Source organism: Duffyella gerundensis, from assembly GCF_001517405.1.
Lineage (GTDB): Bacteria > Pseudomonadota > Gammaproteobacteria > Enterobacterales > Enterobacteriaceae > Duffyella > Duffyella gerundensis.
Genome location: NZ_LN907827.1, coordinates 1,836,910 through 1,894,580 on the forward strand (window position 1 = coordinate 1,836,910; position 57,671 = coordinate 1,894,580).

Annotated in this window: 50 protein-coding genes and 1 pseudogene (2 of these 51 only partly in view); 25 read left to right on the top strand and 26 right to left on the bottom strand. The window is 57.9% G+C overall.

The features are described from left to right. Both tyrS and pdxY read left to right on the top strand, forming a co-directional pair. Positions 1-132, top strand: the 3' portion of a protein-coding gene (gene tyrS, locus EM595_RS08540) for a tyrosine--tRNA ligase (protein WP_067430362.1). Its footprint begins 1,143 nt before the window's first position; the window shows 132 of its 1,275 coding nt (coding positions 1,144-1,275); its start codon lies beyond the left edge, outside the window; the stop codon is at positions 130-132. 52 nt (positions 133-184) lie between these two features. Further along, positions 185-1,045 carry a pyridoxal kinase PdxY gene (gene pdxY, locus EM595_RS08545; RefSeq protein ID WP_067430365.1) on the top strand — a complete coding sequence of 287 codons (861 nt, stop codon included), beginning with the start codon at positions 185-187 and terminating at the stop codon, positions 1,043-1,045. A gap of 1 nt (position 1,046) precedes the next feature. Here pdxY and gstA read toward each other — a convergent pair whose 3' ends face one another. The 11 genes and pseudogenes from gstA to ydgT all read right to left on the bottom strand — a co-directional run bounded on the left by gstA (position 1,047) and on the right by ydgT (position 11,863). After that, positions 1,047-1,682 carry a glutathione transferase GstA gene (gene gstA / locus EM595_RS08550; protein ID WP_067430368.1) on the bottom strand — a complete coding sequence of 212 codons (636 nt, stop codon included), beginning with the start codon at positions 1,680-1,682 and terminating at the stop codon, positions 1,047-1,049. A 171-nt stretch (positions 1,683-1,853) separates the two neighbouring features. Then, a complete protein-coding gene (gene dtpA, locus EM595_RS08555; protein WP_067430371.1) occupies positions 1,854-3,344 on the bottom strand; it encodes a dipeptide/tripeptide permease DtpA in 1,491 nt (496 codons plus the stop codon). Positions 3,345-3,732: 388 nt separating this feature from the next. Then, positions 3,733-4,368: an endonuclease III gene (nth, locus tag EM595_RS08560; RefSeq protein WP_067430376.1), complete on the bottom strand. Its 636-nt coding sequence runs from the start codon at positions 4,366-4,368 to the stop codon at positions 3,733-3,735. Next, positions 4,365-5,063: an electron transport complex subunit E gene (locus tag EM595_RS08565; RefSeq protein ID WP_067430379.1), complete on the bottom strand. Its 699-nt coding sequence runs from the start codon at positions 5,061-5,063 to the stop codon at positions 4,365-4,367. The genes nth and EM595_RS08565 overlap by 4 nt, the downstream gene beginning before the upstream one ends. After that, entirely contained in the window at positions 5,056-5,688 is a 633-nt protein-coding gene (rsxG, locus tag EM595_RS08570) for an electron transport complex subunit RsxG (protein WP_067430381.1), read from the bottom strand. The genes EM595_RS08565 and rsxG overlap by 8 nt, the downstream gene beginning before the upstream one ends. A gap of 2 nt (positions 5,689-5,690) precedes the next feature. Continuing rightward, positions 5,691-6,749 (bottom strand): electron transport complex subunit RsxD, encoded by a 1,059-nt coding sequence (gene rsxD, locus EM595_RS08575; RefSeq protein ID WP_067430384.1) that lies wholly within the window; start codon positions 6,747-6,749, stop codon positions 5,691-5,693. Beyond that, positions 6,750-9,849, bottom strand: a pseudogene (rsxC, locus tag EM595_RS08580) (electron transport complex subunit RsxC). It abuts the gene before it with no gap. Beyond that, complete coding sequence (rsxB, locus tag EM595_RS08585; RefSeq protein ID WP_067430387.1) at positions 9,842-10,420, bottom strand: electron transport complex subunit RsxB; 579 nt, start codon at positions 10,418-10,420, stop codon at positions 9,842-9,844. The pseudogene rsxC and the gene rsxB overlap by 8 nt, the downstream one beginning before the upstream one ends. Then, positions 10,420-11,001, bottom strand: coding sequence for an electron transport complex subunit RsxA (gene rsxA, locus EM595_RS08590; protein ID WP_067430391.1), 582 nt, complete (start codon positions 10,999-11,001; stop codon positions 10,420-10,422). The genes rsxB and rsxA overlap by 1 nt, the downstream gene beginning before the upstream one ends. A gap of 123 nt (positions 11,002-11,124) precedes the next feature. Next, positions 11,125-11,565, bottom strand: a complete 441-nt coding sequence (locus EM595_RS08595; protein WP_067430394.1) for a DUF2569 domain-containing protein — start codon at positions 11,563-11,565, stop codon at positions 11,125-11,127. Positions 11,566-11,647: 82 nt separating this feature from the next. Then, positions 11,648-11,863, bottom strand: coding sequence for a transcription modulator YdgT (ydgT, locus tag EM595_RS20635; RefSeq protein WP_071852502.1), 216 nt, complete (start codon positions 11,861-11,863; stop codon positions 11,648-11,650). Between the two features lie 510 nt (positions 11,864-12,373). Between ydgT and ytfQ the strand changes: the two genes are divergently transcribed. Genes ytfQ through yjfF form a run of 4 tightly spaced genes read left to right on the top strand, consistent with a single transcriptional unit; the run spans position 12,374 to position 16,885 of the window. Continuing rightward, a complete protein-coding gene (ytfQ, locus tag EM595_RS08605) occupies positions 12,374-13,330 on the top strand; it encodes a galactofuranose ABC transporter, galactofuranose-binding protein YtfQ (protein WP_067430400.1) in 957 nt (318 codons plus the stop codon). A gap of 52 nt (positions 13,331-13,382) precedes the next feature. Next, a complete protein-coding gene (gene ytfR, locus EM595_RS08610) occupies positions 13,383-14,897 on the top strand; it encodes a galactofuranose ABC transporter, ATP-binding protein YtfR (protein ID WP_067430402.1) in 1,515 nt (504 codons plus the stop codon). Beyond that, positions 14,890-15,909: a galactofuranose ABC transporter, ATP-binding protein YtfT gene (gene ytfT / locus EM595_RS08615; RefSeq protein ID WP_067430405.1), complete on the top strand. Its 1,020-nt coding sequence runs from the start codon at positions 14,890-14,892 to the stop codon at positions 15,907-15,909. The genes ytfR and ytfT overlap by 8 nt, the downstream gene beginning before the upstream one ends. Further along, on the top strand, positions 15,902-16,885 hold the full coding sequence (gene yjfF / locus EM595_RS08620) for a galactofuranose ABC transporter, permease protein YjfF (RefSeq protein ID WP_067430408.1): 984 nt from the start codon (positions 15,902-15,904) through the stop codon (positions 16,883-16,885). The genes ytfT and yjfF overlap by 8 nt, the downstream gene beginning before the upstream one ends. A 1,206-nt stretch (positions 16,886-18,091) precedes the next feature. On the opposite strand, the gene araA is transcribed toward yjfF, so the two are convergent. Together araA and EM595_RS08630 are read right to left on the bottom strand one after the other, a co-directional pair. Further along, positions 18,092-19,594, bottom strand: a complete 1,503-nt coding sequence (gene araA, locus EM595_RS08625; RefSeq protein ID WP_067430411.1) for an L-arabinose isomerase — start codon at positions 19,592-19,594, stop codon at positions 18,092-18,094. A gap of 9 nt (positions 19,595-19,603) precedes the next feature. Further along, entirely contained in the window at positions 19,604-21,289 is a 1,686-nt protein-coding gene (locus tag EM595_RS08630; RefSeq protein ID WP_067430414.1) for a ribulokinase, read from the bottom strand. Between the two features lie 364 nt (positions 21,290-21,653). On the opposite strand from EM595_RS08630, the gene EM595_RS08635 reads away from it, so the two are divergent. From EM595_RS08635 to EM595_RS08655, 5 genes are all read left to right on the top strand, one after another. Continuing rightward, entirely contained in the window at positions 21,654-22,637 is a 984-nt protein-coding gene (locus EM595_RS08635; RefSeq protein ID WP_067430416.1) for an arabinose ABC transporter substrate-binding protein, read from the top strand. An 18-nt stretch (positions 22,638-22,655) separates the two neighbouring features. Beyond that, on the top strand, positions 22,656-24,176 hold the full coding sequence (gene araG / locus EM595_RS08640) for an L-arabinose ABC transporter ATP-binding protein AraG (protein ID WP_067430419.1): 1,521 nt from the start codon (positions 22,656-22,658) through the stop codon (positions 24,174-24,176). Positions 24,177-24,193: 17 nt separating this feature from the next. Continuing rightward, entirely contained in the window at positions 24,194-25,177 is a 984-nt protein-coding gene (araH, locus tag EM595_RS08645) for an L-arabinose ABC transporter permease AraH (protein WP_067430421.1), read from the top strand. Between the two features lie 91 nt (positions 25,178-25,268). Beyond that, entirely contained in the window at positions 25,269-26,177 is a 909-nt protein-coding gene (gene araC, locus EM595_RS08650; RefSeq protein WP_067430424.1) for an arabinose operon transcriptional regulator AraC, read from the top strand. Between the two features lie 78 nt (positions 26,178-26,255). Continuing rightward, the gene (locus EM595_RS08655) at positions 26,256-27,302 is read left to right on the top strand and encodes an oxidoreductase (protein WP_067430426.1); all 1,047 of its coding nucleotides are present in this window, start codon (positions 26,256-26,258) and stop codon (positions 27,300-27,302) included. 46 nt (positions 27,303-27,348) lie between these two features. On the opposite strand, the gene add is transcribed toward EM595_RS08655, so the two are convergent. Next, positions 27,349-28,356, bottom strand: coding sequence for an adenosine deaminase (gene add / locus EM595_RS08660; protein ID WP_067430429.1), 1,008 nt, complete (start codon positions 28,354-28,356; stop codon positions 27,349-27,351). Positions 28,357-28,604: 248 nt separating this feature from the next. Here add and EM595_RS21265 point away from each other — a divergent pair, with 248 nt between their 5' ends. Together EM595_RS21265 and malI are read left to right on the top strand one after the other, a co-directional pair. Further along, positions 28,605-28,748: a hypothetical protein gene (locus EM595_RS21265; RefSeq protein WP_173645362.1), complete on the top strand. Its 144-nt coding sequence runs from the start codon at positions 28,605-28,607 to the stop codon at positions 28,746-28,748. A 285-nt stretch (positions 28,749-29,033) separates the two neighbouring features. After that, positions 29,034-30,053 (top strand): Mal regulon transcriptional regulator MalI, encoded by a 1,020-nt coding sequence (gene malI, locus EM595_RS08665; protein WP_067430433.1) that lies wholly within the window; start codon positions 29,034-29,036, stop codon positions 30,051-30,053. A gap of 68 nt (positions 30,054-30,121) precedes the next feature. Here the strand turns inward: malI and EM595_RS08670 are convergent, their stop codons facing one another. Beyond that, positions 30,122-31,615 (bottom strand): YdgA family protein, encoded by a 1,494-nt coding sequence (locus EM595_RS08670; protein WP_067430436.1) that lies wholly within the window; start codon positions 31,613-31,615, stop codon positions 30,122-30,124. A gap of 124 nt (positions 31,616-31,739) precedes the next feature. Further along, positions 31,740-32,912 (bottom strand): mannose-6-phosphate isomerase, encoded by a 1,173-nt coding sequence (gene manA / locus EM595_RS08675; RefSeq protein WP_067430439.1) that lies wholly within the window; start codon positions 32,910-32,912, stop codon positions 31,740-31,742. 187 nt (positions 32,913-33,099) lie between these two features. On the opposite strand from manA, the gene fumC reads away from it, so the two are divergent. Next, positions 33,100-34,497, top strand: coding sequence for a class II fumarate hydratase (gene fumC / locus EM595_RS08680; RefSeq protein ID WP_067430442.1), 1,398 nt, complete (start codon positions 33,100-33,102; stop codon positions 34,495-34,497). A gap of 46 nt (positions 34,498-34,543) precedes the next feature. Here the strand turns inward: fumC and tus are convergent, their stop codons facing one another. Beyond that, complete coding sequence (tus, locus tag EM595_RS08685) at positions 34,544-35,473, bottom strand: DNA replication terminus site-binding protein (RefSeq protein WP_067430445.1); 930 nt, start codon at positions 35,471-35,473, stop codon at positions 34,544-34,546. A 173-nt stretch (positions 35,474-35,646) separates the two neighbouring features. After that, positions 35,647-36,894, bottom strand: coding sequence for a multidrug efflux MFS transporter YnfM/SxtP(Kp) (locus EM595_RS08690; RefSeq protein WP_067430448.1), 1,248 nt, complete (start codon positions 36,892-36,894; stop codon positions 35,647-35,649). Positions 36,895-36,990: 96 nt separating this feature from the next. Between EM595_RS08690 and EM595_RS08695 the strand changes: the two genes are divergently transcribed. The 3 genes from EM595_RS08695 (at position 36,991) to bioD (ending at position 40,011) form a co-directional block, all read left to right on the top strand. Next, positions 36,991-37,899 carry a LysR family transcriptional regulator gene (locus tag EM595_RS08695; protein WP_067430451.1) on the top strand — a complete coding sequence of 303 codons (909 nt, stop codon included), beginning with the start codon at positions 36,991-36,993 and terminating at the stop codon, positions 37,897-37,899. A gap of 112 nt (positions 37,900-38,011) precedes the next feature. Then, positions 38,012-39,229, top strand: coding sequence for a sugar metabolism global transcriptional regulator Mlc (mlc, locus tag EM595_RS08700; RefSeq protein WP_067430454.1), 1,218 nt, complete (start codon positions 38,012-38,014; stop codon positions 39,227-39,229). 104 nt (positions 39,230-39,333) lie between these two features. After that, a complete protein-coding gene (gene bioD / locus EM595_RS08705; RefSeq protein WP_067430457.1) occupies positions 39,334-40,011 on the top strand; it encodes a dethiobiotin synthase in 678 nt (225 codons plus the stop codon). A gap of 33 nt (positions 40,012-40,044) precedes the next feature. Here bioD and osmV read toward each other — a convergent pair whose 3' ends face one another. The 4 genes from osmV to EM595_RS08725 are packed head-to-tail and all read right to left on the bottom strand — an operon-like array spanning position 40,045 to position 43,490. Continuing rightward, positions 40,045-41,181 (bottom strand): osmoprotectant ABC transporter ATP-binding protein OsmV, encoded by a 1,137-nt coding sequence (osmV, locus tag EM595_RS08710; RefSeq protein ID WP_067430463.1) that lies wholly within the window; start codon positions 41,179-41,181, stop codon positions 40,045-40,047. Then, the gene (gene osmW / locus EM595_RS08715; protein WP_067430466.1) at positions 41,181-41,828 is read right to left on the bottom strand and encodes an osmoprotectant ABC transporter permease OsmW; all 648 of its coding nucleotides are present in this window, start codon (positions 41,826-41,828) and stop codon (positions 41,181-41,183) included. The genes osmV and osmW overlap by 1 nt, the downstream gene beginning before the upstream one ends. 9 nt (positions 41,829-41,837) lie before the next feature. Further along, complete coding sequence (locus EM595_RS08720) at positions 41,838-42,755, bottom strand: glycine betaine ABC transporter substrate-binding protein (RefSeq protein ID WP_419190151.1); 918 nt, start codon at positions 42,753-42,755, stop codon at positions 41,838-41,840. A gap of 18 nt (positions 42,756-42,773) precedes the next feature. Beyond that, a complete protein-coding gene (locus EM595_RS08725; RefSeq protein WP_067430469.1) occupies positions 42,774-43,490 on the bottom strand; it encodes an ABC transporter permease in 717 nt (238 codons plus the stop codon). A 415-nt stretch (positions 43,491-43,905) separates the two neighbouring features. On the opposite strand from EM595_RS08725, the gene EM595_RS08730 reads away from it, so the two are divergent. Further along, a complete protein-coding gene (locus EM595_RS08730) occupies positions 43,906-45,357 on the top strand; it encodes an MDR family MFS transporter (protein ID WP_067430472.1) in 1,452 nt (483 codons plus the stop codon). Positions 45,358-45,426: 69 nt separating this feature from the next. Here the strand turns inward: EM595_RS08730 and EM595_RS08735 are convergent, their stop codons facing one another. Together EM595_RS08735 and EM595_RS08740 are read right to left on the bottom strand one after the other, a co-directional pair. Then, a complete protein-coding gene (locus tag EM595_RS08735) occupies positions 45,427-45,720 on the bottom strand; it encodes a DUF1161 domain-containing protein (protein ID WP_067430475.1) in 294 nt (97 codons plus the stop codon). Positions 45,721-45,769: 49 nt separating this feature from the next. Beyond that, positions 45,770-46,102, bottom strand: coding sequence for a DUF1283 family protein (locus EM595_RS08740; RefSeq protein WP_067430478.1), 333 nt, complete (start codon positions 46,100-46,102; stop codon positions 45,770-45,772). A 130-nt stretch (positions 46,103-46,232) separates the two neighbouring features. On the opposite strand from EM595_RS08740, the gene EM595_RS08745 reads away from it, so the two are divergent. Continuing rightward, positions 46,233-46,562: a YnfA family protein gene (locus tag EM595_RS08745; protein WP_067430480.1), complete on the top strand. Its 330-nt coding sequence runs from the start codon at positions 46,233-46,235 to the stop codon at positions 46,560-46,562. Positions 46,563-46,585: 23 nt separating this feature from the next. Here the strand turns inward: EM595_RS08745 and ydfG are convergent, their stop codons facing one another. Further along, positions 46,586-47,332 carry a bifunctional NADP-dependent 3-hydroxy acid dehydrogenase/3-hydroxypropionate dehydrogenase YdfG gene (gene ydfG / locus EM595_RS08750; protein WP_067430483.1) on the bottom strand — a complete coding sequence of 249 codons (747 nt, stop codon included), beginning with the start codon at positions 47,330-47,332 and terminating at the stop codon, positions 46,586-46,588. Between the two features lie 372 nt (positions 47,333-47,704). Here ydfG and guaD point away from each other — a divergent pair, with 372 nt between their 5' ends. From guaD to dcp, 5 genes are read left to right on the top strand one after another with little or no spacing between them, the layout of a single operon-like run. Beyond that, positions 47,705-49,036, top strand: a complete 1,332-nt coding sequence (guaD, locus tag EM595_RS08755) for a guanine deaminase (protein ID WP_067430485.1) — start codon at positions 47,705-47,707, stop codon at positions 49,034-49,036. After that, the gene (gene xdhA, locus EM595_RS08760; RefSeq protein ID WP_067430488.1) at positions 49,033-50,490 is read left to right on the top strand and encodes a xanthine dehydrogenase small subunit; all 1,458 of its coding nucleotides are present in this window, start codon (positions 49,033-49,035) and stop codon (positions 50,488-50,490) included. The genes guaD and xdhA overlap by 4 nt, the downstream gene beginning before the upstream one ends. Next, positions 50,480-52,846, top strand: coding sequence for a xanthine dehydrogenase molybdopterin binding subunit (gene xdhB / locus EM595_RS08765; protein ID WP_067430495.1), 2,367 nt, complete (start codon positions 50,480-50,482; stop codon positions 52,844-52,846). Before xdhA ends, xdhB begins: the two co-directional genes overlap by 11 nt. After that, complete coding sequence (xdhC, locus tag EM595_RS08770) at positions 52,833-53,624, top strand: xanthine dehydrogenase accessory protein XdhC (RefSeq protein WP_067430498.1); 792 nt, start codon at positions 52,833-52,835, stop codon at positions 53,622-53,624. The genes xdhB and xdhC overlap by 14 nt, the downstream gene beginning before the upstream one ends. A 32-nt stretch (positions 53,625-53,656) precedes the next feature. Then, positions 53,657-55,702, top strand: coding sequence for a peptidyl-dipeptidase Dcp (dcp, locus tag EM595_RS08775; RefSeq protein ID WP_067430500.1), 2,046 nt, complete (start codon positions 53,657-53,659; stop codon positions 55,700-55,702). 36 nt (positions 55,703-55,738) lie between these two features. Here dcp and hpxO read toward each other — a convergent pair whose 3' ends face one another. Continuing rightward, positions 55,739-56,896 carry an FAD-dependent urate hydroxylase HpxO gene (hpxO, locus tag EM595_RS08780; protein ID WP_067430503.1) on the bottom strand — a complete coding sequence of 386 codons (1,158 nt, stop codon included), beginning with the start codon at positions 56,894-56,896 and terminating at the stop codon, positions 55,739-55,741. 309 nt (positions 56,897-57,205) lie between these two features. Between hpxO and EM595_RS08785 the strand changes: the two genes are divergently transcribed. Continuing rightward, on the top strand, positions 57,206-57,671 hold the 5' portion of the coding sequence (locus tag EM595_RS08785) for a non-canonical purine NTP pyrophosphatase (protein ID WP_067430506.1). The gene runs 92 nt beyond the window's last position; 466 of the gene's 558 nt are visible here — the first part of the coding sequence; it begins with the start codon at positions 57,206-57,208; its stop codon lies off the right edge, out of view.

A 57,671-nucleotide genomic window follows, 5' to 3' on the forward strand; every position in this document is an offset into this window, starting at 1 on the left:
AATGCGGTGAATCTCAACGGCGAAAAGCAGGGTGATGCCGAATATCGCTTCACCGAGGCGGATAAACTGTTTGGTCGCTTTACGCTGCTGCGCCGCGGCAAAAAACATTATTGCCTGGCGTGCTGGAAATAAACTTCTTCAGGGCCGGTTTCCGGCCCTTTTTATGGCAAGAGCAGGTTGAGCAATGAAAAATATCCTCGCAATTCAGTCGCACGTGGTGTTCGGCCACGCCGGTAACAGCGCCGCCGAATTTCCGATGCGCCGCATGGGTGCAAACGTGTGGCCGCTGAATACGGTGCAGTTTTCCAACCATACGCAATATGGTCACTGGACCGGCACCGTAATGCCCGCGACCCATCTCAGCGATATCGTTAAAGGCATTGCGGATATCGATCGCCTGAAAACCTGTGATGCGGTGTTGAGTGGCTATCTGGGATCGGCTGAGCAGGGCGAGCAGATCCTCGCCATCGTGCGCGACGTAAAAGCGGCGAATCCCAACGCCTGGTATTTTTGCGATCCGGTGATGGGTCATCCTGAGAAAGGCTGCATCGTGGCGCCAGGCGTGGCGGAGTTTCATTGCAAACTGGCGCTGCCGGCCAGCGATATCATCGCGCCAAACCTGCTGGAGCTGGAGATGCTCAGCGGCAAAACGGTGAAAGATATCGACGAAGCGGTAGCCGCATCGCGCGAACTGATCGCTCTGGGCCCGCGCATTGTGCTGGTCAAACATCTGGCACGTGCCGGACGTCGCAGCGATCGTTTTGAAATGCTGCTGGTTACCGCCGATGAAGCCTGGCACATCAGCCGCCCGCTGATCGACTTCGGCGTACGTCAGCCGGTGGGGGTCGGCGATCTCACCAGTGGCCTGCTGTTGGTGAACCTGCTGCACGGCAAATCGCTACAGGACGCGCTGGAGCACATCACCGCCGCGGTCTATGAAGTAATGCTGAAAACCCACGCGATGGGCGAATATGAACTGCAGCTGGTGGCGGCACAGGATGCCATCGCCCAGCCGCAGCAACATTTCGCCGCCGAAAAGCTCTGATTTACTGCGGGCGGCGTTCGTCGCCCGTCAATGGTTCAATTCCCTCAGCCTGTAACACCGCCTGCACCGTTGGGCGTGCCTCTACGCGTGCTGCCCATGCCTGCAGGGCGTCGGTCTCCTCACGGGCAATTTTCAGGGCGGTGGCCCAGCGCCAGATGGGATAGAGATAGCAGTCAGCCAGCGTAAAACGGCTGCCCTGCAGCCAGGGCTTATCGCCAAGCTGGTTGCTGATATCAATAAAGCGCTGGTTTAGCTGTAGCTTCAACAGCGATTTATAGGCGTCAGCCGCCTCTTTGCGAAACAGCGGGGCAAAACGCTTGTGGATTTCGCTGCTCAGATAGCTGAGCCACTCCAGCGTCTGGTAACGGGTCAGGCTACCCGCTTCCGCCAGCAGCTGACGGTCGGGCTTCAGATCGGCCAGATACTGCGTAATTGCCGCCACTTCGGTAAGCAGCGTGCCGTCGTCAAACATCAGCGCCGGCACCTGGCCGCGTGGGTTGATCTCCAGCCAGGGTTCGCCGCGTTCGGTTACGCCCGCCGCGGTATCAACCCGTACCAGGGTAAAATCAAAATCGCATTCACGCATCACGATGTGCGGCGCCACAGAACAGGCACCGGGCTTGTAGAACAGCTTCATTTTACACTCCTTGCAGCATGGGTCGGGCGACCACCAGCGGCATCCCGACATCGACTATGGCAAAAAGTGTAGTTGCGGTTGGTTGTTCTGACCGCAATAAATGCGCGAAGGCAGCGGGCAAAAAAAATGCCAGTCATCAGACTGGCATTCATGGCGCGCAACAAAGGGCGATTATTTGGTCGCGGTCTGCGGCGCATCCTCGCGGGTCATACGGTTCAACAGCGGCGCGGTCAACAGCATCAGCGCGGCCATCACGCCGGTTACGATACCGATCTGCTGGAATACTTCGCTGTAAACCTGCAGCGACTGCACCGGATCGTTAACGTTTTCCGGTACCGCCATCAGGTTCGCCACTTTACCGGCAATCATCGCTGCGCCAGCGGTGGTCAGGAACCATGAGCCCATAATAAAGCCCATCAGGCGCTGCGGCACCAGCTGCGCCACCATTGCCAGGCCAAGGCCGGAGATCATCAGCTCGCCGATACTCTGCAGGCCGTAGCTCAGCACCAGCCAGCCAGAGGAGACGATGCCCATGGCGTTGGCCGTTTTGGCACCCAGCGGTAGCACCAGAAAGGCGGCGGAGCAGAGCAGCATACCGATAGCAAACTTGTGCGGCATCGGCAGACGATCGCCCAGCTTGTTATAGACCGCCGCCAGCAGCGGGCTGGCAACCATAATCCAGAACGGGTTGAGCGCCTGAAACTGCTCCGGTACAAAGGTAATGCCGAGAATGCTGTGCTCAACGTTACGAATCGCAAAAAAGTTCAGCGACGTCGGCATCTGCATATAGAGCACGAAGAACACGATCGCTTCCAGCATCAGCAGGAAGGCCACAATCATTTTGCGACGCGCCGCGCCCTGCAGACCGAACGCTTCTTTGGCGAACACCAGCACGATGCCGATAGCGATCACCGCCAGCGTCAGGCGGGCAATATCCTGATGGTGCAGCAGCCAGGTAGCAATCACCACCAGCGCCACGATACCGACCAGCGTAATCAGCAGTTTTTTCACGTTAAGCGGCTTAAAGTCGGGCTTTGAACCGTGATTTTTAACCACTTTGCGGCACAGCAAAAAGTTGATCAGGGTGATCACCAGGCCGACGACCGACAGCGAAAACGCCACGCTCCAGCCGTAACGGTCAGCCAGCCAGGGCGTCAGCATCATCGAAAACAACGAACCGATGTTGATCGACATGTAAAACATGGTGAAGGCGCCATCAATGCGCGGGTCATCTTTTTCATAGCAGGTCGACAACAGTGAAGAGGGGTTAGCTTTGAACAAGCCGCTGCCCACCGCGATGGTTGCCATACCGAAGTAGACCATATTGGTGTCATGGCCAGACCAGGCGATCAGCGAGTAGCCTAGCGCCAGTACAATAATGCCCATCACCATAACGCGCTTGGTGCCGAGCACCTTATCGCCCAGCCAGCCGCCAATCGCAACCATGCCGTAAACCATGGCGCTGAACGACGAGAACAGCGTAATGGAGTCGCCTTCGGACATGCCCAGCTGTTTCACCAGATAGACGGCCATAATGGCCTGCAGGCCATAATAGCCAAAACGTTCCCAGAGCTCGATCGTAAAGATCAGATAAAACGCTTTTGGCTGTTTGAACGCATTGAGGCTTACCGCCTCTTGATCGTGTTTGTTTGCAGTGGACACATCTACCTCTTTTGCTGATCCCGCCTGGAAGCAGGAAATAAGCCAGCGTCATGATGAACCGTCATGCGCTGCATTATTATTGGAAAAACGGCGGTTAATTTCGCTTATTGCGCCGCATCGCGCAAGTTTTTTCCCGAACCTGTTATTTGTCTCATTCACAGCGTTAACGTTTTGTGTTGTCGATATTGCACGGTGTTAAATGCTGCAGCACGTATCATTGGTGGTTTTTTAAGCTTGTGTTAGCGCGGCAATCGGTTGCGCTGCGGGAACGGGCTGAAAAAATCGCCAATCTGCGCGCCGTCGGGCTTTTATCCATGTCTTTCATCAATCAGCGACACAAAAAAACGCACCTTTAGCGGGTGCGTTTTTTTGTCTCATCGGCAGGGGGTTAAATCTCGGTTTTATCAGCGTATTCGCACAGATCTTCGATAATGCAGGCGCCACAACGCGGTTTTCGTGCCACACAGGTATAGCGGCCGTGCAAAATAAACCAGTGATGGCAATCGACTTTAAAAGCGGCTGGCACCACTTTCAGCAGCTTCTCTTCCACCAGATCGACGTTTTTACCCGGGGCAAAACGGGTACGATTGCAGACGCGAAAAATATGCGTATCCACGGCGATGGTTGGCCAGCCAAATGCGGTATTCAGCACGACATTGGCGGTTTTACGCCCAACGCCAGGCAACGCCTCCAGCGCGGCGCGATCTTCCGGCACTACGCTGTTGTGGCGTTCAATCAGCAGGCGGCAGGTCTTGATTACGTTTTCCGCTTTGCTGTTAAACAGGCCAATGGTTTTGATATAGCTTTTCACGCCGTCCACGCCCAGCGCCAGCATCGCTTCCGGCGTATTCGCCACCGGGTAGAGCTTCGCCGTCGCCTTATTGACGCTGACGTCGGTGGCCTGCGCTGACAGCAGTACTGCAATCAGGAGTTCAAAAGGCGAGTTGAACACCAGTTCGGTGGTGGGATGCGGATTGTTGTCCCGCAGCCGGGTCAGAATTTCAATACGTTTTTCTTTGTTCACACCGCTTTACCTGGCTCACCCAGCGATAACGCCTGCTGTTCCGCGGCCCGCAGTGCACGCGCTTTCATTTTCTGATCAATGAGGTATTTTGCCGCCAGCATCATGCCGAGACCGATAAACGCGCCCGGCGGCAGCATCGCCAGCAGCATTGGGGAATCAAAATGGACCACTTCGATGCGCAACGCTTTTGCCCACGGGCCGAGCAGCAGATCGGCGCCGTTGAACAGCGTGCCATTACCGATAATTTCGCGCAGCGAACCGAGCACGGTCATGGCGCAGGTCGCACCCATGCCGATAGCAAACCCATCCAGCGCCGCCAGCGGTACACTGGTTTTTGACGCCACCGCTTCCGCGCGGCCCACTACGATGCAGTTGGTAACGATCAGCGGAATAAAGATGCCCAGCGACTGATAAAGGCCATAAGCGTAAGCGTTAATCAGCATCTGCACGCAGCTCACCACCGAAGCAATGATCATCACATAGATCGGAATACGAATTTCAGACGGCACCCAGCGGCGAGTCAGGGAGATACCGCTGTTGGTGCAGACCAGCACCAGCGTGGTCGCCAGGCCAAGGCCCAGCGCGTTGGTGGCAGTTGAGGTGACGGCCAGCAGCGGACAAAGGCCCAGCAGCTGCACCAGCGCCGAGTTGTTTTTCCACAATCCGCCGACCAGCAGATTTTTAGCTTCACTCATTGGACTCTCCACATTCGGGTAACGACGCCAGACGCGGCGGCAGTGAGGCGATAAACAGCGTAGTACGTTTTGTGGCATTCACCACCGCTCGCGGGGTAATGGTAGCGCCGGTGAACTGATCAAAATCACCGCCATCTTTTTTCACGGCAAAATGGCCATCGGCCGCGCCGTGCACCACTTTACCGGCAAAGCTGTTGATCCAGTCAGAGATACGCAAATCGATTTTGTCACCGAGGCCCGGCGTTTCATGGTGTTCAACCACGCGTACGCCCAGCACCGTGCCGCTGAAATCCGCGCCGACAATCATCTGAATGTTGCCAGAATAGCCATCCGGTGCGGTGGTCTCAAGCGCCACGGCAACCGGCTTGTCATCCTTACGTGCCAGATAGAGCTGATGAGGCGCATTGTTGCCCAGAGCGGGGTCGGTGACAACGTAACATTCCTGCTGAATATTGTTGTTATAGAGCGTTGGCGGCACTACCTGATCGAGCAAAATTTTCTGCTGCACCGCGGTTTGATGTGCGATCACCGGTTTAGTCACGTAATTCACTACCGCGGTCAGGCCGGTGGTAACTGCGGCAAACACCGCCAGCGTCACACCGTTTTTACGTATGGAATCCAGCATGCTCACTCCTTGCGATGCCCGTAAACGCGCGGCTGGGTATAGTAATCAATCAGCGGCACGCAGATATTGGCCAGCAACACCGCAAACGCCACGCCATCTGGGTAGCCGCCGTAACTGCGGATCAACCACACCAGTAGCCCAATCAGCGCGCCATACAGCAAACGGCCTTTATTGGTGGTGGACGCGGTCACCGGATCGGTGGCGATGAAAAAGGCCCCCAGCATGGTGGCACCGGAAAACAGGTGGATCAGCGGCGAAACCAGCGAGCCCGGCGCAATCAACCAGCCAAGGGTGGCGCAGACCGTCAGCGATGCCAGCATGCTTAGCGGGATGTGCCAGCGGATGGTGTTGTTAGCCAGCAGGAACAGACCGCCCAGCAGAAAACCGATATTGATCCACTGCCAGCCCAGCCCGGCAATGACGCCGTGAAAAATCGGCAATGCCAGCAGCTGATCGGCGCTGTGACCGGCGCGCAGGCCAGTTTTAAAGCTGTCCAGCGGCGTCGCCTGACTGACGCCATCAACGCCCATCTGCAACTGCTGCATGGTTTCGCCCGCCAGCGTGTGATGGGTGAAAATCATGCTCAGGGAGTCCAGCAGTCCGGGCTTAATCACCTGCAAGGATTCTGGCGGCAGCCAGCTGGTCATCTGCACCGGGAAGGAGATCAGCAGCACCACGTAGCCAATCATCGCCGGGTTAAACGGGTTTTGCCCCAGCCCGCCATACAGCTGTTTGGCGATCACGATGGCGAACACGGTGCCAATGACAATCAGCCACCACGGCGCCAGCGGCGGCAGGCTGACGCCAAGCAGCAGGGCGGTAAGCAGCGCTGAATTATCGGCCAGATTCAGCGCGATGGGCTTCTTGCGCAGTTTCAGGATCGCCGCTTCGGTACTCCAGGCGGTAATGGCCGCCAGCAGCACCTGTAGCAGGTTACCAGGACCGAAAAAATAATACTGGGCGGCCATGCCCGGAATGGCGGCCAGCAGTACCAGCATCATGATTGAGCTGGTGCTGCGGCGATTGTGCGTATAAGGAGAGCTTGCTATGCGGAACGCCATTTAATCCTCAGATCGATTATGCTGCTGGGCTTTTTTTGCTTTTGCCCGGGCAATCGCTGCCGCAATGGCAGCCTTACGCGGATCCAGCGTTTCTTCTTCATTGTTATCCGCGGCGGCCTGTGCCGCTTTCTTCGCCTTAGCGCGGGCAATCGCCGCATCAATGGCGGCCCTGCGCGGATCGGCAGCTGGCGCGGCTTCAGGCGCATCGGCCTGTGCTTCATTCACTACATCAGCTGCTTGCTGTGGTTCTGCGTCAGATGCAGCGGCTTGCGCCGCTTTCTTCGCTTTGGCGCGGGCGATCGCCGCATCGATGGCGGCCCTGCGCGGATCGGCAGCTGGCGCGGCTTCAGGCGCATCGGCCTGTGCTTCATTCACTACATCAGCTGCTTGCTGCGGTTCTGCGTCAGATGCAGCAGCCTGCGCTGCTTTCTTCGCTTTGGCGCGGGCGATCGCCGCATCGATGGCGGCCCTGCGCGGATCGGCAGCTGGCGCGGCTTCAGGCGCATCGGCCTGTGCTTCATTCACTACATCAGCTGCTTGCTGTGGTTCTGCGTCAGATGCAGCAGCCTGCGCTGCTTTCTTCGCTTTAGCACGGGCGATCGCCGCATCGATGGCGGCCCTGCGCGGATCGGTAGCTGGCGCGGCTTCAGGCGCATCGGCCTGTGCTTCATTCACTACATCAGCTGCTTGCTGTGGTTCGGCGTCAGATGCAGCCGCCTGCGCCGCTTTCTTCGCTTTGGCGCGGGCGATCGCTACTTCTACTGCGGCCTTGCGTGGATCGGCAACTGGCGCGGCTTCAGGCGCATTGGCCTGTGCTTCATTCACTACATCAGCTGCTTGCTGCGGTTCGGCGTCAGATGCAGCCGCCTGCGCCGCTTTCTTCGCTTTAGCGCGGGCGATCGCTGCTTCTACTGCGGCCTTGCGTGGATCGGCGACTGGCGCATCGGCCTGCGGATTTTCTGCGACGTCCGTTGCCTGCCGTGGTTCGGCGTCAGATGCAGCGGCCTGCGCCGCTTTCTTCGCTTTGGCGCGGGCGATCGCTGCTTCTACTGCGGCCTTACGTGGATCGACGGCTGGCGCATCGGCCTGCGGATTTTCTGCGACGTCCGTTGCCTGCTGCGGTTCTGCGTCAGATGCAGCCGCCTGCGCCGCTTTCTTCGCTTTGGTGCGGGCGATCGCTGCCTCTACCGCGGCCTTACGCGGATCGGCAGATTGTTCGGCATCAGCAGAAGCCGCATCAGGCACCGCGTCGCCATCCTGTGCCGCTTTTTTGGCTTTAGCACGAGCAATCGCTGCTTCGACCGCCGCTTTACGCGGATCGACGCCAACTTTTTCAACTCTGGCTGCGCGCGCGGCAGGCGAAGCGTGATTATTCGCCGATTCGCTGGCTACTGCGGCAGAAGCCTGTTTCGCTTTGGCACGGGCAATGGCCGCTTCGACGGCGGCTTTGCGCGGATCAACCGCCTGACGAGTCACCGGCTCGGTTTCCATCTGCTGCTCAGCCTGTTCAACCAGCGCCTGAGCGTGACGTGCTTTCTGTTCGGCCAGCGCCGCCGCATTCAGCGCATCGGTTTCATCAGCCGCGCGGTTTTTGTCATAGACGCGTTCGCGTGCGGCATCAATTTGCGTCTGCTGACTGGCGCTCACCTTGCGCTTCGCCTGTTCATGACGCGCTTCACGCGCCAGCTTCTCGCGCTCAAGACGAGTTTGCCGCGCTTCGAAACGCGCTTTCGCCTCGGCGGTACGCTGTGCTTCCAGATCGATGGCGCGCAGCTCGGCTTTTTCCTGACGATAATATTGCACCAGCGGAATGTTGCTCGGGCAGACATAGGCGCAGGCACCGCATTCAATGCAGTCATCAATATGGTGCGCGCGGGCTTTGTCGTGATCGCCGCCCTGGCTGTACCAGAAGAGCTGCTGCGGCAACAGGTTGGCCGGGCAGGCATCGGCGCAGGCGCTACAGCGAATACAGGATTGCTCTTCCAGCTCTTCGCCCATCTCACTGGCAGAAGGCGCCAGAATGCAGTTGCTGATTTTGACAATCGGCACATCCAGCGCGGGCAGGGTAAAGCCCATCAGCGGACCGCCCATGATCACCATCTGGTTTTTTGCCCGGTTTGAAGCCCACTTCGCGCAGCAGGTGGCTGACCGGCGTGCCGAGGCGGCCCCAGACGTTAGCCGGGCGGGCAATCGCTTCACCGGTCAGGGTGACCACGCGCTCGGTGATCGGTTCGCCGTCGATAATGGCGCGCTTAACCGCCCAGGCGGTGCCGACGTTTTGCATCAGCACGCCGATATCGGTGGAGCGTCCGCCGTGCGGCACCTCTTTACCGGTGAGAATTTTGGTTAGCTGTTTGGCGCCGCCGGACGGATATTTGGTGGGCACCACGCGAATCGCCAGATCGCTCTCTTTACCCAGCGCCTGGCGCAGCGCAGCAATTGCCTGCGGCTTGTTGTCTTCGATGCCAATCAGCACGCGTTCCGCCTGCAGCACCCAGCCGAGAATCCGGCAGCCTTCCAGCACTTCAGCCGCGTAATCCTGCATCAGCCGGTCATCGGCGGTGATATAGGGTTCGCATTCGGCCGCATTGATTATCAGCGTATTGATGCCGCGCAGGCCGCCTTTCAGCTTGGTTGCCGTAGGAAAACCCGCGCCACCCAGACCGGCGACGCCCGCCTGATGAATACGCGTAACCACCTCTTCGCGGGAGAGCTGACGATAATCACTGATCGTCTCGCGCTCAATCCAGCGATCGTCACCGTCCGGCGTAATAAATACGCAGGTTTCAGTTAAGCCAGAAGGGTGCGCGGTCATGTGTGGTGCTATGGCTGTCACGGTGCCGGAAGTCGGCGCGTGTACCGGCAGCATGCGGCCATTGCCAAAGGTCAGCGGCTGGCCGCGCAGCAGGTGGTCACCGGTCTGCACGCAGAGCTCGCCTTCATGACCAATATGCTGTTTCAGCGGGATAATATAGCGATCGGCCAGCGGCAGCTGACGCAGCGGCGTGCCGTTAGACTGGGTTTTCATCTCCGGTGGATGAATGCCGCCGTCGAAATCCCAGATTTTGTCCTTACGGAACAGCGATAACAGATTAAGCATGGCTATCCGCGGGAATGACCCGCACAGGAATCGAATTAAGGTCCCACTTCCAGTTGGCGGTGGTGGTGGCAACCGGGCGCATCTCTATGCAATCGGTGGGGCACGGCGCCACGCAGAGATCGCAGCCGGTGCAAACGTCGCTGAGCACGGTGTGCATGGCGCGTGTGGCACCAACGATAGCGTCAACCGGGCAGGCCTGAATGCATTTGGTGCAGCCAATGCAGTTCTCTTCGTCAATCCAGGCCACGGTACGCACCGGCTCTTTTGCGCTGGCGTCGCCGTCAATCGGCTGTGGCTCGACATTCAGCAGTTCGGCCAGCTTGAGCATGGTTTGCTCGCCGCCGGGCGCGCATTTGTTGATCGCTTCGCCGTTGTTGCCCACCGCGTCGGCGTAAGGGCGACAGCCAGGATAACCGCACTGGCCGCACTGGCTTTGCGGCAGCACCGCGTCAATTTGCTCCACGATCGGATCTTCCTCGACCTTGAAACGACGCGATGCGTAGCCGAGCAGGCCGCCAAAAATCAGGCTCAGCGCGCTAATTGAAATGATTGCTATCCAGATTGCCGACATCAGAATTTCACCAAACCTGAGAAGCCCATAAAGGCCAGCGCCATCAGCCCGGCGGTAATCAGGGCGATAGAGGAACCTTTAAAGGGAGCCGGCACGTTGGCCAGCACCAGACGTTCGCGCATGCCAGCAAACAGCACCATCACCAGCGAGAAGCCCAGCGAGGCGCTGAAACCATACAGCGCGGCCTGCAGAAACGAGTGGTTGTAATTCACGCTCAGTAGCGGCACCGCCAGCACGGCGCAGTTGGTGGTGATCAGCGGCAGAAAAATGCCCAGCAGGCGATAGAGCGCCGGGCTGGTTTTACGCACCACCATTTCCGTGAACTGCACCACCACGGCGATCACCAGGATATAGGCCAGGGTGCGCAGATAGATTAAATCGAGCGGAATCAACAACAGGTGATTCACCAGCCACGAACAGATCGAAGCCAGTGTGATAACAAATGTGGTGGCGAGACCCATGCCAATGGCCGTCTCCAGTTTTTTGGAAACGCCCATAAACGGACAAAGGCCGAGAAACTTCACTAACACGAAGTTATTCACCAGCACCGTGCCGATAAAAAGCAGTAAGTATTCGGTCATTTTTTCGCCCGGGAGTCGGAAAGCGGCCTATTATCAGGCAACAGAAATGTGATCACAACCATAGTTCAGTGGGAAAAAGAGGCGATCGCACTCACGATTAAATTTCCACGCAAAACAGCGCCATTACGGCGCGGTGAAGGTGTTTTTTACCCGTTGTGAGCGCTTGAAATAGGGCACCAGCACGGCGGCGGCCAGCAGAGAAATCAGCAATGTCCGAACCGCCGCGCCATCCGCTACCGGCGAAAAGGCAAAGGTCTTCAGCGCCAGCAGCACGGTCAGCAGCAGCCAGATAATGTAATGGCGCGGCAACCGGCGCGATCGCTGACAAAAAATCCACGTTACCCACGCGCTGTACACCCACACGATGGCCGATGTTGCCAGCGACAGCGCCCATTGCAGCGTGAACTGATGGCTGCTGAACAGGGTGTGACGGACTTCCGCCGTGCTGATCACACTCAGATACATCGCCATCACCAGCGCACTGGTAAGCAGCGTCATGATCAGCCAGGCGAGCGGCAGCAATAGCCAGCCGCCGATGCGTGGCTGAGCAGCAGTTACGGTCATAAAACGGCTCCTGAAACAAGCAGATGCGTTCCGGTGCAACCGCGCAGCGGAAGGCGCACAGCGATAAAACGAGATGGCACGATTATATCACGTAACGCCAGACAGATTTGGGTACGCAGCCTAAATCGAACAGCCGTCCGCCCGACACCAGCTCGGCGCGCCGGTGGTCGGCAGCGCGATACATATTGATGATGTCCTGGTCGTCGGTGAGGGAATAATTGAGGTGGTCGTAAAGTTTTTCCAGACTTTCTGCGTTATTAATTTTACGAAACTTCAACAGGTAATCTTGCGCGGTCATGAGGGCCATTTATACAGAGAGGAGAAGGGGCTGAGTATAAAGCGCGTCTTCGGCCAGGCCAAATTTTCCCGCGCCAAAAAGGCTGTTTTTCAGATAATAACTCAGCAAACGTCAGCGAATTGCCTGATTACGACGGTTATCTTCTCGCCTGAAAGCGCCGCTGACTGCACCCGTGCGCCGTGTCTCCCCGTCTGACGGACTGTGCGAGCTATCACAAATATGGAAATTCCCTGATCATTCAGCGTGATGGCAGGAAGTTACGTAAAGCTGTAATCGTTTCCAAAATCAAAGCGGATAAGCACTTCTGTTTATTACAAATATTTAACGTGCCAGAACGGCAAAAAAAGCCGATTTATCCATATTCACCTGATGAAAAACGGGCGATGAAGCGCGCTAAGCTCTTTAAAGCGATAGGATTTGTGAAGCACGTCCATTTTGCCCGAGCACAATTAGTCCAGGCTGTAGGGGCTTTGTACCTGAACAACACACTCCCCGCAGAGGAAAATAATTATGTGGAAGCGTTTACTCTTAACCACGCTCATCAGTGCGGCTTTTTCCGCGTCAGCGCTGGCAGCAGATTTTACCGTTGGCTTTTCTCAGGTTGGTTCCGAATCGGGCTGGCGTGCCGCTGAAACCAGCGTAGCGAAAAGCGAGGCTAAAAAGCGCGGTATTACGCTGAAAATTGCCGATGGCCAGCAGAAACAGGAGAACCAAATCAAGGCGGTGCGCTCTTTTATTGCGCAGGGCGTTGATGCCATTTTCATTGCGCCAGTAGTGCAAACCGGCTGGGAGCCGGTGCTGGAAGAAGCCAAAGATGCGAAGATTCCGGTATTCCTGCTCGATCGCGCCATCGTGGTGAAAGATAAATCGCTCTACATGGCGGTGGTCACCGCTGATAACGTCAAGGAAGGGCGCCTGATTGGTGACTGGCTGGTGAAAACCGTCGGCGACAAACAGTGTAACGTGGTGGAGCTGCAGGGCACGGTAGGCGCCAGCGTGGCGATCGATCGTAAGAAAGGCTTTGCCGAGGCGATTGCCAACGCCAAAAATATCAAGGTCATCCGCTCTCAGTCTGGCGACTTTACCCGCAGCAAAGGCAAAGAGGTGATGGAGAGCTTTATCAAGGCTGAGAACAACGGCAAAAATATCTGCATGGTTTACGCGCATAACGATGATATGGCGATCGGCGCCATTCAGGCGATCAAAGAAGCTGGCCTGAAACCGGGCAAAGATATCCTCACCGGTTCGATTGATGGCGTGCCGGACATCTACAAAGCGATGCTGGCCGGTGAAGCCAACGCCAACGTTGAACTGACGCCAAACATGGCCGGTCCGGCGTTCGATGCGCTGGAGAAATTCCGCAAAGATGGCACCATGCCGCCAAAAATCATTCAGACCGAATCAAAACTCTATCTGCCCGCCGATGCGCAGGCACAGTTAGACACCAAAAAAGGCATGGGTTACTGATCCTCGCGCCGCCCGCATCCGGGCGGCCATTACTTTCGCGTTAAGGTGAGTCATGAGCAGAGCAGACGAATCACTGCTAACCATGCAGGGCATCAGTAAATTCTTTCCCGGCGTTCGCGCCCTCGATAATGTCTCATTCAGCCTGCAGCGCGGAGAAATCATGGCGCTGCTGGGCGAAAACGGTGCCGGTAAATCGACCCTGATCAAAGTGCTGACCGGCGTTTACAGCCGCGATGCTGGTGAAATCAGCCTGAACGGCGTGGCGATTAACCCGCAGAGCACCGCGCAGGCGCAGGCGTTTGGCATCGGCACTGTTTATCAGGAAGTTAACCTGCTGCCCAATATGTCGGTGGCGGATAATCTGTTTATTGGCCGCGAACCGCGCCGTCTGGGCATGATCGATCGTAAGCGTATGGTGCGTGATGCGCAGAAGCTGCTGCACGATTATGGCTTTGAGCTGGACGTCACGCGCCCGCTTGGCCACTACTCGGTGGCAATGCAGCAGATCATCGCCATCTGCCGCGCGGTGGATCTCTCTGCGCAGGTGTTGATCCTGGATGAACCCACCGCCAGCCTCGATGCCAGCGAAGTGGACATGCTGTTTACGCTGATGAATCAGCTGAAAGCCAAAGGCATGAGCCTGATCTTCGTCACCCACTTTCTCGATCAGGTTTACCGCGTCTGCGATCGTATTACCGTGCTGCGTAACGGCCAGTTTATCGCCACTCGCGAGACGCAGAGCCTGCCGCGGCTGGAGCTGATCAAGCTGATGCTGGGGCGCGAACTGTTAGAAACTGCCTTGCAGCGCGCCGGCAGCACCCTGCGTAGCGATCGGCCAGTGGTGGAATTTACCGACTACGGCAAAAAGGGCACCATCGCGCCCTTTAATTTGCAGGTGCGTCCTGGCGAAGCGGTGGGCCTGGCGGGCCTGCTTGGCTCCGGCCGTACCGAAACCGCTGAGCTGTTGTTTGGCATCAAACCGGCCGACAGCGGCACGGCGAAAATTCGTGGCAAGGTCCAGCGCATTCGGACTCCGGCACAGGCCTCAAAGCTCGGCATGGGTTTCTGTCCGGAAGATCGCAAAACCGATGGCATCATTGGCAGCGCCTCGGTGCGGGAAAATATCATCCTTGCCCTGCAGGCGCAGCGCGGCTGGTTAAAGCCGATCGGCAAGCGTGAGCAGCAGGAGATTGCCGATCGCTTTATTAAAAGTCTCGGCATCCGCACGCCCAATGCGGAACAACCGATTGGCCTGCTGTCAGGCGGCAACCAGCAAAAGGTGCTGTTGTCGCGCTGGCTGGTCACCAAACCGCAGTTTCTGATCCTCGACGAACCGACGCGTGGCATTGACGTCGGCGCCCACGCCGAAATCATTCGTCTGATTGAATCACTCTGCGCAGATGGCCTGGCGTTGCTGGTGATCTCCTCTGAACTGGAGGAGCTGGTGGGCTATGCCGATCGGGTAATTATTCTGCGCGATCGCGAGCAGGTCGCTGAAATTCCGTTAGAGAAGCTCTCGGTAGCGGCGATCGTCAACGCTATTGCCGATGGGGGTGCACATGCTTGATTCGCCAACAACTACAGGGAAACCGCCGATGCAAAAGCGCAGGCTACCGCCCGGCATGCCGCAGATTGCGGCGCTGATTCTGGTGCTGCTGGTTGACAGCCTGGTGGCAAACAACTTTTTCGCCATTCATCTGCAGGATGGTCGGCTGTTCGGCAGCCCGATCGACATTCTCAACCGCGCGGCGCCGGTGGCGATTCTGGCTATCGGCATGACGCTGGTGATCGCGACTGGCGGCATCGATCTGTCGGTGGGCGCGGTGATGGCGATTGCCGGTGCCACCGCGGCCACCATGACCGTCGCGGGCTATCCGCTGCTGGCGATTGTGCTGACCACGCTGGCCGCGGGCGTGCTCTGCGGGCTGTGGAACGGCGTGCTGGTGGCGCTGCTGAAAATTCAGCCGTTTGTCGCCACGCTGATTTTGATGGTGGCGGGGCGCGGCATTGCGCAGCTGATTACCCAGGGACAAATTGTGACCTTCGACAGCGATGCGCTGGGCTTTATCGGCAGCGGATCGCTGGCGCTGATTCCGGTGCCGGTGTGGATCACGCTGCTGCTGGCGCTGGTGGTGTGGGTGCTGACGCGAAAAACCGCGCTGGGGCTGTTTATTGAAGCGGTCGGTATCAACCTGCGTGCCGCGCGCAACGCTGGCGTTAACGGCTGGCTGGTGGTGATGTCGACCTACGTGATCAGCGGCCTGTGCGCCGCGGTGGCGGGTTTGATCGTCGCAGCGGATATACGCGGAGCCGATGCCAATAACGCCGGATTGTGGCTGGAGCTGGATGCGATCCTGGCGGTGGTCATTGGCGGTGCGTCGCTGCTCGGCGGGCGCTTTAGCCTGGCGCTTTCGCTGATCGGCGCGCTGATTATTCAGGCAATGAACACCGGGATTCTGCTGTCGGGTTTTCCGCCAGAGCTGAATCAGGTGGTTAAAGCGGTGGTGGTGATGTGTGTGCTGCTGCTGCAATCCCCGCGCGTGATTGCGCTGTTTAAACGAGGAGATCGTCATGGTTAAACGTCATCTGCCGCTGATGATCACCTTACTGGTGTTCGTGGCGGGCTACCTGTTTTGTCTGAGCCAGTTTCCGGGCTTCGCTTCTACCCGGGTGATCTGCAACATTCTCACCGACAACGCCTTTTTAGGCATTATCGCCGTGGGTATGACCTTTGTGATCCTCTCGGGCGGTATCGATCTGTCGGTGGGCGCGGTGATCGCCTTTACCGGCGTCTTTCTTGCCCGGGTTATCGGCGATTTTCATCTGTCGCCGTGGCTCGCCTTTACGATCATCCTGCTGGGCGGTGCGCTGTTTGGCGCCATGATGGGCTGGCTGATCGATGCGCTGAAAATCCCGGCGTTTATCATCACCCTGGCGGGCATGTTTTTTCTGCGCGGCTGCAGCTACCTGATCTCTGAAAGCTCGATTCCAATCGACCATCCGCTCTACAGCACGCTCTCCAGCATGGCGTGGAAAATACCCGGCGGCGGACGGCTCAGCCTGCTGGCGCTTATCATGCTGGCGGTGGTGGCGGTGGGCATTCTGGTGGCACACCGTACCCGCTTCGGCAACCAGGTTTATGCCGTCGGCGGCAGTAACGTCTCCGCGCAGCTCATGGGCATCTCCACCCGCGCCACCACGGTGCGTATTTATATGCTGTCCACCACGCTGGCCACGCTGGCGGGCATTGTGTTCTCGATCTATACCTCGGCAGGTTATGCGCTGGCCGGATTAGGCGTCGAGCTGGACGCGATCGCCTCGGTGGTGATCGGCGGCACGCTGCTCTCCGGCGGTGTTGGCACCGTGCTCGGCACGCTGTTCGGCGTGTTAATTCAGGGCTTGATTCAGACCTGGATTAACTTCGACGGCACGCTCAGCTCGTGGTGGACCAAAATCGCTATCGGCGTGCTGCTGTTTGTGTTTATCGCGCTGCAGCGGTTACTTACGGTGATGTGGGATCGGCAGCAGAATGCACCCGTCAGGAGGGTGTTGTAGAGGGCCAGGTCAAGGACCGTTTCGTTCTGCCTGAAGGCAGCCCGAGCAGGGCCGGCAGTCGCCCCGGCCCTGCACCCGCGCTATCCGGCAAACACAACCGCCCGCTGCGCGGGTCCCTTCGTCGTTTCACATTTCTTCACGGACCGCTCGCGATTCGCTCCCCGCTCAACGCTCCCTTGTCCCGCCATCCATAGCGGGACATCCTAAAATGTTCACCTCCTCAGCAGTTGTGATGCCTCCTCAAGGTCAACCCCCAAGTCAAAACCCAAAAGACTAAGACAAGAATTTAAATTAAAACCCAAAACCCAAAACCCAAAAACTGAAAACTGAAAACTGAAAACTGAAAACTGAAAACTGAAAACTGAAAACTGATAACTGATAATTGATAACTGATAACTGATAACTAAAAACTAAAAACTAAAAACTAAAAACTAAAAACTAAAAACTAAAAACTAAAAACTAAAAACTGAAAACTGAAAACTGATAACTGATAACTGAAAACTGAAAACTGAAAACTGAAAATAAGATTAAGGACAAATCCAAGGCCTGCTACAAAACCTAAAGCCTGGTTTTAAAATTTGAATCAGAAGTGCCGAATTCCATGGCGAATGTAAAGCCCGATAAATCATCCTGTGCATTAAAACGGGTTCTTTATCTGGAACGCAGGCTCTTAATCTTACACATGCATGTCATGGGATTAATCATCTGATTTTAATGATTTATTATTGCTTTTTGACTGCTTTTGACTGCTTTTGACTGCTTTTGACTGCTTTTGGCTGGTTTTTGACTGGCTTTTGATTTGGACTTTGACCTGGGTTTTGACCTTGAGGAGGCATCACCACCGCCGAGGGAAAAGCGTTTTCCAGGATGAGCCGCAAGGATGCGGCGAAAAGGCGCGTTGAGCTGGGAGCGAATCGCGGCTGGTCCGTCAGGAAAAGGGTTTTACTGAGGGAACCCGCCTGTGGCGGGCGGTTGTGTTTGCCGGATAGCCGGGGTGCAGGGGCGGGGCGACTGCCGCCCTGCTCGGCCGCCTGAAAGGCGGAAGAAATCGCTTTTGACCTAAGTGCCTTTGACCTAAGTGCCTTTGACCTAAGCGCCTTTGACCTAAGCGCCTTTGACCTAAACGCCTTTGACGTTAAAAGCGCTCAGCAATCGCCATTGCCAAAAGCGCCCGGCAATCGCTATTGCCTCACCGCGCTGCTGCCGCTATTTATTCAGACGGTAATAGAGATCGTTCCAGCGCAGCGTGTCTTTAAACCCGTGCATGGTGGTGTGCTCGTCGATCACCACAATCTCAATGTTATGCATCTCGGCATACAGACGCATATCGTCAAGATCCAGCGCCTGGCTGAACACCGTGTGGTGCGCGCCGCCGCCGACAATCCAGGCTTCTGATGCGGTGGCCAGGGAAGGCTGAGCGCGCCACAGGGCGCGGGCGACCGGCAGTTTCGGCAGAGGCTGTGGCTGATCGATGGCATCCACCACGTTAACCAGCAGGCGGAAACGATCGCCGAGGTCGATCACACTGGCGTTCACTGCACGGCCCGCTGGTGCGGAGAAGATCATGCGCGCTGGATCGGCTTTATTACCGATGCCAAGGAACTGCACGTCAATCAACGGCTTCTTCTCTTTGGCGATGGAAGGACAGACTTCCAGCATGTGCGAACCCAGCACCAGATCGTTACCCGGCGAGAAGTGGTAGGTGTAATCTTCCATAAAGGAGGTGCCGCCAGGACGATCGCCAGCCAGCACTTTGAACACGCGCAGCAGCGCTGCGGTTTTCCAGTCGCCTTCACCGGCAAAGCCGTAACCCTGCGCCATCAGGCGCTGTACCGCCAGCCCCGGCAGCTGCGTCATGCCGTGCAGCGTCTGGAAGTTGGTGGTAAATGCCTGGCAATCTTCCGCTTCTAAAAAACGCTTCAGGCCCAGCTCGATACGCGCCGCATCCAGCACGTTCTGACGCTTTTCGCCGTTGATCGCTGCTACCGCGCTGAATTCGTACAGGCCTTCATATTCGTCGATCAGCGCATTGACGTCGCCATCGCTGACCTGATTGATCACCTCAACCAGATCGCCGACGCCCCAGCCGTTTACCGCATAACCGAACTGAATCTGCGCGGAAACCTTGTTGCCTTCGGTCACCGCCACTTCGCGCATGTTATCGCCAAAACGGGCAACCTTCAGCTGCTGGCTCGCCTGTTTGGCTATCGCGGCGCGCATCCATTTGGCGATACGTGCCAGACTGGCGCTATCCTGCCAGTGACCGGTCACGACGCTGTGCTGCAAACCCATGCGGGCGCCGATGAAGCCAAACTCACGGCCGCCGTGCGCGGTCTGGTTCAGGTTCATAAAGTCCATGTCCATGGAATCCCACGGGATCTCGGCGTTGAACTGGGTATGAAACTGCATCAGCGGTTTGTTCAGCACGCTCAGACCGCCGATCCACATTTTGGCCGGCGAAAAGGTGTGCAGCCAGGTAATGATGCCGACGCAGCTGTTATCGTGATTAGCATCGCGGCAGAGCGCCAGCGCTTCATCCGGGCTTTTCACCAGCGGTTTTACCACCAGTTTCAGCGGCAGCGCCGACTGCTGATTCATACCATCCACCACCTGCTGAGCATGCTGCTCAACCTGGCGCAGCGTCTCCGGGCCATAAAGATGTTGCGTGCCAATAACAAACCAGACGCTCAGGGAATCGAGAGAGTGCATAAAAACTCCTTAAAGTTCAGTGGAAGGGCGCGGCGCATATTGTGGTTCAGCAGCGGCACACCAATGTTGATAACGTTCATAAAGCGCCTGATAGCGCGGCACGCGGCTGGCATCGGGTTGCAGTGTACGTTCAACCGCACAGGCCATGCTCTGCTGCGCGGTAGGCACATCCGGATGCACGCCCGCGGCGACGGCGGCGAAAATGGCCGCGCCGAGCGCGCAGCACTCATCCGAGGCGACGATATCCAGCGGACGGTTCATCACGTCACAGCAGACCTGCATAATCGCCGGTGACTTACGGGCGATGCCGCCCAGCGCCAGGATGTTCTCGACCGGAATCTGCTGGCGCTCAAAACATTCCATAATGGCGCGGGCGCCAAAGGCGGTGGCCGCAATCAGGCCGCCAAACAGCGTGGGCGCATCGGTGCCGAGGTTGATATCGGTGATCACGCCTTTCAGGCGCTGGTTAGCATCCGGCGTACGCCGACCGTTAAACCAGTCAAGCACCACCGGCAGATGATCGAGCTGCGGATTGGCGATCCAGGCATCGGTAAGCTGACGCAGCAGATTTTGCTGCAGCGCGTTGAGTTCCGGTGCCAGATGTGGATGCTGTTGTGCCGCCTGTTGCAGCGGCCAGCTGAGCAGCCGGTTATACCAGGCATAAATGTCACCAAAGGCGGACTGGCCCGCTTCGAGGCCGATGGTGCCCGGCGTCACGCTGCCGTCCACCTGACCGCAAATGCCGCTGATGGCGCGATCGCCCACCTGCTGGCTGTCGGCAATCAGAATGTCGCAGGTTGAGGTGCCGATCACTTTCACCAGCGTATAAGGCTGCGCACCGGCGCCGACCGCGCCCATGTGGCAGTCAAAGGCGCCGCCCGACAGCGTTACCGCGGTGGAGAGGCCCAGACGCTGCGCCCATTCTGTGGTCAGCGTGCCGACCGCAATGTCCGCCGTCCAGGTATCGCGGAACAGCGGGAAATCGAGATCGCGGGTGAGCAGGGGATCGAGTGCATTGAGGAACGCGGCGTCCGGCAGGCCGTCCCACTGCGGATGCCACAGGGATTTGTGTCCGGCGGCGCAGCGGCCACGACGAATGGCCGTGGGCGCGGTAGTGCCGCTCAGCAGTGCCGGTACCCAGTCGCACAGCTCAATCCAGGAGCTGGCTGCTTCACGCACCGCGGCATCTTCGCGCGACACGTGCAAAATTTTTGCCCAGAACCACTCCGAAGAGTAGATGCCGCCGATGTAGCGGCTGTAATCGGGAAACTCGCCGCTGTGGCACAGGCGGTTGATCTCCTCGGCCTCTTCAATGGCGGTATGGTCTTTCCACAACACAAACATCGCGTTGGGATTGTTGGCAAACTCCGGACGCAGCGCCAGCACGCGACCTTCTGCATCGATCGGTGCTGGCGTCGAGCCGGTACTGTCGACGCCGATTCCAGTGACGTTGTCACGTTGTTCCGGCGTTAGTGCGCTCACCACGCTGACAATCGCCTGCTCAAAAGCATCAATATAATCCTGCGGATGGTGGCGAAAGCGGTTACGAGCGGGATCGCAAAATAATCCCTGCTGCCAGCGGGAATAGTTCACCACCGCCTTCTGTAATTCCACGCCGCTCTGGCAATCGACCGCCAGCGCGCGCACCGAGTCGCTGCCGAAATCGAGACCAATGGTAATTGCACCTGCGCGCATCGTTTATCTCCCTCATGAACGTTTTCCACATCCTGAGCGGGTTACGCCAGGCGGGTTAGTCCGCGTTGGCTGCAAATATGCACTTTTCTGTCATCTGCAAAGAAATCGTGACCCCGTTCAAAAGTTAATGGCTGGTTAAATTTGCTAAATCTATGGACGAAATTGTCGAATGCTGACGATGTGATAGCGCTCTACATTTTGTGAAGCGATTGCGGATAAAACTAGCGCTGCATTAATGCTGCTGGCGTGAGAGACAGGGTTAACATCTTGATTTCAGGCTTGCGCAGCGAAGAGAAGCACGCTGAAACCGTTTACACAGAACTGCCGATACGACCCTGAAAACATCATTGAGCCGGAGAGCATCATGCATAAATTCACTAAAGCGTTAGTCGCCGTCGGGCTGGCTGCCGTTATGTCACAATCCGCTATCGCCGAGACCATGAAACTCGGTTTCCTCGTCAAACAACCGGAAGAACCCTGGTTCCAGACCGAGTGGAAATTTGCTGATAAAGCAGGCAAAGATCTGGGATTCGACGTGATTAAAATTGCCGTACCCGATGGTGAAAAAACGCTGAACGCTATCGACAGCCTGGCCGCCAGCGGTGCAAAAGGCTTCGTTATCTGTACGCCCGATCCCAAACTCGGTTCGGCGATTATGGCCAAAGCGCGCAGCTACGATATGAAAGTGATTGCGGTTGATGACCAGTTTGTCACCGCCAAGGGCAAACCGATGACCACGGTGCCGCTGGTGATGATGGCCGCCACCAAAATCGGTGAGCGTCAGGGTCAGGAACTCTATAAAGAGATGCAGAAACGCGGCTGGGATGCGAAAGAGACCGCGGTGATGGCGATTACCGCTAACGAACTTGATACCGCCCGTCGCCGTACCGGTGGTGCCATGGACGCGCTGAAGGCAGCGGGTTTCCCGGAAAAACAGATTTATCAGGTTCCCACCAAATCCAACGATATCCCAGGCGCCTTTGATGCCGGCAACTCGCTGCTTGTTCAACATCCTGAAGTGAAACACTGGCTGATCGTTGGCATGAATGACAACACCGTGTTGGGCGGCGTGCGCGCCACCGAAGGCCAGGGCTTTAAAGCACCGAACGTCATCGGCATCGGCATCAACGGCGTTGACGCCATCAGCGAACTGTCGAAAGGCCAGGCTACCGGCTTCTACGGCTCACTGCTGCCAAGCCCGGATGTCCACGGCTACAAAAGTATCCAGATGCTCTACAACTGGGCCAATAAAGGCGAAGAACCTGCCAAATTCACTGAAGTCACCGATGTGGTGCTGATCACGCGCGATAACTTCAAAACTGAACTGGCGAAAAAAGGCCTGATGTAAGGCACAACGGGAGGCTCCATGAGCACTGATTCTGCATTTCTGTCGTTTCATGGCATCAGCAAAACCTTTCCCGGCGTCAAAGCGTTGCAGGAGATTAGCTTCTCCTGCAATGCAGGCGAGGTGCATGCGCTGATGGGTGAGAATGGCGCCGGTAAATCGACGCTGCTGAAAATATTGAGTGGCAGCTACCAGCCGACCGCCGGTGAAATCCACATTCGGGGAGAGGCGCAGCGCTTCTCCCATACCACCGACGCGCTCGACGCCGGTGTCGCCATCATCTATCAGGAGCTGCATCTGGTACCTGAAATGAGCGTGGCGGAAAACATCTATCTTGGCCAGCTGCCACGCAAGCACGGCATGGTTAATCGCAAGCTGCTGCGGTACGAAGCGGGGCTGCAACTGAAAAACCTCGGCATGGATATCGATCCCGATATGCCGTTGAAATACCTGTCGCTGGGTCAGTGGCAGATGGTGGAGATCGCCAAGGCGCTGGCACGTAACGCCAAAATTATCGCCTTTGATGAGCCCACCAGTTCGCTCTCATCGCGGGAAATTGAACAGCTGTTCCGGGTGATTCGCCAGCTGCGCGCGGAAGGGCGCGTGGTGCTTTATGTCTCACACCGCATGGAAGAGATTTTTGCCCTCAGCGACGCCATTACCGTATTTAAAGATGGCCGCTACGTGCGCACCTTCACCGATATGCAGCAGGTCGATCACGATCAGCTGGTGCAGGCGATGGTTGGGCGCGGCATTGAAGATATTTATGGTTACAGCCCGCGTCCTGGCGGCGCGGTGCGTTTGCAGCTGGAGAATGTTGAGGCGGTTGGCGTGCGTAAGCCGATCTCCTTGCAGGTCAAAGCGGGCGAAATTGTCGGATTATTTGGCCTGGTCGGGGCGGGCCGCAGCGAGCTGATGAAAGGGCTGTTTGGCGCCACCAAACTCAAAGCGGGACAGGTGTTTCTCGACGGTGAGCCGCTGCGCATCACCGCGCCGATTGACGCCATTCGCGCCGGTATCATGCTCTGCCCGGAAGATCGCAAAGCGGACGGCATCATTCCGGTGCACTCGGTGCGCGACAACATCAACATCAGCGCGCGGCGTCACAACCTGCACGCGGGCTGCCTGATCAACAACGGCTGGGAAAGCGATAACGCGCAGAGCCACATTCGCTCGCTGAACATCAAAACGCCGTCGGCGGATCAGCTGATCATGAACCTTTCCGGCGGCAACCAGCAGAAGGCGATTCTCGGCCGCTGGCTGTCGGAAGAGATGAAGGTGATCCTGCTGGACGAGCCGACGCGCGGCATCGACGTGGGCGCCAAGCATGAGATCTACACGCTGATTTATGCGCTGGCCAGCCAGGGCATCGCGGTGCTGTTTGCCTCCAGCGATCTGCCGGAAGTGATGGGGCTGGCGGACCGGATTCTGGTGATGCGCGAAGGGGAAATTGCTGGCGAACTGCTTCATGACGAGGCCACCGAACAACGCACGCTCAGTATGGCGATGCCAAAAACTACACAACAGGCCGCTGTGGCCTGATGCAGGAGAATAACATTATGTCCACGTCCACAACCTCGAATACGCCACCGGCGGCCCGCGGCGGCCTGAAGCTCGGGCGCATCTGGGATAATTTCGGCATGCTGGTGGTGTTTGCGCTGCTGTTTATCTGCTGCACGATCTTTGTGCCGAACTTTGGCTCGTTTATCAATATGAAAGGCCTGGGGCTGGCGATGTCGATGTCAGGCATGGTGGCCTGCGGCATGCTGTTCTGCCTGGCCTCCGGCGATTTTGACCTGTCGGTGGCGTCGGTTATCGCCTGCGCTGGCGTGGTCACCGCGGTGGTGATCAACATGACGGAAAGCCTGTGGATTGGCATTACCGCCGGTCTGCTGCTCGGCATGGCCTGCGGTTTCATCAACGGCTTTGTCATCGCCAAACTTAAAATCAATGCGCTGATCACCACGCTGGCGACCATGCAGATTGTGCGCGGCCTGGCGTATATCTTCTCCGACGGTAAAGCGGTGGGTATCGAAGATGAGCGCTTTTTTGCGCTGGGTTATGCCACCTGGTTTGGCTTGCCGGCACCGATCTGGCTGACCGTGGGCACCATGATTGTGTTTGGTTTCCTGCTGAACAAAACCACCTTTGGCCGCAATACGCTGGCGATCGGCGGCAATGAAGAGGCGGCGCGTCTGGCGGGTGTACCGGTGGTGCGCACGCGCATTATCATCTTTATTCTCTCTGGCCTGGTATCAGCGGCGGCGGGCATCATTCTGGCATCGCGTATGACCAGCGGACAGCCGATGACCTCGCTGGGCTATGAGCTGATCGTGATCTCTGCCTGCGTGCTGGGCGGCGTGTCGCTGAAAGGCGGTATCGGCAAAATTTCTTACGTGGTGGCGGGGGTATTAATCCTCGGTACGGTAGAGAATGCGATGAATTTATTGAATATCTCGCCTTTCTCACAGTATGTCGTGCGCGGTTTGATATTGTTGGCGGCGGTGATTTTTGACCGTTACAAACAGAAAGGCAAGGTCTGATCGCGGCGTTGCTCTCTCTGCCGTTTGCCGCTTTCCCCCCGGAAGGCGGCAAGAGAGCAATGAAAACCCCACTGAACATTCTGAGGCTGCTATGTATCATCGACAACTGCCTGCGGCGCAGCAAAATCCCCTGCTGCCCGGTTATCCTTTTAACGCCTGGCTGGTTGCCGGGCTGACGCCGGTCAGCGCCGACGGTCCGCTCGACTTTTTTGTCGATCGCCCGCACGGCATGAAGGGCTATATTCTCAACCTCACCATTAAAGGCCAGGGCCGGGTATTCGAAGGCGAAAATGCCTTTGACTGCCGCCCTGGCGATCTGCTGTTGTTCCAGCCAAAAACCGCCCACTATTATGGGCGTTCACCGGAAAGCGACTGCTGGTTTCACCGCTGGGTCTATTTTCGGCCGCGCGCCTACTGGAGCGACTGGCTGCAGTGGCAGGACTTGCATCAGGGCGTTGGCCGTTTGCGCCTGTCGGAAACCCTGCTGGCGGAATTCGATCGCCTGTTCGCCAGCATTGAACAGACACATACCTCGGGCCGCCGCTTTGCCGAAGAGCTGGCGATGAATCTGCTGGAACGCTTGCTGCTGCGCGCGGTGGAAGAAGATCCACGCAGCCATCAGCAGGTACGCGATCCGCGCGTGATCGAAGCCTGCCAGTATCTGACCAGCCAGCTGGCCAGCGAAGTGAAAATAGAAGAGGTGGCGCGCTATGTTTGCCTGTCGCCCTCGAGGCTGGCGCACCTGTTCCGCGAGCAGATGGGCGTCAATCTGCTGCGCTGGCGCGAAGACCAGCGTGTCATTCGGGCGCGTCTGTTGCTGCAAACCACGCAGGAGCCGATAGCGGCGATCGGCCGTCAGGTCGGCTACGACGATCAGCTCTATTTTTCGCGTGTATTTCGCAAACGGGTCGGCATCAGCCCCAGTGATTTTCGCCGCCGAAATCAGGATGCGCACGACGAACTTGTGCAGCAGGAAACATTTATGGCAAAAGGCGCCTGAAATTAGGGGGATTCCACCTTGTCCTCGACCGATTAATCAACTTAAATCTGTCAGGTAAATGGACAAGAGGAAGAACCAATGAGTGAAAAAATTCGTGTTGGCCTGGTCGGTTACGGCTTTGCCAGTAAGACCTTTCATGCGCCGCTGATTGCCGGTACCGCCGAACTGGAACTCGCGGCGGTCTCCAGCAGCGATGCAGCCAAGGTTCACGCCGACTGGCCCTCTGTTGATGTGGTAGCGGAAGCCCAGACCCTGTTTGACGATCCTTCATTACACCTAATTGTTATCCCAACCCCTAACGACACCCACTTTCCGCTGGCCAAAGCCGCGCTGAATGCCGGTAAACACGTGGTGGTGGACAAGCCGTTCACCGTGACGTTGTCACAGGCTCGCGAGCTGGATGCGTTGGCTAAAGCCAAAGGGCTGATGCTGTCAGTGTTTCATAACCGTCGCTGGGACAGTGATTTTCTGACCCTGCAAGGGCTGATCAACGAAGGTCGCCTTGGCGAAGTTCGCTACTTTGAATCGCACTTTGATCGCTTTCGTCCGGAAGTCCGTCAGCGCTGGCGTGAGCAGAAAGGCGCCGGTAGCGGCATCTGGTTTGACCTCGGCCCGCACCTGATCGATCAGGCGCTGCAGCTGTTTGGCCCGCCGGTCTCTATCTATGTTGATCTGGCCGAGCTGCGTCCTGGTGCGCAAACCACCGACTATTTCCATGCCATTTTGACCTATCCGCAACGCCGCGTGGTGCTGCACGGCAGCATGCTGGTGGCCGCTGAATCGGCGCGATATCAGGTGCACGGCACGCTGGGCAGCTTTGTGAAATATGGCCTCGACCCGCAGGAAGATCGCCTGAAGGCGGGCGAGCGTCCGCCGCAGGAAAACTGGGGTTACGATATGCGCGACGGCACGCTGACGCTTGCCGATGGTGAAGGCGTGAAGGAAGAGACGCTGCTGAGCGTACCGGGCAATTACCCGGCTTATTACGCCGCCATTCGCGACGCCATTAACGGCAACGGCAAAAATCCGGTCTCTGCCGAAGAGGCGATTCAGGTGATGGAGCTGATTGAGCTCGGCCTGCAATCCGCAGAAAAGCGTCAGGCCGTTTCGATGAAAGGGCTGTAACCAGCCGGTTGCACGCGGTTAAAAACGGGCCATCTGGCCCGTTTTTTTATGCGTTGCGCTGACGCACTTTTTCGCGAATAGCCGTTTTTTCACTGTCGCTGAGGAAGGCGATGGTCAGTCCGTTTTCCTGCGCGCGACGCAGATGTTCGCTGTTAAGACCGGCCTGCGGGGCGGCAACCTGATATTCATGTGCCAGTTCGATACCCTGAACCGCCGGGTCGTCGGTGTTCAGCGTAGCCAGAATGCCGTGATCGAGGAACTTCACCAGCGGATGCTGTGCCAGGCTGGCCACGGTGCTGGTCTGAATATTTGAGGTCAGGCAGGATTCAATACCGATACCTTGCTCAGCGAGAAAATCCATCAGCGCAGCATCTTCAATCGCCTTTACGCCGTGACCAATGCGCTCGGCACCCAGTTCACGGATCGCCTGCCAGATGCTTTCGGCACCTGCCGCTTCACCGGCGTGGACGGTCACGCGGAAACCGGCGTCGCGGGCGCGGGTAAAGTGGCTTAAAAATTCACTGCCGGGAAAGCCCAGTTCATCGCCGGCCAGATCCACAGCAACGATGCCGTCACGGTGCGCCAGAAAACCGTCGAGTTCCTGCAGGCAGGCTTCTTCGCCAAAGGTGCGGCTCATGATGCCAATCAAACGTACGTCGATATCATGCTGCTGGCGACCCGCGCGGATACCGTCAATCACCGCTTCGACCACACCGGCAATCGGCAGGTTATGGGTCATGGCCATGTAGCCAGGTGAAAAACGCAGCTCGGCATAATCAATTCCGGCACGCGCCGCGTCTTCAACGTTTTCCATGGCGATACGTCGGCAGGCGTCCAGCGAACCCAGCACTTTCACGCCCCAGTCCAGCTTCTGTAAAAAGCTCACGAGGTCCGGCTCATTTTTGGTCACCTGAACGTGCGGGCGCAGAGCAGTGAGATCGTCAGCGGGCAGGGCGAGGTTAAACTGGCGACCCAAATCAAGAATGGTCTGGGCGCGAATGTTGCCATCAAGGTGACGGTGAATATCGGTTACGGGCAGGTGGGAATTGAACATGGCGCACTCACTTAATTATTCGTCTGGTAAAGTGCAGAGCAGTATAAAAACATCTTGCGCAACAGCGCCAGCAGTTTGCGCAAACCAGCATGCTGGATGCTGACAATTTACGCGGACAGCCGCCAAAACCGGAAACGTGAGCTAAGCGACAACCCCAACATATACCCGCTCCGTGAGGGGCTGGTAACCGATCGGGCAGGGCAGGTCACCTATACTGTAATGACCCATAAGGGTAACTGGAGGTGATTATGTCAGAACGTCCTGAACCAACCGATCCGTTAACGGATGATGAACCGGTGCCGCAAACTCCCGAGGATATTGGTGAAGATGACGATGAGGACGATCCCTTATCGGATGACGAGCGCGGGCCTGACCCGACCACCATTGTCTGAGCCATCACCTAAACCGCCCACTGGGCGGTTTTTTTATGTCCCGCACAGCGATTTCTCTCCCGCCATGGCTGCATCCCGTGGAATAAAACCGCCTTATTACTTTGGTTTTACCGCTTCGCTGCGGTAAAAAAATCACCAATAGATTCAACAGTTATTATTTTAATAAAACGTTTTACCTGAGCTGCGATATTTCAAATTCCTTATTAGCGTGTATTATAATTTTATTAATAAATTCAGCGTGGTGTAACGTTTTACCACCTGTTATCAAGGCAGGAATTTGCGCTTATGTCACTGAAAAAAACCACAATTAATGATGTTGCCGCGCAGGCGGGTGTCTCAGTCACTACCGTGTCGATGGTGTTGTCAGGTAAAGGCCGAATCTCCTCGGTGACCTCAGAACGGGTTCACGAAGCGATCGAATTACTCGGTTATGTGCCTAACCGCTCCGCCACCATGCTGCGTGGCGGCGGCAGCGGTGCGGTGGGATTGATCGTGCGTGACCTGTGCACGCCGTTTTATGCCGAGATGATTGCCGGTCTTAGCGATGCGCTGGAACAACAGGGCAAGCTGCTGGTGTTGGCGCAGAGCGGTGCAGAAGGCCATCAGCTGCAACGCAGCTTTGATATGCTGGTGGCGCAGGGCGTGGAAGGCATTGTGCTGGCAGGCGGCGTGGAGGGCGCCGGCGAACTGAGTCTGCGTGCTCAGGAGCTGGGCGTGGCCATGGTCTGCGCCTCGCGGGCCAGTACGCTGGAAGAGCTGGACGCTATTCGTCCCGACAACATGCAGGCCGCCAAAATGGCAACGGAATATCTGATCAAACGCGGCCATCGCGCTATCGCCTGGCTCGGTGGCAGCGCGGGCTCGGTAACACGCGCCGAACGCGTTGGCGGCTACTGCTCAACGCTGATGCAGCACGGTTTGCCGCTGCGGAGCGAATGGGTCATCGAATGCGCCGACCAGCAGCGCGACGCCGCCGAGCGGGCGCATACTCTGCTTCAGCACCATCCGGCGATCACCGCCGTGCTCTGCTATAACGCCGCGGTGGCGATGGGCTGCTATTTTGGTGCGCAGCGGGCGGGACGTCGCATCGGCGGTGAGGTGTCTGCCGCCTCGCTGGCGCTGGTAGGATTTGGCGATGCGCCGGAAGCGGAACTGACCGACCCGCCGCTGACCTTTATCACCAGCTCGGCGCGTGAAATTGGTCGCAACGCTGCTATCCGCCTGCTGCGTCGCATTCAGGATCCGCTGGAGCCGGTGCAGAACGTTATCGTACCGGCGCGGCTGGTGGAGCGCCTGTCGGCGTAAAGCGGGCGGTGAAGGATAAAAAAAGGGTCGCCTGAGCGACCCTTTTTGTTGCAGCGAACCGAAATGGCTTACTGCGGCATGCCAGCGGGAATACCCAGCATGTAATGGGCGAGGAACTGATCGAGCGGCATTTTGTCGCCGTTCATCGTCACCTGACCGGTGGCATATTGCAGGCTGGTGACAATGTTGTCGTCCTGCTGGGTGGTCAGACGGAACATCTGCCCCATCGCGGCAAAACCTTTTACCTGCTGCTCAGCCAGCTTGTTGGCATCGGCTTCGTTGTAACCCTGAGACATGCCGACGCGGCGCATCACTTCGGTGGCCATATCCATATTGATCACCAGCTTGCCATCCACGGTTTTCAGCACGCGATCCACGGCATCACCCAGCGTCTGCGGTTCGCCAGTCACGGTAGCCGGATCTTTGAAATTCACGGCAAAGTTAAGCGTGCTTTCGCCTTTGCTGTTTTTCCAGCTCAGCGGGGCGATGTTGACCACCGGGCTGCCTTTCAACAGCAGCGGCAGGTTATTCGCCAGCACCTGGCGTACGCCCAGCTGATAACGCAGCGGATCCTGCGCGATGCCCGGCTGGTTCATCAGCTGTTCCATCTGCGCGTTGTAGCTGGTCTGGAACGCCTTGAATGCGTCACCATCAAGCTGTGACAGTTTCAGCGTCAGCTTCGCCTGGCCGAAATCCTGATTCAGCAACGTGATTTTGTCTGCGGCCAGATCGGTATCACCGGCGATCAGGTTATCTTTAGCATCAAACGCCGATTTCAGTTTCACGCCCTGTAACGCAAACGCATCCTGACCGTTGACGCTGGCGGTGAGTTTATCCAGCTTGAGGTTCTGATCGCCAATGCGCACGCCCTGCGCGGTCAGATGAGTGTTACCGGACATCTCCATACCGTTAAGGGTAAACAGCACCGGCTGGTCCATCTGGTTTTTACTGGTCACAGCCAGGCTGCCAATCGAGCTGTCGAAAGAGACTTTATCGCCTTTGCTGTCGGCGCTGATGTTGAACTGACCGCCGTTGGTGGCCAGGCGCTCGCCGCTCTGCGCGTTCTGGTAATCCACCGGCAGCATATTCACGGCGGTATCGGTCGCGCCGCTGTAGCCAATACGCGTTTCAGCCTGCATCAGCGATTTGCCCTGGGTCAGCTCAAACAGGCGCTTTAGCGCTTCGGTGTTTTCCAGCTGGCTGTGTACCGACGCCATGCTGGGAATCAGGTTAAACTTTTTCAGCTGGGCAAAAGGAAAGGGGCCGTGATCGATATTTTCATTGAGCACGATGCTCTGGCCCGGGCGCAGAAAGGCGTTATCTTCGGTCTGTGAACTGGCCTGAATCACCACTTTGGCCTGGCTGCTGAACACGCCGCGCTGATAATCCTGATAGCTCACCTTGAGGCGGCTCAACGGGGCGATCTGATTCAGCTGGGCGTTGGCCTGCTGCACCAGCTCATCGCGATGATTTTCCAGCTGCTTACCGGTGAACCAGGCGGCGCCGGTCCATACCACGCCGAGCGCAACGATCACGCCAACGGCAATTTTGCTTTTGTTCATGGATTCATCCTTTTACCGTGTCATTCGCCCGCTGGCTGCCGTTGGGCGAAGAAAAGCGCCCCAGGGGCGCTTAGTTAATTTCTTGAATAATAATAGCATTTGGCACGCAGGCCGTCAGCCGCCGTCAGCAATCATTATAGACCTGCGCCAGACGACCACTGCCGCTGACTGAAACGGGCCAGTCGTTGGCCGCCACGAAGCAGGATTCACCCGCTTTCAGCGTAATGTTGCCGTGCTGCGCGGTCAGCGTCGCCTCGCCTTCGATGCAGAACAGGATCGCTGCGCTGTGCAGGCTAACAGCCTGCGGCTGCGTGTTCAGCGTGTGAATCGCAAAGGCGAAATCGTCCACCGGGATTGGGAAATGCAGGCTGTTGCCCTGCGCCTGCGGCGTGGTCAACAGCGTCGCGGCCGGGCTGGCGCTGAACCTGACATTGGCCAGCAGCTCGGGAATATCGATGAACTTGGGGGTCAGTCCGGCACGCAGCACGTTATCGGAGTTAGCCATCACCTCCAGCGCCATGCCGTGCAGGTAGGCGTGCGGCGTTTCCGCAAACAGAAACATCGCTTCGCCCGGCTGCAGCTCAATCACGTTGAGCAGCAGCGGCGAAAACAGGCCGCTGTCATCGGGATATTCGTCGGCGATAAAGGCGATCGCCTGCCACGGCTGACCCTGATGGTTAAGCAGCGCCGATTTCAGCACCGCCAGCGCGCGCGATTTTTCCTCATCGCGCAGCGACAGCAGGCGGGAGAACAGCTCAGCCAGATGTTTCTCGTCGGGCTGCTGCAAAAAATGGGCGATGGCAGGGTGCGCGCCCGCCACCGGCTGCAGCAGCGAAACCATCTCAGGCAGCTCGCGAAAGCCGTTCATCGCCAGGAACGGCGTCAGGGCATAAACCAGCTCCGGCTTGTGGTTGGCATCTTTGTAATTACGATGGGCGGCATCAATCGGCACGCCCTCGTGATCCTCTTTAGCAAAACCGGCTTCCGCGGCGGCTTTGCTCGGATGCACCTGAATCGACAGCGGCTTGTCGGCGCACAGCACCTTAAACAGAAAAGGCAGTTCGCCAAAACGTTTTGCCACGGTATCGCCCAGCATCGATGACCTGTCGTTATCGATCAGCGTGCGCAGCGACATGGGCTGACCGTTGATTTCAACCTGCGACGGGCTCTTTGGATGGGCGCCCATCCAGAGTTCCGCCACCGGCTGTTGCTGAGGATTGGCTATGCCGTAACGTTCAGCCAGCGCCGTTTTGCTGCCCCATGCGTAATGTTGCAGCGTATTGATCATTTTTTGCATCACAACTCCCTCGTAAGCGATTTTTCTGGCGTTATTAAAGCAGAAAGCCAGATGAAAAAACCTGACTAAATGCAATAAGGACGAGCGGCTCGCATAATGTTAAATTATTGTATGTAACACTCATGCCCGCCCGTGGGGCAGAGAATCAGGAACACCACCCTCAGACCGTACAAAAGGAGACGTAGTCATGGCAGCCAACCGCATTGAAAAAGATTCAATGGGCCCAATCGACGTACCGGATGATAAATTATGGGGCGCGCAAACCCAGCGTTCACTTGAGCATTTTCGTATCTCCACCGAGAAGATGCCGATCGAACTGGTGCATGCGCTGGCGCTGACCAAGCGTGCTGCCGCAAAAGTAAACAGTGACCTAAGATTGTTACCGCAGGAGCGCGCCGAAGCGATTATTCAGGCCGCCGATGAAGTGCTGGCTAACCAGCATAAAGATGAGTTTCCGCTGGCGATCTGGCAGACCGGTTCCGGCACGCAAACCAACATGAACATGAATGAAGTCCTCGCTAACCGCGCCAGCGAAATTCTTGGCGGCGAGCGCGGCATGTCGCGGCTGGTGCATCCCAACGATGACGTTAACAAGAGCCAGAGCTCCAACGACGTTTTCCCGACCGCTATGCACGTTGCCGCGGTCATTGCGGTGCGCGAACATCTGATTCCGCAGCTGCAGGTGCTGAAGCAAACCCTGCACAGCAAGGCAGAGGCGTTCAAGGATATCGTGAAAATTGGCCGTACTCACCTGCAGGACGCCACGCCGCTGACCCTCGGCCAGGAGATTTCCGGCTGGGTCGCGATGCTCGAGCACAATCTCAAACATATCGAACAGAGCATTCCGCACGTTGCTGAGTTAGCGCTGGGCGGCACCGCAGTGGGCACCGGGCTGAACACCCATCCGGAATATGCGGTACGCGTGGCCAAAGAGCTGGCAGAGCTGACGAAACAGCCGTTTGTCACCGCACCGAACAAATTTGAAGCACTGGCCACCTGCGACGCGTTGGTGCATGGGCACGGTGCGCTGAAAGGACTGGCAGCCTCGCTGATGAAAATTGCCAACGATGTGCGCTGGCTTTCGTCAGGCCCGCGCTGCGGCATTGGCGAAATTGCCATTCCCGAAAATGAGCCAGGCAGCTCAATCATGCCGGGTAAAGTCAACCCGACGCAGTGTGAAGCGTTAACCATGCTCTGCTGTCAGGTGATGGGTAACGATGTCGCGGTGAATATCGGCGGCGCCTCCGGTAACTTTGAACTGAACGTGTTCCGTCCAATGGTTATTCATAACTTCCTGCAGTCCATTCGCCTGCTGGCTGACGGCATGGACAGCTTTAATCACCATTGCGCCGTGGGCATCGAACCTAATCACGACCGTATCAGCCAGCTGCTGAACGAATCGCTGATGCTGGTGACCGCGCTGAACACGCACATTGGCTACGATAAAGCGGCGGAAATCGCCAAGCAGGCGCATAAACAAGGCCTGACGTTGAAGGCCTCCGCCCTGAAGCTGGGCTATCTCAGCGAAGAGGAGTTCGACCGCTGGGTGCGTCCGGAAGAGATGGTTGGCAGCATGAAGCAGTAACGCTGATTCTGCTGATAATGGCGGCCTGCGGGCCGCCTTTTTTATGCTAAAACGGCTGCTCACTGAAGAGGTAAAGCCGCGGAATCAGGCTGTATAGCGGAATCGACTGCGGTTTATGCCGATGCTGCACGTTGGCGGCATCGTAATCCAGCAGCTCGCCCGGTACCGGCACGCGGCTGCGATCCGGACAGAGGATCAGCAACGGAGAAGGGCAGGCAAACTGCGTCTGTTTTTGCTGGTCGGCATGCCAGATGCGGGCAATCGGCTGCACCTTGACCGGCCGTTTGATTTTCAGGCGCGCGGTTTTCGGCAGCGCCTTCACCAGCGCCAGCTCCTGTTGCACCTTCTCAGCCCACTGCTCTTTGCTCCACGGCGCCCGGGCGCGGCCCGCCTTCAGGCTTTTCTCCAGTTGAGTGATAATCTCATCGCAGCTAACGTTCTTAATGATGTGCTTGTTAGCCCAGCCAAAGCGCACGCTATCCGGTGCATCCAGCAGGGTGATGGTGCGATAGGCATTGAGCGTAATCAGGCCAGGGAAATGCTGGTGAACAAATTCAAAGCGCGCTTCAGAGGGCAGGCCAGCATCGACGGTAATCAGCTGCTCAAACCGCGCCTTGAGTTGATTAATGCTGGCGACCTGCTGATGCAGCAGGGCGGCTGCCGGACCGCTGCTCTCAAAGCAGATTACACCGGGCAAGCGCACCGCGGCTTTGGTGCTGAGCTTCTCCGACTGCTGCTGCATGAACAGGCGGCAGTAGTGTTGCAGGGCGATATCGCGGGCCTTTTTCCCCAACTGCTGTTCGACGTGAATCTGCGTAATTTCCGCATGTTCGGTGCCTTTCTCTATCGGCGGCAGGGTAAATACCCTCGCCATGAGCAGCGGTAAATGCTGTAAATCGTCGCGCAGTGCGGCCAGCTCGGTTTCCAGCTGGCTCAGGCACTGACGCATATCTTCCACCAGATCGTAACGCGACATACGGGTTCCTTAGTTACAACACACTAATAAGCACTATAGCAGAAGTAACGCGATCCACTAATAGTTACAACATACAAATTAGTTGTTATCATATGCAAACATCAGGCATTGTGCAACGTTTGGTCTGGCAGAAAAGAAGGCCGCAGGCAGCAACATCACCACCTGCGTCGTGATTACAGCTTGCGTAACAGCAGTCGCCAGCCGGTAAACAGCGCCAGCAACAGCAGGGCGCTGATAAACACGGTAATGCCCATCCAGCCGTAGTTATGCCAGAACACACCCCCCAGGGTTCCGGCCACGCTGGAACCCACGTAATAGCTGAACAGATAAAGTGAGGAGGCCTGGCCTTTTGCACGACGTGCCCGGGCACCAATCCAGCCGCTCGCCACAGCATGCGCGGCAAAGAAGCCTGCGGCAAACAGCATCATGCCCACCAGAATCAGCCAGATTGAGGTGAATGCCGTAATCAACAGGCCACAAAACATGATCGCCGTGGCGCCGAGCATCACCGGGCCGCGGCCATATTTTGCGGTGAGCGCGCCCGCTTTTGGCGAGCTCCATGAGCCGGTCAGATAGACCACCGAGAGCAGCCCAACTACCGCCTGGCTTAGCGACCAGGGCGCGCTGAGCAGACGATAACCGATGTAGTTAAACAGCGTCACAAACGCGCCCATTAACAGGAAACCTTCGGCAAACAGCAGCGGCAATCCCTGATCGCGCCAGTGCAGGCGGAAATTAATCAGCAGATTGCGCGGGCGCAGCGAAGCCGGGCGGAAATGGCGTGAAACCGGTAATATCTTCCAGAACATCAACGCCGAGGCGAGGGCGAAGCAGCCAATCGCCATCACCGCCACGCGCCATGAGGAAAAGTCGGTGATCACGCCGCTAAGCAGGCGTCCGCTCATGCCGCCAATTGAATTGCCGCTGATGTAGAGGCCCATCGAAAAGGCGACCACGCTGGGGTGAATCTCTTCGCTCAGGTAGGTCATGCCTACCGCGGCCACGCCGCTCAGCGAGAGGCCAATCAGCGCGCGCATAATCAGGATGGCATGCCAGCTGGTCATCATCGCCGAAAGCAGGGTGAAAATCGCTGCCAGCAGCAGCGCCACCACCATCACAGATTTGCGGCCAACCGCATCGGACAGCGGCCCGGTAAACAGCAAACCTACAGCCATCAGGCCGGTAGAAATAGAGAGCGAAAAGCTGCTTTCGGCGGGCGATACGCCAAACTCCTGCGACAGTACCGGCAGAATCGGCTGCACGCAGTAGAGCAGGGCAAAAGTGGCGAGGCCAGCGGAAAACAGCGCCAGCGTGACGCGCATAAATTGTGGCGTGCCGCGTTTAATGAACAGCGATGGCGATGGCGCGGCGGAGGTAGCGCGTTGACGAGGCAGGTCCGCAGTCGCGGAAGATCGGTTCACACCCGGTTCCTTACAGTGGCTGAATGAAACTGCACTCTAGGAAATTGGCATTGAGCTGTCTAATATATTAATAATCTCAAATGATATGTTTAAAATATGAATATCGAACTTCGTCATCTCCGTTATTTTGTCGCCGTCGCCGAAGAGCTACATTTTGGCCGCGCCGCGCTGCGCCTGAACATCTCACAGCCGCCGCTCAGTCAGCAGATTCAAATCCTCGAGCGCGAGATCAACGCCACGCTGTTTGCCCGCACCAACCGCAGCGTGCAACTCACCGCCGCGGGGAAGCAGTTTCTGCACGATGCGCGACAGATTCTGCAAAATGTTGAGGATGCCGCCGGGCTGGCCGCGCGGTTGCATCACGGCGATGAAGGCGAACTGCGCATCGGTTTCACCTCCTCGTCGCCATTTATCTCCTCGGTTTCGGCGGCGCTTTATCGGTTTCGTCAGCGTTATCCGCAGGTGCATCTGCAAATGCAGGAGATCAATACTCGTCAGCAGCTGGCACCGCTGAGCGATGGCCGCCTCGATCTCGGTATCATGCGCAATACGCCGTTACCAGAGCCGTTAAACTGGCAGCTGCTGCTGCGCGAGCCGCTTTACGCGCTGGTTCACCGTGAACACCCGCTGGCCCGCGCCGACAGCCTGTCTGTGGAAGCCTTGCGCCGCGAGCCGTTTGTCTTCTTCGATCCGCAGGTCGGCACCGCGCTTTACAGCGACATTCTCAGTCTGTTGCAGCGTTACGATATCGCGCCTTACATCACCCAGGAAGCGGGGGAAGCGATGACCATTATTGGGCTGGTTGCCACCGGACTTGGCGTGTCGATTCTGCCCGCCTCGTTTCAGCGAGTGCGCCTGATTGACGTGGTGTGGATCCCGCTGCAGGAAACCGACGCCATTACCGAAGTCTGGCTGGTGTGGTCAAAACAGCGCGAACTTTCCGCCGCGGCCAAAAACATGCGGGCGCTGCTGCTGCAATATCCAGCAGAACAGGCAGGCGGCTGAGCTTTTGTGTGCAGTAAATCACATTCCGAATCAAATATTTGACGGCGAACTTTTACTGCTCCACCATACCTGCTGTTTATTTAGAAGCGCGAAAATAAGCGGGAGCAGGGTTGTGTTAACGGACAGTCAGCCTGGCCATATTGACCAGATCAAACAGACCAACGCAGGCGTGGTCTATCGTCTGATCGACAGATTTGGCCCGATATCCCGTATCGAGCTTTCCCGCCTTGCGCAGCTGGCGCCCGCCAGCATCACCAAAATCGTTCGTGAAATGCTGGAAGCCCATCTGGTGCAGGAGACGGAGTTTCAGGATCCCGGCAGCCGCGGACGTCCGGCGGTAGGACTGATTCTTGATACCATCGCCTGGCACTTTCTCGCCGCCCGCATTCATCAAGGAAAGCTCACGCTGGCGCTGCGCGACCTCAGCAGCAAACTGGTGCTTGAAGAGCAGGTCGCGCTGGAAACGGCGAGCAGTGAGCCGCTGCTGTCCCGCATCATTCAGCAAATCGACGCCTTTTTCATTCGCCATCAGAAGAAGCTGGAGCGACTAACGGCGATTGCCATTACGCTGCCCGGCATTGTCGATACGCGCGCTGGCGTGGTGCATCGCATGCCGTGGTATGACGTCACCGACATGGCACTGGGCGACGCGCTGGAACAGCGTACCGGTCTGCCGGTCTATATTCAGCATGATATTCCCGCCTGGACCTTAGCGGAGTCGCTGTTTGGCGATGCGCAGGAGGCGAAGGATGTCATTCAGGTGGTGATTGACGACAACGTCGGCGCCGGCATCATCACCCATGGTCAGTTGCTGCATCGTGGCAGCAGCGCGCTGGTTGAGATTGGTCACACCCAGGTCGATCCCTGGGGCGGCGCCTGTTACTGCGGCAATCACGGCTGTCTGGAAACGGTTGCCAGCATTACCAGCCTGTTAGCCCTAACCCAACAGCGGCTGCAGGCGATGCCGGGCAGTACGCTGCATCATCAACCGTTAACCATCGAAAGCCTGTGCGATGCTGCACTCACCGGTGACTCGCTGGCGCGCGACGTGATCACCGGCGTAGGCGGGCACATTGGCCGCACGCTGGCGCTGATGGTCAATATCTTTGCCCCGCAAAAAATTCTGATCGGCTCACCGCTCAACCGCGCCGCCGATATTCTCTATCCGGCGATGCTTACCGCCATTCGCCAGCAGGCGCTGCCGGCCTATAGCCAGAGCCTGACGCTCGGGCCGACCCGCTATCACGATGCCGGTACCATGCCCGCTGCCGCGTTGGTCAAAGATGCGATGTACAGCGGAACGCTGTTAGTGAAACTGTTACAGGGCTAATCAATCTCGATAAAGCTTGCGTTAGCGCAAGCTCAGCCACCAGCCGCTTACATACACTTTCCCCTCACCGTGCACTGCACCTGTCAACCAGGGGGAATCACCTGATGAATTGTTTGTTTGTCACCGGAACCGATACAGCGGTTGGAAAAACCGTTGTCAGCAGGGCGCTGCTGCAAAAATTCGCCGCCAGCTGGCCGCGCGTGGTGGGCTACAAACCCGTGGCCAAGGGCAGCAAGCTGACCGATGAAGGATGGCGCAATAAAGATGCGCTGGTGCTGCAAAGCGCGTCTTCCGTCGTGTTACCCTACGAAAAAATTAATCCCTTTCCGCTCCCGGAAGAGGAGATCAGCGCGCATCAGTCTGCCCGCATCGATTTCCAGCAGCTCACCGCCGGACTGGCAACGTTACAGCAGCAGGCTGACGTGGTGGTGGTGGAGGGTACCGGCGGCTGGCGCAGCCTGATGAGCGACCGGCAACCGCTTTCCAGCTGGGTAATCGCACAGAATATACCGGTGGTGCTGGTGATAGGTATCAAACCGGGCTGCATCAGCCATGCGCTGCTGACCGCCGAAGCGATCACCGGCGACGGCCTGCCGCTGATTGGCTGGGTCGCCAACCGTATCAACCCGTGTTTACCGCACTATGCCGAGATGATCGCCGTGCTACAGGAGCGCATTGCTGCGCCGATGCTGGGCGAGATCCCCTATCTGCCACGCGCCGAACAGCGAGATCTGGCGGATTACCTCGATCTGTCACCGTTACAACTGGCAGCAACCGCCTGAAAAAAAGGCTGGCGCATTGGCCAGCCTTCTCGTTTACGGGTTCAGCTTACGTCGCGTGCGTCCGGAGCTGAGATAATCAGCGATGTAATCCTGCGAGATTTCTCCGCTGTAGCGACCCTCTTCGTCGACAATCGGCATCCACACCAGATTGTGCTCATACAATTTGGACAGCACCACGCGCAGGTTCTCCTCCGCTTTGCCGGTCACGCTGAAGTGATGCAGACGATCCTCACAGTTGCCGCTTACCCCGCGTGCCTCGCGACGCTTCACAAAGCCCAGCGGCTTACCGTCGTTGTCCACCACGGTGATCGAGCGCATGTCATTCTCATCCATCATGCCAAAGGCGTCGGCCAGCGGCGTGGTTCGGCGCACGGTAATGGTCGGCTGTTGATCGGTAACGTCGCCAGCCTGCACCAGCAGCAGACGTTTCAGGGTGCGATCCTGACCGACAAAAGATCCAACAAATTCATTGGCCGGTTTGGCTAACAGCTCATCCGGGCTGGCGCACTGCACAATTTTGCCCTGACCAAACACTGCGATGCGGTCGCCCAGCTTCAGCGCCTCATCGATGTCGTGGCTCACCAGCATCACCGTTTTCTTTAACTGGCGCTGCATATCGAGAAACTCATTCTGAATCACTTCGCGGTTGATCGGGTCAACGGCGCCAAAAGGCTCATCCATCAGCAGCACCGGCGGGTCCGCCGCCAGCGCACGGATAACGCCGATGCGCTGCTGCTGGCCGCCGGACATTTCACGCGGATAGCGGTGCAGGAAGGTTTTTGGCTCCAGCGCGACCATGCTCATCAGTTCGGTGGCGCGGGCGTGACAGCGCTTTTTATCCCAGCCCAGCATGCGCGGCACCACGGTGATGTTCTCTTCGATGGTCATGTTGGGAAACAGGCCTATCTGCTGAATGACGTAGCCGATGTTGCGCCGCAGCGTCACCGTGTCCTGAGTGCTGGTATCTTCACCGTTGATCAGGATCCGGCCGCTGCTGGCGGGGATCAGGCGGTTGATCATTTTCAGCGTGGTGCTTTTGCCGCAGCCGGACGGGCCGAGCAGCACGCACATTTCGCCTTCCGGCACGTTCAGGCTGACATTATCCACCGCATTTATCGCGGTGCCGTTTTTCTGGGTAAAGGTTTTCGTCAGGTTTTCCAGCGTAATCATTATCGAATTCCCCGGGGAGTCAGCGCCAGCTGCAGGCGGTGCAGCAGCCAGTCAAGAATAATAGCCAGCAGACAGATCATCAGCGCACCAGCAATCAACATACGAATATCACTGCCGCTGATGCCGTCCAGCAGCAGCAGGCCAAGGCCACCGGCGCCAATCACTGCGGCGATCGCCATCACGCCAACGTTCATCACTACGGCGGTGCGAATGCCGCCAAAAATCACCGGCAGCGCCATCGGAATTTCCACCCAGCGCAGGCGCTGCCAGAAGGTCATGCCGATGCCGCGACCCGCTTCACGCAGGCCCGGCGGGATGTTTTCCAGTGCGGTGTGGGTATTACGCACGATGGGCAGCAGCGAGTAGAGAAACACGGCGGTAATCGCTGGCAGCACGCCAATGCCCTGGCCAATTAATGAAAACAGCGGAATCATCAGGCCAAACAGGGCGATAGACGGGATGGTCAGCACGATGGTGGCGATGCCGAGCACCGGCGTCGCCAGCCATTTGAAGCGCACGATCAGCACGCCCAGCGGCACGCCCACCAGAATGGCGCAGCCCACCGCCAGCCCCACCAGCCAGAGATGCTGTACGCTCAGCGTCAGCAAATAGGGCCAGTTATCAACAATATAATGCAGGGTATCCACGGTGCCTCCTTAAAGCAGGTTCTTGGATTTCAGGAAGTCGCGTGCGACCTGCTGAGGAGATTGATGATCGATATCGACGCGCTTGTTCATCTCGGTAATCGCGTCATCGGTGATGAACGGCGTCAGCGTGTTCAGCGCCTCTGCCAGCCCTGGATGCGCATCAAGCACGTCCTGGCGTAACACCGGCGTGACGTTGTAACCAGGAAAGAACTGCTTGTCATCTTTCAACACCCGCAAATCAAATCCCTTTACCCGGCCATCGGTGGTGTAAACCAGTCCGGCATCGACAAAACCTTCACGAATGGCATCATAAACCAGCCCCGGATCCATCTGTCTGATCTGCGGACGATCCAGCGGCATGTTGTAGGTCTGTTGTAGCGGCTTCAGCCCGTCAGAACGGCCTGCAAACTCTAAGTCGAGCCCGAGCATCCAGTTGTGGTCGGGATCCTGTTGGCGCACCTGCTCAATCTTCGCCGCCAGCTGCGACAAAGTGCTGATGTGCTCTTTCTCTGCCCGCTCACGCTTCATGGCAAAGGCGTAGGTATTGTTCATCGGCGCCGGATTCAGCCAGATCAGGCCCAGCTTCGCGTCCAGCTTTTTCACCGTGTCGTAGGCTTCTTCGGTGGTCATCGGCTTTTTGATGTGGTTGAAAATGATCAGCGAGGTACCGGTGTATTCCCACATCATGTCGATCTGCTTATTGAGCATGGCGTTGCGGCTGATGGTGGTGGCGAGATTGGTTTTTGGCACCACCTGAAAGCCTTTTTTCTCCAGGTAGAGCACGCTCAGCGCGGAAAGGATGTGCTGCTCGGTAAAGCTCTTGGTTGCCATCACAATGGGCGTGGCGGCGTGCGCCATGGTGCTCATGGCCAGCGTGGCGCTCAGCGCCAGTGCTGTACCGCGTAGCCAGGTAGAAAACATCTTCATCATTTCTCCAGGGCCGGTTCAGGCGGCAGTGTGGGGGCTTAACCAGCGGCCTAAGCCCGCCAGCAGCATATCGAGGATCAGGGCGAACAGCGCCGTGGCCACCGCGCCAAGGATCAGCGTCGGAAAGTCGTTCAGGTAGATACCGGGAAAAATCAGTTCGCCGTAGCTGCTGGCGCCGATTAAAAAGGCCAGCGGCGCGGTACCGACGTTGATGGCGGTGGCGACCCGCACGCCGGAAAGGATCACCGGCAGCGCGTTGGGCAGCTCAACCTGGCGCAGACGCTGCGCTTTGGTCATGCCGATGCCGTTTGCTGCCTCAAGCAGCGAGGGCGGCACGGCGCAGAGTCCAGCATAGGTGTTGCGCACGATCGGCAGCAGCGACGCAAGAAACAACGCAATGATTGCCGGACGATCGCCGATGCCAATCGCCACCATGGCCAGCGCCAGCACCGCCAGCGGTGGCAGGGTATTGCCGACATTAAAGATCTGCATGACATATTCTGCCCAGCGACGGGCAAACGGGCGGCTCAGCAGAATGCCGCTGGGAATGCCGACCAGCAGGGCAAACAGCATCGACCAGAACACCAGGAACATGTGCTGCTTACCGAGATAAATCAGATCGACCTGGCGCGCCCTGAGCGTATCAAGGCCGAGGCCCCAGACCACCAGCGCAATAATAACAACGACAGCCAGCACGGCCAGCAGCGCGCGCCGACCCAGTGAAGCACTGTGCATGATAGATATTCTCCCTGGTACAGGTTGGGCATCGCTTCCGGGAGAGAAGCATCAGCCCTTGTTATGATGACGTGGCGACAAACGGGCAGAAGCGGCCATAAGGCATAACGTCTGTCGCTACATTTGCTAAACTCATGACTTCGCAGCAAATTTCATTCGAGTGCCGGAAAAGTCCTGGTTATCTATAGCAGCGGTACGCGCAGGTTGCTACTTTTGCGTAACTATTTCATGACGTCAGAAATGACAAAAAAGCGGCGTAGCCCGCGTCAAAACTGGCTATTCTGGACGTAGCGATAAAAACGTACCGCTTTGGTGACAACGTCACAACTTGCGCTTTATTCACCGGTTTAGCAGATAAAACCTTCCTCGCCGCGGCGCGTTGCGCCAGCCTTAAGGAAAAAACAACAGGGAACCTATGACCGATACCGCTTTTTCACCGCCGCGTCGCCGCCCACTGATCCTCATCGCCTGCATGTTGGCGATGTTTATGGCGGCCATTGAGGTGACCATTATTGCCACCGCGATGCCGACCATTATTGCTTCGCTGGGCGGCTTCAGCTATTTCGGCTGGGTGTTCTCCGTTTACCTGCTGACGCAGGCGATCAGCGTGCCGATCTATGGCCGGCTGGCCGATCTTTGGGGACGGAAATCGGTATTATTTACCGGCATCAGCCTGTTTTTACTGGGATCGGTATTATGTGGGTTTGCGCACGGCATGGTGTGGCTGGTGCTGTTTCGGGCGATTCAGGGACTGGGCGCTGGCGCCATTATGCCGCTCACGTCCACCATCGTGGCTGACATTTATTCGCCGCGCGAACGGGCGGGCATCCAGGGCTGGCTCTCCAGCGTCTGGGGCGTGGCCGCCATCGTCGGGCCGCTGACCGGCGCCTGGCTGGTACAACATTTCCACTGGGCTGCGGTATTCTGGGTCAACGTGCCGATCGGCATTGTGGCGATGCTGATGCTGGCGCGCTGGTTACCGGCGCATCCCACCGCGGCGCGTGAGCGGCTCAATCTTACCGGCAGCGGCTGGCTGGCGATCTGTATCAGCGCGCTGCTGATTGCGCTGCTGCAGGGCGAAATGCTCGGCTACTGGCTGCTGGCGTTTTTGCTGCTGGCGCTGGTCGCGGGCTACTTTTTGCAGCGCCATGAGCGGCGGGCGGCGAATCCACTGTTTCCGCTGGCGATCTGGCGTAACAAAGTGATCATCGCGGGCAATATGGGCAACATTATTCTTGGCGCCTCAATGATGGGCATCAGCGCCTTTTTGCCGACGTGGATTCAGGGTATTAATAACGGTTCGCCGCTGCAGGCGGGCAGCGCGCTGGCGATGATGTCAATTGGCTGGCCGCTGGCCAGTACATTGAGCGGCCACCTGATGCTGCGCACCTCCTACCGGTTTACCGCGCAGCTTGGCGCTTTGCTGCTGGTTGCGGGCAGCGCCATGCTGTTGTTGCTACACGCGCAAAGCCCCATCTGGCAGGCAGGGCTGTCAGCCTTTGTGGTTGGCACCGGCATGGGCATGACCAGCACCACCTTTTTGATTTCCGTACAGAACAGCGCCGACTATCAGATCCGCGGCATCTGCACCGCCTCAATCATGTTCAGCCGCCTGCTCGGTTCGGCACTGGGCACGGCACTGATGGGCGCGGTACTGAACTGGAATTTGATGCACCGCCTGCCGGATAGCCACGAGCCAGTACAGCTGCTGATGTCCGATGAACGACACACGCTTTCCAGCGATAGCCTGGCGCATCTGGTGAGTGAGATTGCCCGATCGCTGCACTGGGTATTTGTGGCAGCCCTGTTGATTGCGTTTACCAGCCTGTGGGTGGCGCGCAGAATGCCAAAAGCGCGGCCTGATTAAGCCGATCGGTGTGGGAGGGAGTGAATAAAAGAAGAAGGCCGCATCGATGATGCGGCCGCACGGCAAAAATCAGGGTGAAGGGGCATCCTGCGCGCTGCCCGCATTGGCAGGTACGCGAGCGTCATCGCCGCCATTTTTCTGGTAGACGATTTTCTGACTGTCGTTTTCACAATGCCCGACGACCTGGCCAGCGGTTTGATTTGCCTGATCGTTTGGCACGATCTCCAGCGTAAACGCCGACTCCGGCAGGCCGTTGGCAACGATTTTCTGAGAAATATCCGCTTTCACCGTTTCGCAGGAGGCCTGTGCCAGCATCGGCAGGGCAGCAACCACGGCAGTCACACACCACAGCACTTTTTTCATTTACTCTTCCTTTTTAATGAACCCAGCTTAACTATAGCAGCAGCTGGGCTTACGGCAGTACCGGACGGCCGGTGCGGCGATCCAGACAGCGCAGCGTATTCGGTTCCCAGTAGGCGTTCAGGTTATAGCTGGTTTCGCAGGAGTCGCGGGTATCAAAGGCGCGATCGGCTTTATCGAACTCTTTCTCTTCGCGGCTGAACACTTTTTTACGCAGCATGCGCGTATCATTGAACACTTCTTTGCTCTGGCGGGCACTTTCATTGCCCACGGCGCTGTTGCCATTTTCGATAATCAGGCGGTCCGTCTTCGCCTGCGCGGCGGGCAGCGCCAGCATCAGCGCCACGGCGCAGAGAATGGATGAAGAAAAGCGGGTGAATTTCATAGCAGATCCCTCGGGTTATCGCCGTATGGCGCGCTGTAGACTGTAGACAGCAACCACTTTAGTATATCATCGCCGCTTATTTCCTCACCAGCGGGCAGCCGCCTGTTTGCGATCCTGAGAGCCGACGTTGATGTTTATTAAAACCACTTTGCTGTTTTTTATCACCGCACTGGCGGAAATTATCGGCTGCTTTCTGCCGTGGCTGTGGCTGCGTAAAGGCGGCAGCATCTGGCTCCTGTTACCGGCGACGCTCAGCCTGGCATTGTTTGTCTGGCTGCTAACACTGCATCCGGCAGCCAGCGGACGGGTTTATGCGGCGTACGGCGGGGTTTATGTGCTGACCGCGCTGCTGTGGTTGCGCGTGGTGGATGGCGTCAGGCTGACGCTGTTTGACTGGACCGGCGCGCTGGTGGCGCTGTGCGGCATGTTGATTATCGTGGCGGGCTGGGGAAAAGCCTGAGGAGCGACTCCTCAGGCGAGAAATTAGCCTTTATTGATCTTCAGACCGGCGGTGGTCTGGCTTACCGGCATCATCTCCAGGCTGTTAATATTGACATGCGCTGGCAGCGTGGCCACCCAGAACACCGCGTCGGTCACATCTTCCGGCGACAGCGCGGTGGTGTCGGCATAGACCTGGCCCGCTTTATTGTCGTCGCCCTTGAAACGCACGTTGGAAAACTCGGTGCCGCCTACCAGACCTGGCTCAATATTGGTGACGCGCAGGGCGGTGCCGTGCAGGTCGGTGCGTAAATTGAGGCTGAACTGACGCACAAACGCCTTGGTAGCACCATAAACATTGCCGCCAGCGTAAGGCCAGTTACCGGCAACCGAACCAATATTGATAATGTGCCCGATGTTACGCGCCACCATTGCGGGCAGCACCGCATGGGTCATGTACACCAAACCTTTATTATTGGTATCGATCATGTTTTCCCAGTCTTCGACGCTGGCCTTTTGCGCCGGTTCGATGCCCAGCGCCAGGCCGGCATTGTTCACCAGCACATCAATATCACGCCATTCCGCTGGCAGCGAGGCGATCGCCTGTTCGATATCCGCGCGATTGCGCACGTCCAGCTGCAGCGGCAGCAGGTTATCGCCATATTCCGCCTGCAGCGCCTGTAAACGTTCAGCACGACGGCCGGTAGCGATAACTTTATGACCCGTTTCAATAAAGCGGCGGGTGATACTTTGACCAAAACCGGCGGTAGCACCAGTAACAAAAATAATCATCTCACTGTTCCTCAACGGATTTTCGACTCAAATTACCTTAGCACCTGATGGCGAAGCTGAATAGCGTTACGCCTTATTTGCTAAAAATCCCCTGTCAGGCACCTTTCTGGTGCAGCACTGCGCCGCAACGGGGCAGCGCTGACTAACCTGAAAACGGCCCGGTTTCTGCCTGTAAAACCCACAATTCCCCAGGCAATCGGTTGCCAGTATTCGCAACCGATTGCGCATTCGATTGCCAGGCGTTCCTGCCCGGACGTTGCCAGACTGAGATAACCTGCTGAAATCGATGAAAATCATTTCGCCCTCTGGCACAGGGCTTGCAACGTCTGATCATCAACAGCGTGAGCCAGGCTCGCTTATTCAGGAATTGTTATGTCCGCACACCACGTTACCGCCTTACGCGGCAGTTTTTTTGATATCACCGCCGTTACCGATTGCCCGGAAACGCTGGCCGACAATGCACGCTATCTGGAAGATGGTCTGCTGGTGATTGAGCAGGGCAAAATTGTCCGGCTCAGCAGCTGGCAGGAGGGCGTCTCGCGCTTGCCGCCGGGCTGTGAGCTTCTTGACTACCGCGGCAAGCTGATTGTGCCAGGCTTTATCGATTGCCACATTCACTATCCGCAGACCGAAATGGTAGCGGCGTATGGCGAACAGCTGCTGCAGTGGCTGGAGCAGTACACTTTTCCGGTAGAGAGCCAATATCACTGCCCGCAGCATGCGGCGGCAATGTCTGACTTCTTTTTGCAGCAGTTGCTCAGCAACGGCACCACCACCGCGCTGGTGTTTGGCACCGTGCATCCGGAATCGGTTGAGGCGCTGTTCAGCGCGGCAGAGCAGCGGGAGATGCGGCTGATCGCTGGCAAGGTGATGATGGATCGCAACGCGCCCGCCGCGCTGCTGGAAACCCCGGAGCAGAGCTATCAACAGAGCCGGGCGCTGCTGCAACGCTGGCATAACCGCGGCCGCCTCGGCTATGCGTTGACGCCGCGCTTTGCGCCGACCTCGTCACCGGCGCTACTGGAACAGGTACAACGGCTACGCGAGGAGTTTCCCGACGCCTGGCTGCATACCCACCTTAGCGAAAACCCACAGGAGGTCGCCTGGGTAAAAGCGCTGTTTCCGGAGCACGCCAGCTATCTGGACGTTTACCACCATTATCAGCTGACCGGCAAACGCAGCGTGTTTGCCCACGGCCTGCATCTTGAAGAGCAAGAGTGGCGCTGTCTGCATCATACCGATTCCGCCATCGCCTTTTGCCCGACCTCAAACCTGTTTCTTGGCAGCGGGCTGTTTAACCTGCAACGCAGCTGGCAGGAGAAGGTGAAGATTGGCATCGGCACCGATATCGGCGCGGGTACCACGTTTAATCTGCTGCAAACGCTGGGCGAAGCCTACAAAGTATCGCAGCTGCAGCAATACCGTCTTAGCGCCTGCGAAGCGTTTTACCACGCCTCGCTCGGCGGCGCCCGGGCGCTGGATCTCGATCATCTGCTGGGCAACTTCACCCCGGGTAAAGAGGCCGATTTCGTGGTGCTGGATCCGGCGGTGTCGCCGCTGCAGCAGCTGCGCATGCACAACAGCACCGATATCTGGCAGCAGCTGTTTGTGCTGATGACGCTCGGCGACGATCGCAACATTGCGCAAACCTGGGTCAACGGCAAACCGGCGTGGCGGCGTGAAGAGAAGGAGAATGCAGCATGATTCAGTTTTTGCTTAACCAGACGCTGATTACCGAAGAGGCGATCGATCCCAATATGACCGTGCTGAACTATCTGCGTCAGAAGCAACGGCGCTGCGGCACCAAAGAGGGGTGCTCCACCGGCGATTGCGGCGCCTGCACGGTCACGCTGGGCAAGGTCCGACAGGGCAAGGTCCGACAGGGCAAGATGCAGTATGAAACCGTTAACAGCTGCCTGACGCTGATGAGCAGCCTGAACGGCACCCAGTTGCTGACGGTGGAAGATCTGCGCGAGGGCGATGCGCTGCACAGCGTGCAGCAGGCGATGGTTGAATGCCACGGCTCGCAGTGCGGATTCTGTACGCCTGGTTTTGTGATGTCGCTGTTTACCCTGCAAAAAAATAGCGCAGGCTGGGATCGCCATCAGGCGGAACTGGCGCTGGCGGGCAATCTGTGCCGCTGTACCGGCTATCGGCCAATCATGGCGGCGGCAGAACAGGCCTGTCAGACACCGCATGCCGATCGCTTCAGCGCGCAGCAGCAGCAGATCGCCCAGCGGCTGATGGCGCTACACAGCGATGCGGTACAGGAGATTGCGCTGGCTGGCCATCGCTGCCTGCTGCCGAAAACCCTTGATCAGCTGGCCACGCTTTATCAGGCCCATCCACAGGCGACACTGCTGGCCGGTGGCACCGATCTCACGCTGCACATCACGCAGCGCTACCGGCCAATTCCGCTGCTGATTGCGCTGGCGCAGGTCAGCGAGCTGGCGGAATGCCGCCGTGACGGCAACCGGCTTACGCTGGGCGCGGGCGCCACGCTTAATGCCATAACGCCGTTCATGCAGCAGCATCTGCCGCCGTTTGCCGCCATCCTGCAGCGCTTTGCTTCATTACAGGTGCGCAATCAGGGCACGCTGGGCGGCAATATCGCCAACGCCTCACCGATCGGCGACTGTGCCCCGATGCTACTGGCGCTGGATGCTGTGCTGCTGCTGCAGTGTGGCCAGCAACAGCGCACGCTGCCGCTGGCGGATTTCTTTACCGGCTATCGCCAGACACAGCTCCAGCCAGGCGAGTTTATCCGCGCGGTGGTGATGGAGGACGTGACAGCGTCACCTAATTTTGCCGCCTGGAAGGTATCAAAACGGCTGGAAGATGATATCTCAGCGGTGTTTGCCGCCTTTTCCCTGCGGATGGAAGACGGCGTGATTGCCGGTGCGCGCGTGGCGTTTGGCGGCATGGCCGCAGTGCCCGCCCGGGCGCTGGCCTGCGAAGCGGCGCTTAATGGACAGCCGCTGACGCCGCAAACACTGAGCCAGGCCTGTCGGGCGCTGGCTGAAGATTTTCAGCCGCTGAGCGATTTCCGTGCCAGCGCCGATTACCGTTTGCAGGTGGCAAAAAACCTGCTGCGCCGTTATTTCCACCAGCTCAGCGGTGAGCTGCAGATCACAGAGGTATCGCGCTATGTCTCATAATCGTCCCCGGCAGGCAGAAGAGGTGATCGCCCGGCAGTATCAGGCAGGCATCCAAAGCGGCGTCGGCCGCAGCAATCACCATGAAAGCGCCGCTAAACACGTCACCGGCGAGGCGCAGTTTATAGACGACCGGCTGGAGTTTCCCAATCAGCTGCACCTGTGTCCGCGGCTGAGCGAACATGCTCATGCACGCATTGTGCAGATCGACACCGCGCCCTGTTATGCGGTGCCGGGCGTGGTGCGTGTGCTTACCTGGCAGGATGTGCCGGGCGAACTGGATATCGGCCCGCTGGAACCGGGTGATCCGCTGATGGCCAAAGAGAAGGTGGAGTACGCCGGACAGATTGTGCTGGTGGTCGCCGCCGATTCACCCGCCGCCGCGCGTCAGGCCGCTGAGGCGGCGATTATTGAGTATGCGCCACTGACGCCAGTGCTGGATGTGGAAGCGGCGCTGGCCGCCGGTGATTTTGTCCAGCAGCCACACGTGCACCAGCGCGGCGATGCCGATGCCGCCCTGACGCGCGCACCGCACCGCATTCAGGGATCTTTTCATATCGGCGGTCAGGAGCACTTCTACCTTGAAACCCAGGTGGCGCTGGTGATCCCCGGCGAAGATCGCACGCTACAGGTGTTTTCCTCCACGCAAAACCCCACCGAAGTGCAGAAGCTGGTGGCGTCGGTGATGGGCATCAGCATGAATAACGTCACTATCGATATGCGGCGCATGGGCGGCGGCTTCGGTGGTAAAGAGACGCAGGCAGCGGGCGTGGCCTGCCTCTGTGCGCTGGCGGCGCGACTTACCGGCCGACCCGCGAAAATGCGGCTTTCACGGCGCGACGACATGCAGATTACCGGCAAACGTCATCCGTTCTTTGTGCGCTATGACGTGGGCTTCGACGACGCGGGAGTGTTGTGCGGTGTGAAAATCGATCTGGCGGCCAACTGCGGCTATTCATTGGATCTCTCGGGCTCGATTGTCGATCGGGCAATGTTCCACGCGGACAACGCCTATTACCTTGGCGATGCGTTGATCACCGGTTACCGTTGCCGCACCAATACCGCCTCGAATACCGCCTACCGCGGCTTTGGCGGTCCGCAGGGCATGGTGGCGATTGAACAAATCATGGATCGCATCGCCCGCGAACGCGGTCTCGATCCGCTGACCCTGCGCAAGCGTAACTATTATGGCAAGCAGGATCGCAACATTACCCATTATCATCAGCGCGTGCAGGATAACCTGCTGGATGAGATGACCGAACAGCTGGAGCTCAGCGCGGATTACACCGCGAGACGGGCGGCAATCCGCGCGTTCAATGCCGCCAGCCCTTTGCTGAAGCGCGGCCTGGCGCTGACGCCGGTGAAGTTTGGTATCTCCTTTACCTCCAGCTTTCTCAATCAGGCCGGTGCGCTGATCCTGATTTATACCGACGGCACGGTACAGCTTAACCACGGCGGCACCGAGATGGGCCAGGGTCTGAACACCAAGGTGGCGCAGATTGTGGCGGAAGTGCTGCAAATCGACGTCGATCAGATTCAGATCACCGCCACCGATACCGGTAAAGTGCCCAACACGTCGCCTACGGCGGCCTCCAGCGGTACCGATCTCAACGGCAAAGCGGCGCAAAATGCCGCGGAAATTCTGCGACAGCGCCTGACCGACATGCTCTGCACCCTTTATCACTGCGGCGCAGAGCAGGTGAGCTTCAGCAACGGCATCGTGCGCGTCGGCGAACAGCACTTTACCTTCCCGGACGTGGCGCAAATGGCGTGGCTCAATCAGGTGCCGCTCTCGGCCACCGGTTATTACCGCGTGCCGGGCGTGCATTACGATCGTCAGGCCGGACGCGGTGAGCCGTTCTACTACTTTTCTTACGGTGCGGCCTGCTGCGAGGTGATCATCGACACGCTGACCGGCGAGTATCGTCTGCTGCGCGCCGACATCCTTCACGACGTTGGCGCCTCGCTGAATCCGGCCATCGATATTGGTCAGGTGGAAGGCGGCTTTATTCAGGGCGCAGGCTGGCTGACCAGCGAAGAGCTGGTGTGGAGCGAACAGGGACGGCTGCTGACCGACGGTCCGATGGGCTACAAGATCCCGGCCATCAGCGATGTGCCGGCAGATCTGCGGGTGACGCTGGTGGAGAACCGTAAAAACCCCAAAGATACCGTGTTCCATTCCAAAGCGGTGGGCGAGCCGCCGTTTATGCTGGGTATTGCCGTCTGGTGCGCGCTGCAGGATGCGGTAGCCAGCGTCGCCGATTATCAGCAGCATCCGCACATCGACGCTCCGGCCACGCCGGAACGGGTTTTCTGGGCGGCGCAGCGTTTACGGGCAGGTGTTGATGATTTTTCATGACTGGATCGCCACGCTGCATCAGCTTCGCCAGCAGCGCACGCCCTGTGTGTTGATCACCGTGCTGAGCGAACGCGGCTCGGTGCCGCGTGACAGCGGTAGCAAGATGATTGTCACCGCCAGCGACTGTTTTCAGACCATCGGCGGCGGCCATCTGGAGTATGAGTGCATCGCCATGGCGCGTCGCATGCTGACCGCGAAACAGACCGCCGTGCACAGCGAAACCTTTTCACTCGGCGCGCGGCTGGGGCAGTGCTGCGGCGGCATGACGACCATTCTGTTTGAGCCGTTGTTGCAACCCCAGCCGCAGATCCTGCTGTTTGGTGCCGGGCATGTCGGCCAGGCACTGGTCAGGGTGCTGGCAACGTTACCCTGTCACATCCGCTGGATTGATGAGCGTGACAATCTTTTTGGCGCAGCGCCTGAGGGCGTAAGCTGCTGTCAGCTGGAGGATCCGCTGGATGCGGTGCTTGAGGCGGCGCCGGACAGCTACTTTATTATCATGACCCACGACCATCAGCGCGATCTGGCGTTGTGTGAGGCGATTTTACGGCGCGGTGATTTTCGCTGGTTTGGCGTTATCGGTTCGCAGACAAAACGTGACCGCTTTGTCTATCGCCTGCAGGGAAAAGGCTTCAGCGAACAGCAGCTGGCGACTATGCGCTGTCCGATTGGTTTGCCTGCGGTGACCGGCAAACTACCGGCGGAGATCGCCGTGGCGGTAGCGGCAGAGATTATCAGTCATTATCAGGCCGTTGCGTCATCAGAACAGAGCGCCTAAGCTGGCACTATCTATCCTGAGGAGCCTTTACCATGTCAGAGAATCCCTTCAGCCAGCCATCCTCGTTGCCGATGCAGGCACCGCCATTCGATCGCATTGAAGAGCAGCACTATCTGCCAGCGCTACGCGCGGGCATCGCTGAAAAGCGCCGCCAGGTCAACGCCATCGCCGACTGGAAAGAGCCAGCCAGCTTCAGCAACACCTTTGAAGCGCTGGAGCGCAGCGGCGCACTGTTGAATCGGGTAAACGCGGTGTTCAGCGCCATGACCTCGGCCAATACCAGCCCGGCGTTGCAGGAGATTGATGAAACGATTTCACCGGAGCTGGCGGCGCTGGATGATGAGATCATGCTCAACAGCAAGCTATTTGCCCGGCTCGACAGCGTTTATCAGCAGCGCCATCAGCTGGCGCTCGATCCGGAATCGCTGCGGCTGACCGAGGTGGTGTGGCGCGCGTTTCAGCTGGCCGGTGCGTCGCTGAGTGAGCAGCAAAAAACCGAACTTAAAGCGCTGAATCAGGAAGCGGCCACCCTGAGCACCCGTTTTGGTAATCGCCTGCTGGCGGCCACCAAGGCGGGCGGACTGAAGGTAAACGATGCCGCGATGCTGGCGGGTCTCAGCCCTTCAGAACTGGCCGCCGCTGCCGAAGCCGCAACGGCTAAAGGGCTGCACGGTCAGTGGCTATTGGCGCTGCAAAACACCACCCAGCAGCCGCTGTTACAGTCGCTGTCGCGCCGTGATACCCGCGAAGTGCTGTTTACCGCGGCATGGCATCGGGCAGAAAAGGGCGATGATAACGATACGCAGCAGACGCTGATCCGCCTGGCGCAGGTGCGGGCGAAGCAGGCCGCGCTACTCGGCTACGGCAGCTACGCCGAGTGGAAGTTGCAGGATCAGATGGCGAAAACCCCGGCGGCCGCGCTGGAATTTATGCGCAACATCGTTCCGGCGGCCACCGCGCGTGCCCGTCGTGAAGCGGCGGATATTCAGGCGGTGATCGACGCACAACCGCAGCCCTTCAAGCTGGCCGCCTGGGACTGGAATTTCTACGCCGCGCAGGTGCGTAAGGCGAAATATGACCTCGATGAAAGCGAAATCCGGCCTTACTTCGAACTGGAAAATGTAATGCAAAACGGCGTGTTCTACGCCGCGCATCAGCTCTACGGTATTCGCCTGCAGCAGCGTCACGATCTGCCGGTCTATCATCCTGACGTCAAGGTGTATGACATTTTTGATACCGACGGCGCGCCGCTGGCGCTGTTTTACACCGACCTGTTTAAGCGCGATAACAAAGGCGGCGGTGCCTGGATGGGCAACTTTGTTGATCAGTCCACGCTGTTGGGCAGCCAGCCGGTAATCTACAACGTCAGTAATATCAACAAGCCACCGGCAGGCGAGCCGGTGCTGCTGAGCTGGGATGAGGTGATCACGCTGTTTCATGAGTTTGGTCATGCGCTGCATGGGATGTTCGCCAGCCAGCGCTATCCGAGCCTCTCCGGCACTGCCACGCCGCGCGATTTTGTCGAGTTTCCGTCGCAGCTCAACGAGCACTGGGCCAGCAACCCAGAGGTTTTCCGGCATTTTGCCCGCCATTATCAGAGCGGCGAGGTGATGCCATCGGCGCTGCATGACAAGGTCATCAACGCCGAACGTTTCAATAAGGGCTACGACATGACCGAACTGCTGGCCGCGGCGCTGCTCGATCAGCACTGGCATTCGCTCGCGGTGGGTCAGACGCCCGATTCAGTTACTGCGTTTGAGCAGCAGTCGCTGAGTGCTGACCATATCCTGCTGGCAGAGGTGCCGCCGCGCTACCGCTCCAGCTATTTTCAGCATATCTGGGGCGGTGGCTATGCCGCAGGCTATTACGCCTATATCTGGACGCAGATGCTGGCCGATGATGGTTTCATGTGGTTCCGTGAGCATGGCGAGCTGACGCGTGAGAATGGCGATCGCTTCCGGCGGATGGTGCTGTCACGCGGCAACAGCGCTGACCTGGCCGTGGTCTATGAGCGCTGGCGCGGCAAAGCGGCTGAGATTGGCCCGATGCTGAAGAATCGCGGCCTGAGCGAGGCGTAATCGGGCAGGGCGACGCCATGTCGCCCTGCTTATTTTCTAGTTCAGTGGCCCACCGTTGATGGTTTCAATCATTCCCGCCAGCACGTGTTCCCCGGTTTCCCGCGCCAGCGACTGATACCACGCCTGCGTTTGCAGCGGATCTTTCCCATGGGTGATATCACAGCGCTTGCGTGCCTTCAGCACCAGATCTTTCACTCGCCCGACTCGCTGCTCCTGATAGTTCTCCAGACGCTGCGCCACGCTGGCCGCCTGATTTTGCAGGCAGTGGGCCAGCACGATGGCATCTTCCATAGCGGCGCAGCCACCCTGACCGATATCCGGCGTGGTGCTGTGCGCTGCGTCGCCCAGCAATGCAATGCGGCCACTGACCAGCTGGCTAAAGGGTTCGATATCGTGAATCTCAACCCGGTTGGTGGTATTGGGATCGATCTGCGCAATCAGCCGTTGCACTGGCTCTGCCCAGCCGCTGAAATAACGCGACAAATCGGCACGCAGTGAATCGCGATCTTCCGCCAGGCCTTTCGGTAGCGGCACATCGAAAAAGAAGTAGAAGCGATTGCCGCTGACCGGCATCAGAGAAACGCGTTTGCCTTCGCCTACAAAGGTGGTCCATTGATCCGCCGGGGCAATCTGCTCATCGATGGTCACCAGGCCGTTCCAGTTAACGTAACCGGCATAGCGGCGCGGCGTCGGGTAGCCCAGCACCTCAGCGCGCACCACGGAATGGGTGCCGTCAGCGGCGATCAGCAGATCGCCGGTTGCCGAACTGCCATCCTCAAACCAGGCAGTTACGCCGTGCGCATCCTGTGCCACGCGTGCGACGCGTTTACCAAACTGCACGCGCTCGCGACCGTAAGTGTCGAGCAGCATCGCCTGCAGTTCCGCGCGGGCAACCGGGCAGGGACGTTCACCCACCGCATCCACCAGCGGTGCCATGCTGAACCGGGTCAGTTCGCTGCCGTAAAGATGATCGCGATAGGCCATTGAGGCCATGTTGCCTGCCAGCGCACGCAGCGGCGCCGCCATGCCCAGCGCATTCAGGCACTTTACGCCGTTGGGCCAGATTGAAATCGCCGCGCCTACCGGTTTTATCACTTTTACCGCTTCATAAACTTCCGTGCTAATTCCTGACCGCTGTAACGCGATGGCGGCGCAGGCTCCGCCGATTCCGCCACCAATAATTATCGCTTTCATCATGTTCTCCTGTGACATTCTGCTTTAGCGCTGCAACTTTTGTACCAACGCCGCACAGCCGCTGGCGCCGCGGTTTCAGCGGGCGAGCGCAGGAAATCAGGGAGATTTCAGCGCCCGGACAGGGTGCAATGCACCGTAAAAGCGCGCTGCAATGAAACGAAAAAACCATCTGTGCGCATAACGCAATAATCAATATTAAGGCTTTCTTCGTCGTGAACCGAAAGTTTCATCACCTGCAATGACCTTGCGGTTGTCGCGGTTAGCCAGGCTACACTATGGGCGTGGCCGCGTTTACTGAATGGACATCACATGAAAATCAGGTTTTTATCAGCGAATGAACAGAAGCTGCTTGAGGTGCGTAAAATCCTCGAGCCGGTTGGCGTTGACGTTATGCCGGTGGCGCGCAAGATTGCCGAGATTCAGACCGAAAATGAAGTGGAGCTGGTGCGCGATAAACTCACCAAGGCGTTCTCGATCATTGGCCGTCCGCTGTTTGTTGAGCATACCGGCCTCTATCTTGATGGCCTGAACGGTTTGCCGGCCGGGCTGACGCGCATCTTCTGGAACCGGCTGGAGGCGGAACGCTTCGTCTCGCTGGTGCAGGGACTGGATACCAACTGCGTGACTGCCAAAACCCTGCTCGGCTACTGTGACGGGCGGAAAATGACGCTGTTTGAAGGACAGGTGCGCGGCACCATCGCCTCGCGTCCTGCGGGCAGCGACGGTTTTCAGTGGGACTGCGTCTTTATTCCCGACGGCTATTCACAAACCTTTG

What these genes read in the sequence shown, in the direction of transcription:
- tus (WP_067430445.1), bottom strand. Translation starts at nt 35,473, where the DNA reads ATGTCGCGTTACGATCTGGTGGAAGATATGCGTCAGTGCCTGAGCCAG.
- ydfG (WP_067430483.1), bottom strand. Translation starts at nt 47,332, where the DNA reads ATGATTATTTTTGTTACTGGTGCTACCGCCGGTTTTGGTCAAAGTATC.
- rsxA (WP_067430391.1), bottom strand. Translation starts at nt 11,001, where the DNA reads ATGACCGAATACTTACTGCTTTTTATCGGCACGGTGCTGGTGAATAAC.
- ytfQ (WP_067430400.1), top strand. Translation starts at nt 12,374, where the DNA reads ATGTGGAAGCGTTTACTCTTAACCACGCTCATCAGTGCGGCTTTTTCC.
- araG (WP_067430419.1), top strand. Translation starts at nt 22,656, where the DNA reads ATGAGCACTGATTCTGCATTTCTGTCGTTTCATGGCATCAGCAAAACC.
- araH (WP_067430421.1), top strand. Translation starts at nt 24,194, where the DNA reads ATGTCCACGTCCACAACCTCGAATACGCCACCGGCGGCCCGCGGCGGC.
- gstA (WP_067430368.1), bottom strand. Translation starts at nt 1,682, where the DNA reads ATGAAGCTGTTCTACAAGCCCGGTGCCTGTTCTGTGGCGCCGCACATC.
- EM595_RS08735 (WP_067430475.1), bottom strand. Translation starts at nt 45,720, where the DNA reads ATGAAAAAAGTGCTGTGGTGTGTGACTGCCGTGGTTGCTGCCCTGCCG.
- EM595_RS08730 (WP_067430472.1), top strand. Translation starts at nt 43,906, where the DNA reads ATGACCGATACCGCTTTTTCACCGCCGCGTCGCCGCCCACTGATCCTC.
- ytfR (WP_067430402.1), top strand. Translation starts at nt 13,383, where the DNA reads ATGAGCAGAGCAGACGAATCACTGCTAACCATGCAGGGCATCAGTAAA.
- rsxD (WP_067430384.1), bottom strand. Translation starts at nt 6,749, where the DNA reads ATGGCGTTCCGCATAGCAAGCTCTCCTTATACGCACAATCGCCGCAGC.
- EM595_RS08725 (WP_067430469.1), bottom strand. Translation starts at nt 43,490, where the DNA reads ATGCACAGTGCTTCACTGGGTCGGCGCGCGCTGCTGGCCGTGCTGGCT.
- bioD (WP_067430457.1), top strand. Translation starts at nt 39,334, where the DNA reads ATGAATTGTTTGTTTGTCACCGGAACCGATACAGCGGTTGGAAAAACC.
- xdhB (WP_067430495.1), top strand. Translation starts at nt 50,480, where the DNA reads ATGTCTCATAATCGTCCCCGGCAGGCAGAAGAGGTGATCGCCCGGCAG.
- EM595_RS08740 (WP_067430478.1), bottom strand. Translation starts at nt 46,102, where the DNA reads ATGAAATTCACCCGCTTTTCTTCATCCATTCTCTGCGCCGTGGCGCTG.
- xdhA (WP_067430488.1), top strand. Translation starts at nt 49,033, where the DNA reads ATGATTCAGTTTTTGCTTAACCAGACGCTGATTACCGAAGAGGCGATC.
- EM595_RS08720 (WP_419190151.1), bottom strand. Translation starts at nt 42,755, where the DNA reads ATGAAGATGTTTTCTACCTGGCTACGCGGTACAGCACTGGCGCTGAGC.
- rsxB (WP_067430387.1), bottom strand. Translation starts at nt 10,420, where the DNA reads ATGTCGGCAATCTGGATAGCAATCATTTCAATTAGCGCGCTGAGCCTG.
- EM595_RS08565 (WP_067430379.1), bottom strand. Translation starts at nt 5,063, where the DNA reads ATGAGTGAAGCTAAAAATCTGCTGGTCGGCGGATTGTGGAAAAACAAC.
- manA (WP_067430439.1), bottom strand. Translation starts at nt 32,912, where the DNA reads ATGCAAAAAATGATCAATACGCTGCAACATTACGCATGGGGCAGCAAA.
- yjfF (WP_067430408.1), top strand. Translation starts at nt 15,902, where the DNA reads ATGGTTAAACGTCATCTGCCGCTGATGATCACCTTACTGGTGTTCGTG.
- EM595_RS08695 (WP_067430451.1), top strand. Translation starts at nt 36,991, where the DNA reads ATGAATATCGAACTTCGTCATCTCCGTTATTTTGTCGCCGTCGCCGAA.
- pdxY (WP_067430365.1), top strand. Translation starts at nt 185, where the DNA reads ATGAAAAATATCCTCGCAATTCAGTCGCACGTGGTGTTCGGCCACGCC.
- osmV (WP_067430463.1), bottom strand. Translation starts at nt 41,181, where the DNA reads ATGATTACGCTGGAAAACCTGACGAAAACCTTTACCCAGAAAAACGGC.
- EM595_RS08630 (WP_067430414.1), bottom strand. Translation starts at nt 21,289, where the DNA reads ATGCGCGCAGGTGCAATTACCATTGGTCTCGATTTCGGCAGCGACTCG.
- ydgT (WP_071852502.1), bottom strand. Translation starts at nt 11,863, where the DNA reads ATGACCGCGCAAGATTACCTGTTGAAGTTTCGTAAAATTAATAACGCA.
- EM595_RS21265 (WP_173645362.1), top strand. Translation starts at nt 28,605, where the DNA reads ATGTCAGAACGTCCTGAACCAACCGATCCGTTAACGGATGATGAACCG.
- malI (WP_067430433.1), top strand. Translation starts at nt 29,034, where the DNA reads ATGTCACTGAAAAAAACCACAATTAATGATGTTGCCGCGCAGGCGGGT.
- EM595_RS08670 (WP_067430436.1), bottom strand. Translation starts at nt 31,615, where the DNA reads ATGAACAAAAGCAAAATTGCCGTTGGCGTGATCGTTGCGCTCGGCGTG.
- xdhC (WP_067430498.1), top strand. Translation starts at nt 52,833, where the DNA reads ATGATTTTTCATGACTGGATCGCCACGCTGCATCAGCTTCGCCAGCAG.
- EM595_RS08635 (WP_067430416.1), top strand. Translation starts at nt 21,654, where the DNA reads ATGCATAAATTCACTAAAGCGTTAGTCGCCGTCGGGCTGGCTGCCGTT.
- fumC (WP_067430442.1), top strand. Translation starts at nt 33,100, where the DNA reads ATGGCAGCCAACCGCATTGAAAAAGATTCAATGGGCCCAATCGACGTA.
- araC (WP_067430424.1), top strand. Translation starts at nt 25,269, where the DNA reads ATGTATCATCGACAACTGCCTGCGGCGCAGCAAAATCCCCTGCTGCCC.
- araA (WP_067430411.1), bottom strand. Translation starts at nt 19,594, where the DNA reads ATGCACTCTCTCGATTCCCTGAGCGTCTGGTTTGTTATTGGCACGCAA.
- EM595_RS08655 (WP_067430426.1), top strand. Translation starts at nt 26,256, where the DNA reads ATGAGTGAAAAAATTCGTGTTGGCCTGGTCGGTTACGGCTTTGCCAGT.
- EM595_RS08595 (WP_067430394.1), bottom strand. Translation starts at nt 11,565, where the DNA reads ATGACCGTAACTGCTGCTCAGCCACGCATCGGCGGCTGGCTATTGCTG.
- dcp (WP_067430500.1), top strand. Translation starts at nt 53,657, where the DNA reads ATGTCAGAGAATCCCTTCAGCCAGCCATCCTCGTTGCCGATGCAGGCA.
- rsxG (WP_067430381.1), bottom strand. Translation starts at nt 5,688, where the DNA reads ATGCTGGATTCCATACGTAAAAACGGTGTGACGCTGGCGGTGTTTGCC.
- hpxO (WP_067430503.1), bottom strand. Translation starts at nt 56,896, where the DNA reads ATGAAAGCGATAATTATTGGTGGCGGAATCGGCGGAGCCTGCGCCGCC.
- EM595_RS08745 (WP_067430480.1), top strand. Translation starts at nt 46,233, where the DNA reads ATGTTTATTAAAACCACTTTGCTGTTTTTTATCACCGCACTGGCGGAA.
- guaD (WP_067430485.1), top strand. Translation starts at nt 47,705, where the DNA reads ATGTCCGCACACCACGTTACCGCCTTACGCGGCAGTTTTTTTGATATC.
- ytfT (WP_067430405.1), top strand. Translation starts at nt 14,890, where the DNA reads ATGCTTGATTCGCCAACAACTACAGGGAAACCGCCGATGCAAAAGCGC.
- add (WP_067430429.1), bottom strand. Translation starts at nt 28,356, where the DNA reads ATGTTCAATTCCCACCTGCCCGTAACCGATATTCACCGTCACCTTGAT.